This is a genomic window from Methanococcoides sp. AM1, from assembly GCF_900774055.1.
Lineage (GTDB): Archaea > Halobacteriota > Methanosarcinia > Methanosarcinales > Methanosarcinaceae > Methanococcoides.
In genome coordinates this window covers 346029-403699 of the sequence record NZ_CAAGSW010000002.1, presented here as the reverse complement: position 1 = coordinate 403699, position 57671 = coordinate 346029, and the positions used below count along the sequence as shown (strand labels likewise).

Below are 57671 nucleotides of genomic sequence, written 5' to 3'. Positions count from 1 at the left end.
TAAACCATTGGGTGCAGTGGGACTTGCAGATATTATAAGAAAGGAATCTAAAGAGGCTATTGAGAAACTCAGGTCTATGGACATTAAGTGCATGATGCTCACAGGTGACAATCGCTTCGTTGCTCAATGGGTGGCTGAAGAAATCGGACTTGATGATTACTTCGCTGAAGTTTTACCTCATGAAAAATCCCAGACCATAAAAGAAATTCAGAAAAAATATACTGTAGCCATGGTTGGAGATGGGGTAAACGATGCTCCAGCTCTTGTTCAGGCAGATGTAGGCATTGCTATAGGAGCTGGAACAGATGTGGCTATTGAAAGTGCAGACATAATTCTTGTAAAAAGCGATCCCAGGGATGCAATTGACATAATTCTTCTTTCAAAGAAAACTTACTCGAAGATGTTTCAGAATATTCTCTGGGCGACGGGTTATAATGCCTTTGCAATTCCTTTGGCAGCTGGAGTCTTAATTAGCTATGGAATCTTGTTGAGTCCTGCAGCTGGAGCGGTTCTTATGAGTCTTAGCACAGTCATAGTATCCATAAATGCAAAGTCGCTGAAGATGGGGTAAAATAAAATTCAATGTAAGGGGGGAGATTCTATAAAGGAGATGAAACTTAATTTTCTTATTGAAGCTTTGATGTTCTTGGTTCTCATGGCATTAGTTGGAATCGGGCTTTCTTTACTACTTGAAATGCATTTATTTGGGGATATCCATCTCTATTTGGGTTTGCTATTACTTGGTTTAATTTTAGTTCACGTGTATCTTCATTGGAATTTAGTCATGAAAATGTATCAAAAAATTATAACTAATCCAAGAGATCGGAAAATTATTGGTGTTATCTATATACTCGCTTGCTTAGCATTGCTGATTGTAGTTATAGTTCATCATATTCTTTATCCCAATTGAAGTTTAATGATATTATGTTAACTTTGCTTTCTGACCTCATATTCCAAGGATACGAGAGCAGATCGAATAATACGAGTGGCAAAATACAAGTGGTGGGTTAAATGAAACTTAAAGGACACAATAGATTATTATCAGTAATTATAATCTCATTCACGATTGTCATTATTCTTTCTATAGCAGTAACAGCGCAAACCTATGTCATAGGTGACCAAAAAACGGCGGTGGTAATGCCTGTCGAAGGAGCTACATATATTGGAGCTGATGAATGCAAAGTCTGCCATCAGGATATATATGGAGAATGGGAAACGTCAGGTCATAAATATAAGCTCATGACTCCAGATGAAGCTCTTGAAATTAGACCTGATCTGCCAATGCCAGAGGGTTATACTAAAAATGATGTTCTTTATGTAATCGGAGGATGGGGTTGGAAAGCCAGGTACATGAACAACCAGGGATTCATCATAACAAAAACTGGAGATGATCTAGAGATCAACGGTTCGAATCAATATAACATTGAAACCGATGAATGGGTGGATTATCATGCAGGTGAGCTACTTGAATACGACTGTCAGAAATGCCATACCACTGGAGTATCTTATGATGAGAAAATGGAAGACCTCCTTGGAATAAATGGTTCATGGGAGTTCAGGGGAATCCAATGTGAAGCGTGTCATGGGGCAGGCAGCGAACATGTGGCAGAGAAAGGGATTAGGGGTGTTTCAATCATTGTGAATGAAAGTGCTTCATTCTGTGGTCAATGTCACAGGCGTGGAGCTGAAGATGACAAAATTCCTGCAAGCGGAACATTTGTTCGACACCACGAGCAATACCAGGAACTATTAGCATCGGGAAATATGTCTACTCTAAGTTGCGTCGTGTGTCATAATCCACACAACCCCGTTCATGAAGGTGCTACTAACGAGATAGAAGAATTTGGGATAATTACACATTGTGAGGATTGTCATATAGAAGCTGCGGAAATATATGAAAATTCGGTGATGGGAGTCGTAGGGGCGGAATGTGTTGACTGCCACATGCCAAAGAATGTCAAATCTGCAGTTAACACCTCTCCCTATGTGGCAGATGTAAGTTCGCACATATTCAGAATCAATACCAGCGTGGATGCTGAATTCATTTATATTGACCAAGAAGATGGTAATGAATATGCAAATCCATACATTACATTGGAGTATGCCTGCTTGTCCTGCCATGAAGACGAAGATATATCATGGGCTGCTCAAACAACACCATTTGTAATAAATCACAATGTGGAACATGAGGATATACAGATTCCAACAACTCCAGAAGAAACTCCTGGATTCGGAGTGATCACTGCAGTTGCAGTGCTGATAATTGGATGTATGTTTAGAAGAATTTGAAGAGATAAAAAACGTCTTATATGAATTTTGGAGAGGGAATGCCTGCTAGAATGTTCCGAAGCCCCTTAAGCCATTGCCTCTGAAGAATTGACTTTGCAAAAAAATGAAAAGGAATGCGGAGGGATCCAGGACTTATGTTATTGTGACTTTTCCACAGTTACCCAGAAAACACTTCCCTGCCCTGCAGGATTATTTTCGATGGCGACAGTCCCTCCATGCAGATCAATAATTCTTTTAACGATTGCAAGCCCGAGCCCTGTTCCTTTAACACCGCTCTTGTTTACACGCTTGAACCGCTCGAATAACTTTGGTTTATCCTCATCTGCGATACCTTCTCCAAAGTCTGTCACTGTTACTTTCCAGTAATTTCCTGCATCGAGTACATCTACAATGATCTTACTCTCTGAAGGGCTGTACTTAATGGCATTGGATAGTAAATTCGCAAATACTTCCTCTATCATTGGATTTGCATTTGCATTATATTCTTTGGCTGCAAACTCAAGAACCATCTGTTTCTCTTCAAGTTGCGGTTCGAAGTTTTCCACGACTTCTTTAATAATATCTCCGATATCCATCTTTTCAAATTCAAGTTCTTCAAGACTTTCCAACTTTGAAAATTTAGATGCAGATTCAATCATATCGATTAATTTTTCGTTATTGCGCCTAATCGTCTGGATAATCTGAATTTTATTCTCCTCTTCTTCCATATCTACTAGAACATCAGTATAACCTCTAACAATATTTGCAGGATTGAGCAAGTCGTGACGCATGATGTCTGTGAAGAGATCCTTCATATCAGTAAGTGAGATTAGTTCCTCGTTTGCTTTTGATAGTTCTTCAGTGCGCTCTTGAACTGCAATAGTCAAGATTGCCTGACGATTAATACCCATATACGTTAACATAGTTAGCAGCAATACAATAATCAAACCTGCACCCTTGAATACAAGAATTTTATCTTGAATAGCAGTGTGGCCTGCTGTAGGAATTATCCCCAATTCCCAGTAACTATCAGGCAATTCAATACGTTGTATGACAGGATTGTTCTCATAGACTTGTTCCCCTCCATAGAATACATTATTCGCATCATCCCTTATTGCAATATTAGGATGGCCTGGCAGAACAAGCCCAGCTTCTTCAAAAATAAATGGCATATCTACAGCCATGGTTGCCAGTCCCCAGAAGGTATCATTTACATAGATAGAGTTTATTGCCACCATGCCTAGAACATCGGGTTGCAACTCATATGGGCCACTTAAAGTAACTTGACGAGTTTGCATTGCACGCTGTACGTCAATACTCAAGTCAGAACCATCTTCATTAATGAGGTCATGTCCAAGTACATATTCATTTCCAGCAAGAGGATAGACATAACTCTGAACTCCAGCTGGAGCTACTGAAAAATAAAGAATTCCTTCAGTACTAGAATAAAGTCCACCTGTAAAATCATCGAAATTATCATCTAGAGCTTCCTCTGATGGATCAAAGTGAACGAATGTAACTAACCCTTCAAGTATGGCAAATCTATGAGTAAGGCCAGCTGACAATGCATTTCCATGTAATGTTAGGTCGATTGCCTCCTGAGTTCTTTGATCAGTAAGCAATTGCTCTTCATACCAAAGTCCAGCCTGCCACCACACGAGAAGTAGTAGTAACAGAACTACCAGTGCACCGAGTAATGCACTTCGACGCGGACTTGTGACTCTGTTTTCTGGAATTGTAATGAGATTAGATAAAAGCTTCATAGCTTGATGCCCCTAACCTTATTCAGCTCATTAAGAAGTTCAATTTACATTTATTGTGAGAGCAAACCTTTCCCACAAACAGTTTACTCATTAGTTGTAAATTTAGAGGGAATCCGAATTTACAACTACAATATAACATCCAGACCGAATGGCTGCTGCTATAATTATATTATAGATTTCATGTTTTATACTTTTGTTGCATTTGCAACAGGTGCTATAGCCTGTAAACGGAAGTATAGTTGAACAACTTGGTGACGATCAGTTAAAACAGACCACATCAGAACGTGTGGATGTTATACATACAGGCGTGGACTGGGCCGTCAGGAAAAACAATTGAAATTATAATATGGAATATTTACACGATATCATTTATATCTTGGAAGTTCTGCTGTACCTATCGTTACTTTTTTGGGCTACAAATTAAGACTTGATTACTATGTCTCTCATTTTGACCTAGGCAAAACCACAGAATCGAAATATTACAATAATCAGGGTTCCTTTTTAGTTTTCAATGTTAACGCCGTTAACAAATTAAAATATTAAAAAGTCGATTTTATCAAAAAGGTGTCTGGCCGGTTTGCCTAGGGGCCAATTTTTAGACAGTTAAATCTAGAAACACCAGCCTACTAAAATAAAATACAATTCGCATTATAAAATAAAATTGATTCGAATCACGCGGACCGGTGCGAACCAACTGCATAACTATACCGGGACGAATTTAATATTAAAAACATGATGGTGTGGCAGTACATACCCTAAAATATACCGGGATATACCGATACAAATTCGAATATAATTCGAACCGAATTAAGCAGCTCACATTGTAAATGATTCGACTTGACTTTAAGGATGAAATCGCAGTGGACTGGCATTGTGCATCAAAAAATAATCCGAATTGAATCGAATCGAAAATAGAAATTACTGTGAAGCTTCTGTGTTTTCACGGCCAGTATCAGGTAAGTAGACGACTACACCACCTGTCTGTTCAACGCTTCCGGAATGCTCGACTTTCTGCTTCTTCAGCCCTTGGATATCTGCAATGAATTTCAGGTAGTCGAGATGGGTGGATTTATCCTGCTCAATCTTTGACTGCTTTAGATCAAGGCCTTTGTAGCACTCCCTCAGCAGGTCAGCCTTATGTACTATTCAGTTTTGAGGACACCACAAATCACATCATAGTGTAACTATCAGTTGTCCTTCCCTACAGTATTCCAGAAGCATTTCTGCTATCTCATGCGACTCGATGAGTTCAATACCAGGGATAAGCTCTTCCCCTTTCATTCCTATAATTGATGCTCCAAGTTTGCAGCACTTGAATTGTACGCCCAGCTCCATGCATTTTTTTATCTTTTCATCGTATGCAGGAGACCCGCATTTATTAGCTTTCCCAAGGAGGACACCCATCGGACCGAATATGATAACTATCACATCAAGACCCTTGTTGCAATAGTAATTCGCAAAACGAAGGGTTTCCATGGGGCTGGTACTTTCGTAGACCATGTTCTTGAGAAGTAGTAATACTTTTGTAACTTCTGTCATATGTATTCCGTGCCCGTGTACTTCAGCAATCATGTTTGTAGTGAATATTAGTTAAGCGTATTCATTGACGATGGCATTTTGCCATAGTGTTGCTTTTCGTATAAGGTCTTGAGAACATATCCTCAACTCATTCGATCTTATCCCTCCCATTATCTGGTAAATAGACCATATATTTCCCACTAGCCAGGACCTCTTCAGGAATTCCTTCCTCCGGATCAAAGATGTAAACTCCCGGGGACTCTGTTTCAGTCTTCTTCTCTTCAAGCTTCTTGAGCCTATTCTCAATTGTTTGTGTTGGCATTCTTGCTCTCCTCCAGTGCTGCCAGCCGGCTTTCGATATCTTCGAGTTGGTCATCCTTCAGTATCGAGTTGTGAGCCTGTATCGCGGTCACAAGAACCCTGAGATACTTCAGTTTGGTACTGTCACCTTCACGTTCCCTGAATCTCTGGACTTTGACACGGTCGTAGATATCCTGGATCATCTCGGACGAAAGGGATAACAGATCATCACGGTTTATTTTTTTTAGACAATCGGGGTCAGTGGTAGTTTCTTTTGTCAATTTAGGCCTCCTGTGTTGGTGTTTTTTGTATGGTGATGGCGGTTATCTGTCGGGTAGACACCCCCTTTGTGGTCTCCACAAGGACCACCTACCAGATTCTGAATCATAAGCGATAGTTTGACCTCTACCAAGCCGTTCATGAAAAGCGGCTTGTGGAACTTGAAAACGAGACATTACTGAATACCTCCACTGAATCCAGCAAGTGCAAGTTCTTCCACTCGCTGACCCACAATCGAACCTTTGAACATCGCATACTTGTTACAGAAATTTAATACAAACTCGTTGATGTCAGGGACATGCATCGTTTCGTAGGTTTGTTTTACTTCAGAAATTATGAGATTGTCAAGGATAGCATTTGGTGAAATCTCACCCGAAGTTACACTAGTTACGCTCGTTACACTATCTTTACTTTGTTTCTCCCTAGGGGAAATAGAAGTAGAAGTACCGTAATTAGTGTAACTAAGTGTAACTTCTTCGTCATCGTCCGCTTCTCGAATATCCAATCCTTTTATAATTCTCCATGTTTTCCTGTCCGCCGAAGGATCTTTCTTATACTTTGCCTGTTGCTCTTTACTAAACGAAGTACTGCTAGTCTCGTATCCTAACTCATGAACGATCTTGGTGAAATCTCTCTTCGAAAGTTCTCTGAATCCGCCCCTCTCTCTGAATTCTTCATAGCGGTCGAACAGATACCATGTAGGCATTGACGCCCCCTCGTCCTTTACACAATTCTCATCAATGAACGCATTTACAGGATTAGACTTCCTCTCATAGAGCGCAGCTCGTTCCTCAATCGTACCTTCAGCAGTGAAGGACCCGCTCTCAAGGAGATCATTCAGTATGCGGATACATTTCCTGCAAAGATTTTCATACTCTTCCTCCGGGATGTCATCAATAACATCCTTCCCTTCCGGAAAACTGTTATTGAACTCTACAATCAGCCACCTTCTGTAGAATCCTCTAGTACGGTCCGTAGTCGCTGGCAGTGCATTCGTGGCTATGATGATCTTTGCAGTATTCACAAAATCGAATGAGTCCTTGCCCTTGAACTCGCAGCTGATGATATCCCCACCACTCAATTGCTTGAGCATGTTCGTTCTGGAGAGGGTATTGAAGTTGGTCTCCCCAACGAATGCTGCTTTCTTCTTGAACAGCTTCGAGGTCTCGAACTGTGATTTTGATAGCCTGTCCAGATCAGTAGACGTGTAGTTGTCTGCACCAATGAATCGCCTGATCAATTCCATGAGTTGACCCTTTCCATTGCCTCCAGGACCAATCAACGTGAAGATCCTGTGAATGGGATAGTGATCATACATGCAGTATGCACAGATCTCGTACAACAGCTGCTTTCGTTCAGGACCTACCCAGTTTTCAAATAGTTGATCTATTGTCGGAGTATCTTCAGATGTACCATATCGGTGTGGAATCCTTGCAGCAAAGAAGTAATCGGGTGTAGCCTGGAACCTCTCGTCAGAATCAATGTCAACTACACAGTTGTCAAACTGGATCCATGTTCGCGGAGTCTGTTGCACTCTTCGCATTCGGCCAGTGATCCTGATGGACTCCATGATCTCAGCTTTCGTGCGAGATCTGTAGATGGAATCCATGCCCATGCCTTGCATGATCTGACACAGTATCTCAGTCTCATCGATTCGCTCGTATCGCTCACCATCGTGATTCCACATCCAGTAGTTCTTCGACACATCGTAGTAGATCGGAACCTCTTCCTGGAGGGCTTGAGCAATCTGCATGGAGTTGTTTACAGCTCCGGATATTGCCTGCCCGATCTTTTTCTTGAGCGGTTCTCGGCCAACGTTAAATTCCGTAGTTTCGAGTACTCTGTTGTAGACGTCCGGAGGAAGCTTCCATCCACCGATGACATCTTTCTGATGACAGAGCGTGTTGTCTACAGCATAGTAGACCATGGCCTTTGTTGGCATGGGGTCACTATCAGGAATGAAGCCGTGATCCTTGGCATATCTCCAGAGCTTGTAGATCACTTCACCATCATCAAAATTGACTGCTGATACGCCACTGCCATTGTGACCATATCCAGCAGTACTACATGTTGAGACACCCGCCAGGACCGCAAGGGTTGTGAGCGCAGTATGACTTACATTGTGCCTCCAGCAGTGCAGCATTCCATTGCTCACAGATGTGTCCTTGTAGGTCTTTGACCCGTGGAACAGCGAAGGGAATCGATTTGTAGGGTGTTCAGACTTCCCCGTCACCTCTGAGATCGTGAGATCCCACAAGGCAGATTTGTTCTTATGGTCTGTTACTTTCGGAGTACTACGCTTATCCTTCCTCTGGTGAGCTGCAGTGTCTGAAGCTCGCTTGTTCTCCAGGCATGTTCGGTAGGCCTCTGGAATCTCATCATAGGTGAGTGAACTGACACTGTGTTCCACCATGATGGAGTAGTATCCAGCATTCTCGCGATCACACTCAGGAATGCGTTCCACTTCCTCCGGAGCACACGGTACGTATGATCCAGGAGCAACAACATACTGCCAGTTAGACCGGACTTCTCCAGCGTCCTCAGTAGCGATGTTCTGCTTGGCAGAATTATCAAAAATGGATTTAGCTATAGAATCTTCTGTGAAATAGAAGCCATGCCGTCCAATCCTCTTCCTGGACTGGTTGATCAGCGTGGGCTTGATTTCTCCCACCTGGCTGATATCATCAACATCGATGATCACAAGTTGGTCTTTGTCAGTCCCTGCAATACCTATGTTGAAGCCTTTCTCCATCAGTTTGTAGGCTTCTTCGTAGGTCTTACGGTTCTTCTTCCATGACTTGTTCTTCAGTGGATCCTTCCCGTTGCGTTCCAGAGGAAAATAGAACGGTTCGTAATCAGGATGGTCCTTAGTAAGGAGATAGTGAAATCTCTTGAATTCAGAAGGATGCGTGTTTACCTCCACACTGAACCTCCCTATTGTTTACCTTGTTTATATTGAATCATTGGTGTTATCAAAAAATAGGCATTCAGACACTCGCACAATCTCAGCCATTCTCATTGATCATCCTCCATGATCTCACTGGCCACATCCACCAGCATCTTGAGTGTTGGATTAGTTTTCTCAATGATCTGATAGAGCTCAGGATCATCATGGGCAGATGCAAACTCTTGAACAAGTGGGTGTTGTTGAAGAACCTCAGTATCGGTCATTGTTCTCGCCTCCGAACGGTTGCTAAAAAGTGGACTAATGCAGTATTCACAAGATCATCCATGTCATAGAACTGGCCACCATCAACCCCCATCTTTGCATTTTTGTAGGTGTAGTTCTGCAAGATCACTGTCACGGGAGTGGTACCCAAGGGATGCTTAACAACGGCTGGCATTTCCGTGTCCATATAGCCTCTGACAGCATCACCGTCAATCACATCAGAGTTCATGCGTTCACCTTTACAGCACATGAAACTCGATGAATGAGGCCAGGACAAGATCCAGGAAAGATGCCAAAGCGATCCTTCAGTAGCACTTCAAGATCCTCATAGCTGGCAATTTTAACACCAGCCAGAACACGCTTGATATCATTCACAAGCTCATCTTCAATCACGAAATCATCAACCTGGTAGCTGAGGATGTCCGTGATGTTGTCACCGTCCATTACTATCTGCATCTTGACATCAGCATATACAGGCAGATCATCACAGGTGGTTACAGGGATGTACATCAGGCCACCCCTGCGGCTGTCAGTTGTTCGGCTGGCACTTCTACTAATTCTGGCTTTCTGCAATGTGTGCAGATCGTTTCTCTTGTCTCTGCGTCTACTGAAGGGAAGTAGACGAACTTTCCACAATTCATACAAATCCATCTTTGTTTGCTCATTTCTGTTTCCTCCATAGGGCAGATCCCGGAGGAACGAACATTTATAAGGCCAGAAACCGTAGATATGATTGCGAGTCATTACTGTGGGTTTCTGGGGTTCGCCCTGGGGATCCCTTTAATGTATCATCTTATTCTTTGTTTTCAGTCTCCCTGATAGGGGTGATTATAATCTGTTCGTTGTTGCAGTCTACGTCTACTGTATCGCCTTTTTCCAGGTTGAATTTGTCCCGGAGAAACGCAGGTATAGAGATTAGAAGACGGCCTTCATTACTGGAGTATATTTTTCTCACAGTCATTGGGTATGCTCCGTATAGCTATTGTATAATCATTGTCATACCACGTATTTATATCTTTTGTTTATACATATGTTATACACGAAGAGATATGACTACAAAACAGACGGGATTCAGATTGACCAAAAATGCACTTGAAAACATCGAGTTCATGGTCGAGAAAGGGTTTGCAAGAACCGCAACAGAGGCAGTTATTCGAGCACTAGAGTACTTTGCAGATCAGCACAAGCCCACAGTTGATGAAGAAACAGCCCGTCAAGCAGTCGTTGCATATCTTCAAACCGAAGAAGGCCGCTCGTTAATCAAATCAATCTGTGAAGCTGAACCCGAAGGCGAGTTCAAGAAAATATCATCCAAAGAAATTATTTTAGAATAACCATTGCAGCGTGGGGGCGCGGAAATGTATGTAAAAACAAAATGCTCAAAATGTGGTCAGACCGACTATCAAAATATCCGATTGCATGTAACTGAAGATCTATACAGAAAAGGATCCACTTACGAGTACGTACATACATTGGATGAAGTGACCATCACTGAGACAATATCTGAGGAGCAGTTGGCCAGGGATATCCTCCTGGAACTAGAAGGGTATGTCTACAATGGCATGACCACCGATGAATTCTGCAAACTTCTGAAGAAGTATTTCGGGGTCGCATCAAAGTACTGCTGCGATTTAATACAGAGAATGAAAATAGATCTTGACATGTATTGCCCGGACAGACAACATTTGTACTTCGTGGAAAAAAGAACAGCATAACTACGAAATGAATCACTTTGTTCATCTAACAAAGATCCCATCGTAGTAGAGGAGATCATCAATTAAATTTTTGTAAAATTTAATAGTATGAATAACTTTACTGCATATCGAACATTGGAAAGAAACCGGGACAAGCGAACAAAAAATAAAACAAACCGTGTTAAAAAGAGGTAGTTTTCTATGCCAGGCATAACGTGGAAAGAGGGAGGAGAAGAATGGCAACGTCATATTGTTGTTCTTTTGAAACGCAAACATGGTTATGATTTCGCTGAAATTCCAGATTCGGATGGGGGAGATTACGGCTTAGAGGGCTTCACATACAGTGGATATGCATACCAATGTTATGCAGTGGAAGAGCCTGTGGAGCACGATGTTCGGTATAGACGACAAAGAGATAAAATAACTAGAGATATTACTAAATTTATTAATAACTCGGATGGATTATTAAAACTTTTAGGAACAACAAAAATATCCCACTGGCTTTTTGTTGTACCATATTGGAATACTAAAAAACTACAGGACCATGCTGAGAAAAAAGCCCAAGAAGTTCGAGAACTAAATTTACCTTACGTTGCTGAAAATTTTCACATTAACATTATAGATCGGGATTATTTTGCAGTAGAACTTGCACAACTGCATGACAGTGGATTAACAAAAGAAAGAGTAGATCCGGACGATTTGCCTGCAGACGCATGCTCCATTTTTGCAGATGGGAATAATGAGATGATTGCAAACTTAGAAAGAAAAATAAATTTATTGGCCCCTCGGAATTTTAGTCATGAGAAAAAAGAAAAGCTAAAGATGGATTTCATAAATCATTACATAAGTGGACAAAATGTGCTAGATAATCTAAAATCTAAATATCCCGATTTACATGTAAAGGCACTGAAAACAAAAGAAGATAGAGAGCGTTTCCTTTCAGTAGAGACGTCTATTTCAAGCAGTACCCCAGCAGAGATATTTAATGATACTATGAGACAATATACTGACGAGTTAACTAACGAACTCAAAGGATTAAGGCCTCAAACGGTCAATATTTTAGCTTATGAAGCAATCTCTTATTGGCTATTGCGTTGTCCACTTGATTTCTCTGATTATGAGGATTATATATGAGAGAAGCCGACATCCCACAAATAAACATCCCCTTCAGCTTTACTCGACGGCCCAGACCAATTCCACCCGATCTTCGACCAGATTGGAGAGTTACTGTTTTGGTGTTAATTCTTGATTATAGCAGAGGCAAAAAAGCAAGTCTAAAAAAAGTAAATGTAATAAATTGGGCTATTAGATCACCCGAAAACCGTGAAATCTTACATGGATATTTTATTGAAAAAAAACCACTGCATGACATTGTTATCCGAATTGAGCCCGGAATAAGCAGGGCCATCGATTTTGCGAAAGGACATGGGCTGGTGGTGATGGAATATGGGAACTCTACTGGGATAAGGTTAACTCCTAAAGGGAAACAATTTGCAAATAAGATAGAAACCCTTCATGACTGTTTTACAACAGAAAAGGACTTTTTAAGAAGCATAAAACCATACATAAATGAAAAAGATGTCAATGTTTTACTCAACGGAGGAATCTGATAATGTCCCTGCACCTTAGGCAACTTTCACTCGATATAAGAACAAATCGAGGTTTATATGGAGTAAATATCCCATTTGAGGATGGGCTCGTGATATTAAGGGCAGATAATACTTCCGGGAAATCAACATGTGTTCAATCGATAATGTATGCCCTTGGGCTAGAAAGAATGCTCACCTCAAAAAATATAGTCCCTTTACCACCTGTTATGACTTCGCGCTTAGTAGACGATGGTGAAGAAATTAACGTGCTCGAATCAGATGTGTTTTTAGAAATCAGCAATGGAAATGGTGATGTAATCACTATTAAGAGAGCTGTCAAGACTGAGCATGATACCCGTTTAATCTCTGTGTTTTATGGACCTGCATTATCAAATAAAAAAGGTGACTACGAAAAACACGATTTTTATGTAAGGGATCCAGGAGCTGCAAAGAATGAAATGGGTTTTCATAGATATCTTGAATCGTTTTTAGGATGGGATCTTCCAACGGTAAGAACATATGATGGAAAAGAAGTTCAACTCTATATAGAGTGCATTTTCCCCTTATTGATTGTTGAACAGAAGGTGGGTTGGAGCGGCATACAATCAAACATGCCTACTTACAAGATCAAAGAAGTTGGTAAACGATCCATTGAATATCTTGCAAAATTGGATGCATATAATGTATCTATCAAAAAGCAAGAATTGGTCGAAGAAAAGAAAATTTTAAAAAACGAATGGGACTCACAAATTTCAGTATGTAATAATTTATTGCTTCCGATAAATGGAACAATACAATCCTTACCAAGTTCCCCCGTATCATCGTGGCCTCCGAAGATAGTGCCATATATTGGAGTTTATCAGGATGAAAAGCAACTTCCGATAAGGAGGGCAATCAAAGAAGATAAAGTTCTTTTATCTCATTTGAAATCTGAAGAAACACCAACTGTTCGACAAGCTGAACCTCTTTTAGTAAAGGAACTGGAAGACACACGGAATTTATTAGAAGAAAAAGAAGTAGTATTGAGATCTATTTTTGAGGAAGTTAATCTCGAAAAGAATCAACATCAGGAAGTTGAAATTCGGTTGAGTGCACTGAAAGAAGACCTGCGTCGAAACAATGACATCAAAAAGATAAGAAAATATGGTTCAGATGAAAATTTAGTTACTACACATGAAACTTGTCCGGTATGTCACCAAAAAACTCCTGACTACTTGATTGCAGATGAGTCATTTGATGAACCAATGTCAGTCGATGAGAACATTAAATTCATCAAGAGCCAAATTGAAATATTTTCAAAAATGAAAGAAAGTAATTATGAAGTAATTAAAGTAAAGAATAATCAGTTATTTTCCATAAGAAACGAAGTTAATGATATACGTGCACACATACGCGCACTGAAACAGACCCTAACTTCGAGTGAAGACACGCCTTCAATATCAACACTGCGAAAAATGGTTTTGTTAGAAGAAAAAATAGATCTTCAGATGAGAATTTTGGAAGAGTTCGAATTCAATTTAAGTAAATTCGAAGATCTTGCATTTATATGGAATTCGTTGTTAGAAAGGGAAAAACATCTTCCAGATGGTACCTTGTCAAACTCTGATCGCAAAAAATTAAAGTTATTGGAGAAGTCATTCAATCATCAACTCGATGCATATGGTTTTAGCAGTTTCAGTAAAAGTATAGAAATATCCCATGACACATATAAACCCACATTAGAAGCCTTTGATTTAAAGGTTGATGTGTCTGCGAGTGACTTCATTAGAATAATCTGGGCATATTTGAGCGGATTACTTGAAGTGTCACGTGATTTTGCAACAAACCATCCGGGTCTGCTAATTTTCGATGAACCACGTCAACAAGATGCATCTCAAATAAGTTATAATAACTTACTCAGGCGCTCATCAAAAGCAAAAGAATATAATCAACAGATTATCTTTGCAACTAGTGAGGAAAGGGAGAAACTGGAAGCAGCACTGGAAGGCTATGATTATCAATATCACGATTTCGAAGGAAAGATAATTAAAAAGCTCAACTAATGCAAGGGGCTAATGTGTACATCAAAACAACTGTCCTGATAGCTTCTTATTTTATGAGTACTTGAACAAAGCATATACTAAAGTGTATATTCCCTGATAGGCCAAGCACCATTATGCATCGAATGTAAGCATTTACACCATGGAGTCCTGGGCTGGAAATGTGATGCATATCCGGAAGGGATTCATGATGATATAATCTAGGGAGATGTAGATCATCACAAGCCGTACAAGGGTGACCACGGGATTCGGTTTGAACCTATCAGCCAGAAAGGCTAAAAATCATCTCAGATGCTTCAAATCGTGCAAGACATACAAACATAAGGCTGATGTGTAAAAATTGTCTTGAGCGCGTTCTGTGGCACTCTGGAAGTCGGTGACCAGGTTACTCTCGATTCCGTGGAATACGGTGTCGTCCAGAAGATCTACACGGCTAATATGATTGAGAAGTATACTGATGAATCAAGATCCACGTACTTAATTACACGTAGATAAAATGGTATATATGAAAAAGAGCGCATATCATAATGATGTTATGCACAAAGTCTGATTACGGAGTAATCTGCACAAACAAATGTTCTGATTTCCCTACCTGTGAAGCTCGAAGATTGCCTTTTCTGATCCACGTGACCAATGTCTGCTGCAGCATTGGAGATCAGGGTATGGAAGTCAGTGAACTCTACCCGGAAGCATGTGTGAACGGGGTGGTACAAATTGACTGCTGATCTCGTACAGTGCAGCTGCAGTAATCCCGACTGCAACAATATCGTGGAAATGCCTCCGGAGCAGAAGAAGAAGTTATTTGTTGACTATTTCAAGAGATATGGGATTATCATGCTCCCTTATTGTTGCAAGGAATGCCAGGAGAAGCATCAGGCAATGCTTGCCGAGAAGCCTGGCGTGACACCTACGAAATATAAGTGTCATGGGGGCGGGCTGAAACTCTGAATTGTCCCAATCCAGCATCTAATGTTGTCGATTCTTGCTTCACACCCCCCCAACGGAAAGGGGCCCACAAGTTCACCCCCACCATTTTCAATATAGTGCCATGTCAAGCAATCCCATTTTTGAGAACGGTGTTGGTATGTAGCGCTCTTCTAATTCTTTTTTAATGGTTTCCGACTTAGCAATGTTTTCAAAATAACCAATGTGTTTATTTACGAAACAATTGGCTGCTTTCCTGAACTCAACACATAATTGATCATCCATGTAACCTAGTTTTAGATTATTTCTAACAATCGTATCTAGGATAGGATTTTCTTGTGGATTATAGAAATGCAACAACTTTGTTCCGAAGCTCCATGGACTCGGTTTTATTTCATTGCCTTTGTAATTGCGCCGATCGCTTTCTTCAAAGGCCATCAATACTTTTTCATAGTCATCGAAATTGTCAACTTGTTGCACCAGATCCTTAATGTTTTTCACGCCTTTTGAAGATAACCTGGTCCTGTAAATCTCATTCACAAAGTCTACAAAATTGTTTTTCCTAATGAATGACTTAAAATCGTCAGTAGTGAATTTGTTGTCAGGAAGATCCTTGTAACTAATTTCAGTACTTCACTAATATTCATTCCCTCATATAATATTTCCACATTCACCTAAAACACTTAACAGTTAACCTAACTTTCAACTTTCTTCTCACCCATTCCACAATTAAATGAACAAACATATCAAACCTAAACATATCAGATTCAATCGTCTTTGGTCCTCTTTTCACTTTCATGAAATGCATTCTCTGTATTGACACCCATGCATTTTTGAAAAGAAACGATATCAACGCATAAAAATATCGTAACATAGGGTCTTTAGAACACGTTTTAGGTTTTACCACATTTCGCATCCTATAAGACGATTCAATAGCAAACCTTTTCCTGTAAGTGTCACTGACTTTTCTTGGATCCCAATTAATCCCATAAACAACAAATCCAAGGTTCTCACACCCATTCTTTCCTCGCTTCCCTTTTCTGTATTTGACATCAATAGCAATGTCAAGCTCCACTTTTCCTTTTGTGCTATTCATCGTATATGTGTCATAACGCTTTTTTGTTCCATCAAGAATATTTTTCAACCTTTTTCCCATTTTAACAACAGGAACAATATGTGCAACCTCATTTTCCTGTAAAAAAGAAAAAACCTCTCTTGAATAGAATTCTCTGTCCAAACAAAGAACATTGATCTTGAGTTTAATCTGTTTTATCTGGTCTATGAAATATTTGAGATAATCTGTCTTGGAGTTTCCTTTTTTCACAGGAAGCACAGAAATTGTAACCCTTTCATCTTTGTCAATAATGCAAAGTGATATGTAAGAATAGAATGAGTTCGTTGATTTTTTGGCTTGACCTCTAATCACATATCGATTATTGCTATCATCTATGCCTCCATAGTATGGATCATTCGTATAATCAATAGCAAAGTCATGCTTTTTCTTTTGTTTGAGAGTTTTAAGTGATGATTGTAAGAGTATTTTTGTATTGTGTTCAATGAGTTGATCCAACTCGATTTTTTGTAAATGGTATCTCATTGATGTTTCACAAGGAATCTTATGATACTGTTTATGAATTGAATGAATTGAACGATTCCATGTTGCCATGCCAAGAATACTGGCAAATAGATCTTTGCAATTGAGAGAACCATTGATTGGAATATGGATATTGTCGAGAAGAGGCTGTAAAACAGTTTTGATGCAGTGAGTTGGAGTTAGTTCTAGTCGAGGTAACATGGAAGGGATTTTTTAACCGTATATAAATGTGCCGTTTGATGTTGATTTATGGGGTTAAGCAAAAATTAGAGAACTACTGAATTTGATTGTATAGCGATTGATAAACCAGAATGAAATAGTTATCCTGTACGTTCCTCAGTACAGCACTCTCAAATGCATTCTCATTCGGCAGCCGTTCCTCAATTCTCGAATAGATCTCTTCATGGTTCAATATCCCACATCCCGTATAATTGCACAAAGATAGTCTTTGAATTATTTTAACTTTCCTTTTTACCATCGACGTGATGGCCTACTGCATGTCAGCCTTTCGGTCTGCTCTTCATGGGCTGAGACTCACCCCAGATGCTTCAAATCGTGCAAGACACCCATCAACGGCTGGTGTGTAAAAATGTTCTGAGGACGTTCTGTGTCAATCCTCAGCCTATAAAATAAAACAATCAACAATGGGGGAGTAAATTATTCTTTAACATTGTTAGGTTCACTTATGCGGATGCCATTTTCGTCAATTGCGATAAATTTGCATCCACAGTTGGGGCATGTAATGCCGAGGGGTTCAATGCCTTTTGTATATATTTCTAAAATCTCGCCTTCAGTGAACTCTGGAAATGGTTTTCCACATTCAGGGCAACCAATTTCAAATCCTTCTTTTAGGATTTCACATAGGACACAGGGACCTCCACCTCCGGAACCACTTTCTACCCCTTCCCATCCTCCATCATCTGTTTGATCAAAGGTGACACTGCCTCCACTGGGGTGGCCATGTCTGCACAATTCCTCTACTTCAATTGTGCGGGTCAGCCCTGTTTCTTCATCACCATATGTATATTCATCTCCATGTGGAACCCTTCCTGTAGCTCTTATCTCATCGTAGAGCTCATCTATTGAGTTGTAATAATTCTTTTTCAGAGAGAGATCATCAACCCATAACCCAGGAATGTTCTTCGAGATGGAGGCATTTTTTATCCTTGGCTGGGAGTTTTCCTTACTAATGCAGCATTTTTTGTATTTCTTGCCGCTACCACATGGACATGGATCATTTCTTCCAGTTTTCATAACATCACCGTAGATTCCTATGGTAATTATCTGATATATAAAAGTAAAGAAATCTTAGAAAAATCTATAGAAAATAAGAAAATCGAGAAAGTGGAAAGTGTTTAATCCTACATTCAAAAATAGTTAGAGGACGAGCAGCCGATCAAGCCACCCGTAACCCTTTCCACGAAGCATAACTTCCAGAACATACACATTATCATCTTCAACTTCATAGATAGCTCGGTATTCGCCTATACGCAAGCGATATAGGTCCTTCCTACCCTTTGTACCTTTCAACTTCTTGACATCACCATCAACAGGCAAATTGCCAAGGACTTTCAACCCGTCAACGATCCTTTCTTTTGTTCCAGGATCGAGTGCGTTCAGAAACTTTACCACATCTGCATGTATGTTCACATTACATTTCACTTTGAATCACGTCTCAAACTTTATCAAGTGAGACAAACTGATCTTTTTCTTCCAAGCGTCTGTACATCCTATCCATAAACTCTTCTTTATCGATTGAATCCATCATGTGTGTAAGAATATCGCTATAGGTCTCCCCTTTCTGACCATAGCCTTTCAGCCTGTCCCGAATTGTCTTTGTTGTGGGGATAGTAGTTGCCTCTGTAGTCATTTTTGTCAACTCCTTGTGTTTTGTTCCTATGTTGTTTTATCCTTTGTTGTTTTATCTTTTGTTTTCTGGTCTTATATTTATGACTAGAAGCTAATCTAATATAAGGAATTAATAGTATTTATAATTAATTAATTGTATCTTATAACAACTTATAAGATCACATAGTCAAGCGTAAGCTAAACATATGTCGCTAAAAATTCAGAAGTCAGCCCAGATCTCCCAAAGACCAAGCTGATTAACTAGGTCAGAGATATTTCAGGAAAGATGCTTTATCAAATCCCTTCCACGATCACTCTTCAACACCAACTGAAGCAGTTCAGGAATCTTCTCCTCGTATGCCTGGATCTTGTCAAGCGATTCACGGTCCAAGACAAGTGAACACTGGCTGCAGAACTTGTCTGAAGGTCTCAGAACATTGTTACAGCGTGGACAGGCCTTGAGTGTCACATGTCTCTTATCGTCACTCTTGAGCCCATATTTCTCAAAAATCCTTTCGTTGATCTCATTGTCTGTGAAGTTCGCGTAGATCTTAAACATCTGTGTGGATCCACGAGACCAGCCAGCCCTATGCTTGATCTCCTGTTCGTTAAGGCCGTCAAGGATCCAGTTGGTGATAGCAAGATGTCTGAAGGTATGGGGATTTACTCGCTTCTTGAGACCAGCCCGTTCTCCTATCTTTGCAATCGTGCTCCTTACACTCTTATAGCTCAATGGTTCCATGTTCTGGTTGAGGGTAACCCATAGAGGAGCGTCCGGATCTTCCCTAAGAGGATGTACAGACAGCCACTGATTGAGATATCCTGTTGACCAGGTCAGTGGGATCCCCTTGGCTGCAGTTGTCTTCTTGCTCAGTGATGTCTGTGAGATGTACAGAATGGCTCCATACTGATTGAATTCAGCGTGTTTGATACGGCAAGATGCCAGAGCCCCCACACGCATGCCTGAGTCAGCCAGAACAGCAATTAAGGCCTTGTCACGTGGATGTTTGCATGCTCCCATGAGTTGGTCAAACTCTTCCTGGGTAAGCAGATCAGATGGCTGAACAGGGGTATCTATCGTCTTGAGTTTGATGTTTTGCACCCATTTTGGGGCCTCGCCATCACAGGACCAGCCAAAGAACTTCTTAACTAGCTTCTTGTAATTCCTCAGGCTGCTCTGTGACATCCCGCGCTCGTCCTCAAGGTACAACAACAGCCTGTGGAAGATGGCCTGATCCACTTGGTCAATCGTCCCTGTGAAGCCTATATCCTGGAGCCGTTGAGCCATCCTGGTACCGTAGTTAGCATACCAGATCACTGTGTTCTTTGCCAGGCCTTCCAACCTACAGGCAGTCACAAAGTTCTCAAGTATATCCTTGTTACCCTGGCTGATGTCTGCGCTCCGGAGCCTCTCCATTGCACGAATCAAACCACTGTGGGTACTATGAACATCATCTACGTCGCGAGTCATCACATTATAAATTGGTGCTTAGGTCTATATACTTTTGGACTATAGACCCGACCGGTCCACCAATATTGATTTCTTTTACTTTGATTCATTTATATCAACATATATCTTGAGACCACGAACATGAGATCAGGCTTTCTGCCTGCGATTCAGGGAATACATCTGTACCTTCTTCATCTTTGCAAGATTTACTGCACGATCCATTTCCTTCTTCTCAAGACGCCTTGCCTCGATGTAGCCATTGTCGATAGCTTCACAGAGTATCTCCTATCCTATAGATGAGCGTGCCAGGACAGTGCTCCAGCCCTGCGGTGTTCCCACGCCTCCGAAGGATATATCGGAGTTCTCAGCAGCCATATCGGTACAGAACTTGCAGGAGGTAGACCTGTACTGGTCAAGTTCTGAGAGATCATAGCTCTTTATACCATCAGCCATGCCAAATTCGAAGACACCCTTACGGATCTTCATTGAATCAATATCATTAAGGTCCATTCCATGTGTTTCTACAAATTCTTTGATACCTTCGTGCTCGAAGCTGTCCATGCAAAAAAGACCGAACTTCAGGACCTTTGCCCTCAGGAAGAGATGAAGAAAGCCGTGGGGGCTTGTCTGCATCTTGTGGACAGCATCGATATTACAACTCGGTCCGACAAATGCAATGCTCCTCATACCCTGCTTGATAGCACTCATCAGAGGCTCCATGGTCATGCTGTGGGAATAGATACTCCCGGCAGACTCAAAGAGTTCATCCGCAGTAGTTGCAATAAAAGGCTCAGCTTTCCAGGGATCATCGTCCGACCTCCTTGTGACTATGGCACAATCCAGCAGGCCTTCCTCAAGCCCGTATGCAAGAAGGGAGGTGACAACACCACCATCCTGGCCCTTAAACCCGGAAATTGAAGATCTGGCAGCATATCCGAACCTGAGTTTTCCCACAAGATCCTCTTCCCTTGTAACTGTTCTCGGGCACTGGTTATAGCAGACACCGCAGGCAGTACATTTGTCGATCAGTTTAGGCTGCTTACCCACAAATGCTATAGACTCACAGGAAGAGACACAGGCACCGCACAAAGTGCAGATCCCAAGATTTATGATCTCTTTTTTCAGCTTACCAAAAGAGATCCTTTCGCGCTCACCAATATTGCGCTTCAAGCGTATTACACTCTTTTCCAGTTGATCGAACTTATTCTTGCATTCCGCAGAACAAAAGTAGTACTTCTTCCCGCCATAATTCGTAACATAATTACTGTTCTCAGTTACATGAGCTTTACAAATTGGATCCGTTATCATTTTGATCAACACCAGAAGATCAGGTAAAGGTGTAGTAAAAACTCATTCGTAATAAAACAAACTTTAATTATTTTTAATTGTAATTGTTTAACGTGATGATATACCCGATGATAATCCAGGAATAACAGAAACAATAAAAAAAGTAATAAAAAAGAAATTACAGCATTTTCCCGGTATTCCGGAAGGTAATGCTGTCAACCTTGGTCTTCCTGATCACTTCTTTCTCATGAAACCAAAGTAGATCATTCCCACAGATGCCAGGACTAATAATGCCCCCATTACATCAGAGCCTGAGAAGGACGATGAAGCTGACTCTTTCGGAGTATTTTCACGAGTCATTTCATAACCTTCAACGTAGTTGTCTGGTGTGCTTTGCTGTGAAGCATCTGTTGGCTGATCGGTAGCAGTTCCATAACCCGTAGCATCATTGCTTGTGCTTGTGCTATTGACTATGTTTGCAGAAGGTGTGTCCGAACTGCTCCTACTGGGGCCACTGGTTTCAGGATAACGATGTGTGGCTTCCTGCATCAGCTTATTGTACTCATCGATGGTTGCCTGGTCGACAACGCCGGGTACTGACATTATGCCCTGCACGTACTCATCAAGCAGAGCATTTCCACAGGTGTGATGGCAGCATGTAACACCATCGTTGACCACGGATTCAACGTATTCCTTCACAAGGTTCTGGAGAACCTCGTCAGATGCATCCCAGTAATCCTTGCGTGCGGTTTCGATCATCCGTGCAGTTATGGACTGATATTGATATGGATTTTCGGTTTTGAGGAACTCATCCAGACCAAGATCGTACTTATCCATAACATAGATGTCGTATATCGCCTTCCAGTCAGAATCCGTGATCAGGTCTGGCATCATGGCATCCCAGCCCCACATGTTATCGGTGAATTTCATCATCTCCCTTGCACCCGCGTACTCGCCTCCCATCATACCTTCGATCCACGCCGGATTCAGGTATCTTGAACGCATCTCCTTCCTTAAGTGTTCCTGAAGTGTGATGATTTCAAGATTGTCTGGATTTTCAAAGTTTGCAATATACATCTCGGGATTCTCACCTGTCAATGATCTTACCGCAAGCCCAAGTCCTCCGAGGTACTGGAAGAAATCATCATTGTCGATGACTCCAATGAGGTTTGTCGAGTCACTGTGTATGGCTGCATCCACATCCATCAGGTTCAACCTGAACACATCCTCGTAGCTCTCGCCCCACATGTCTGCGCCATAGATGTTGGACATACGTGACAGGTAAAGGTCGGCAAGTTCGGACTCATTATCCCAGGTGTCACTTGCGGATGTGGCTTCCGGCAGACCTGTACCGTAAGCACCCGGCGCCTCGGTGAATATCCTGCATTGGGATAGATCATGTGCCGTGGTGTTGTTGTATCCGGCGGCTATGAGTGCATCCTCCATCTTCAGGGAATTCCATCTGACATAGTTTGTCGCATTGGTTTCATTGCGATCTGCAACCTCCCGGATTGCCTCATCCATCTTTTCAAGCTGGAATGGGTATGTGTCACGATAGAGTCCGGAAGGTGTGATAACCACATCGATCCTTGGATGAGTCATGTTCTCCTGGTCGATTATAGTAAAATATGAGAACCTGCCGCCAGTATCTCTGTGTATATCGACTCCAAGAAGGGCATATATCTGGGCTTCCATGAGTCCTTTGTGGCGCATTGTCTCAGTCGCCCAAAGGACATAGCACACCTTGTTTGGATAGGTACCGTTGTGTGTTGCCTTGTACTGTTCCAGCATCTGTTCCGCAAGAATGGCTCCCATCGTCTCGGTCTCTGCATCAGGGATCAATCTCTGGTCGAAACTGTAGAAATTCCTGCCTGTTGGCAAAGCCTCGGGATTTCGTATTGGATCGTTTCCAGGCCCGGGCTCGATGTACTCCGCATTGAGTGCACGCAGCGTCTGATCGATCTCACGCGTGGTCTGGTTCAAGAGGCCGGAGTAATTCAGTGCCATGTTTAGATCAGCAGTGATATTCGCATCCGTAAGACTAAGGATCTCGATCTGGGCAGTTGAAACATTGGTACCATTGAGCAACGTCGCATTCAAAAGCTCGGTTGCATAGACACTGGCGTTATCTTCCCAATCCTCCTCATCTCCCGTATCCTTCGGGATCACGTTGTAGATATGATCGATGAAATCGCTACGAAGCATCGATTTGACCATGCAGACCAATTTTGAATCCTGAGGGGGAACTCCGAATGTATGGAGACCAAGAGGCATGAGCGTATCCTGTAGTTCATGCAGATAGTTGTGGACAGTGCTTCCAATGAAAGTTCCAAAATCATCCTCAGTCATTGCCCTGAGTTCATCAGGAGTTACGCCAAGATCGTTCTCCATCGTGAGGCTTTCGTAAAGTTCGATGGTACTGTTGCGATAAAGCTGCATCATTTCGGTATTGTTGGCATCCCTGGCATCTTCATAATTATGCATCTTATCATGCATCATAGCCAGCTCAGCATAGATACCTGCTTGCACTATCGGCGGTGTCAGGTGGTCTATGATCACAGCATTGCCCCTGCGCTTTGCCTGTGTACCCTCACCCACATTGTCCATCAGGTATGGGTATATCACAGGAGTGTCAGCCACCATAATAGCCGGATAGTCATATCTCCAAAGTCCGACCTCTTTCCCGGGCAACCATTCCTGTGTGCTATGCGTACCGAAGTGGATCAGTGCATCGGCATCATAAATGTTGTTGATCCAGAAGTATGTGGCTAAATACTGATGTGTAGGTGGTATTGACTCGTTGTGATATATGAGTGATTCATCGGATAGTCCGGCTCTGGTCGGTTGGGGTATGAAATTGACATTTCCAAACTGTACCTTTGGTATCACAAAATTTCCTTCATACACCATGATGTCACCGGGTGCCGGACCCCATGTAGCCTCAACTTCAGCACGCACGGATTCTGGCAAGGTATTGTAACAGGAAAGATACTCGTCCACTGATACAAGGGTGACATTACCGGAGTTCACAACCTTCTCCAGTTCACCGGGTGCCCATGAACCAACGTTCCTGCTCTCAATGAAAAGGTCGATGAATTCGCTTCCATTTGGAATACTACCATTTCCGATATCATAGCCCTCTGCCTGCATCTGTTCAAGCATCAATGTGAAACTTGACCCGATATCAAGGTAACTGGCACCGATATTATTCTTACCGCCTTCGTGGTTGTAGTAGATGATACTGACCTTCTTGTCGGCATTATTGGTATTTCCAAGTTCTGCCCATCCGATTGCACGGTCACATAGCCATTCAACCTGTGACATGATCGGCTTGTAATACTCATATTTATCAGAGCCCTCACCCACAGTGACCAGACCAGCTATCCATATATAATCGATACATCCGTCGATTTCAGGCTGCGCTACTTGGGAAGCTATGGAAATTAGATCCAAACCTTGCACGCTGGCATTGTACTCATCGGGTGTTTTGGAACCATCTAATGCTCCCTTGAGTACAGGAACGTTGTAACTCTTGAGATATTCCACACCCGCTTCATGATCATCATAATTGAGATAGAAACCCTTCAGGGAAATGATGGAGTCCACGAGCACTTCACCATCTTTGATGAAATAATCCACATCACCAGTACATACCTCCTTGGTAGTATAGATGACATTGCACCCTTTGGACTCAAGGTAGCTGATTACAGCATCATCTGTGACTGTAAATTTAGGATCCCCCACAATAGAATAAGTGATGATGCCAATAGTGGGTGCGGACTCATTATACCCATTATCCGCATACCACTCGAGATATTCGGTGCTGTCCCCAAATATCCTCGGGAAGGCATCAGGGTGGTAGATACCTTGTAGGGGGATTGACGAAGAAACGGCAGGGGAATACTCGATATATGCATTCCCAAGGGTTGAACCGATACAGCGTATCCAGTTCTCCATGTTCGTGTATCCACTAATATTATGATACTCTACCATTGCACTGTGTGGTGGAATTGTCATGTTGATGTTACCGACACCGTACATATCGGTCGTGGCAATTAACCCGATCTGTGTGCCATTAGCCTTGGCCACAAGAAGTGCGTCCTTGAACTCCGGAAACTCCTCACCACCAATCATACCCAATATGATAACATCCTGATCTAAAACATCGGTAAGATTTGCAGCAGCTTCTGCTCCATCCATCACGGTGACATTGAATCTATCAGTGATTACGCTTCTCTCGCCTAAAACATTGAGAAGATAATGGTTGTCGGTGCCATAATTCATAATGTAAGTTATATTGATCTTTGGGCGCAGCAATTCAGGTTCCGGAATCTCCTCTCCTTCCCATAAACCGGAGAAATTCTGCCCCATGAATTTGAGCATGCTCCCCATGTTTGCATCGCCACCCTGCACCCAGTATCTCTCGATATCGGTGTATTCGGTTGTGTACAGGTCAACGTTTGGCAGGGTGATGTTGGAGGAGAGATTATAGCCTATGACCATTGCACCGCCTGTTTTGGCAGACTTTATGCTCGATGTCCAATTATTTACCACGGACTCATCCTGTGACTCGATGAAGATCATTCCATAATTAGAGAAATCGAATTCTTCTGGTACAGGATTGTCCTTTGTGAAAATAGTAATGTTCAATTGAGATGAGATGTTGGTATCCAATGAAGCATTAGTTAGAGAAAGCTCGTTAAAGTCTGTACCAAGTACAAATACGAATTCACTGAAGTTTACTTCATTGCCCATGATAGCCATTCTTGAAAGCGTTGGGCACTCTGTTGCAAGGTAGACAAGAAGGTTTTCAGCATTCTCAAGACCTTCTCCGGAAGTGTCCATGTTGGTATAATAGTTCGCAACAGGATCATTTGTACTGCCATCGGAATTATAATCGAAGTAGGCAGGAGGTGTATAGCCCATAGGTTCTATGCTGTAAAGGGCAGTACCCTTATCGTGTGCTGCCTGCAAACTCTCATTTACCGTTGAATTTTCAAAAACGATACCATAGAGACCCTGACAGAGAATAACATCCTGAGTTTCAAGGAAACCACTCTCAGCAGCAGCAACCATATCAGCACTTAGACCTGAATCTGAGAAATCAATGAAAGTATACTCAATAAGATCACTGTAATCATTTGTCTGACTTGCCATATCTAAAGCTTCGTTCGGACCATAGGAGATGTAAGTGATCTTTGACTTTAGTGTCAGATAAGTAAGAAGGTTTTCAGCATTCTCAAGACCTTCTCCGGAAGTGTCCATGTTGGTATAATAGTTCGCAACAGGATCATTTGTACTGCCATCGGAATTATAATCGAAGTAAGCAGGAGGTGTATAGCCCATAGGTTCTATGCTGTAAAGGGCAGTACCCTTATCGTGTGCTGCCTGCAAACTCTCATTTACCGTTGAATTTTCAAAAACGATACCATAGAGACCCTGACAGAGAATAACATCCTGAGTTTCAAGGAAACCACTCTCAGCAGCAGCAACCATATCAGCACTTAGACCTGAATCTGAGAAATCAATGAAAGTATACTCAATAAGATCACTGTAATCATTTGTCTGACTTGCCATATCTAAAGCTTCGTTCGGACCATAGGAGATGTAAGTGATCTTAGTAACCTGTTCTTCTGCCGATACCACTGGCGAAATCGCCAGTAAAATCAAAACACTTAAAAGCAATAACTGATGTCTTATATTTCGCATATTATCCACCCGATAATGTGTAAGACATCCCGGCACTTTGCTTGGCGGCTGTTCCGGGATGTCTCAAACTTTCATTATCCACACATTTTCATTCTAGTTTCCTATTGGTTATTTCCACACACTCTTGAAAGGATCAGGTTTCCGTCTCATTCCCCGAATCAGGAACGTAGATCACACGACCATCAGCCAGCTGGTAAGCCGTACCCAGTGCTTCACCGGTACCACCACCGATCTGTTCGGTCATGTTCAGCACTTCTATGTCCTGCCCTTCCTTGACTATGATCTTCATATCATCCTGACCAGGATTCTTTACGATGGTGATATCTTCAGTAGGGCTGAGCAGTTCAGGTAACTGGTAAGACATCACAAGAGCGATCAATAAAGCTACTGAGAACACCATGGCAACATCGAAGAGATTCGCCACTCCGGTAAGAGGGTTCTGGTCTTCTTCTTCATAGAGGATGCCTGGCCGATGATACCGTTTCCTCCTCATTGTCCGGTCTCCAAAGAATCAACAAGATAATCGATATCTGCCATATCCTGCCAGTACCACCTCTTCCTGATCAACGTCAGCACGTAACCCACGATACCTGCAAAAAGACCAAGCACGGTTGTGGCAAAGGCGATCATCAGGTTGTTGGCAAGCTGGAGAATGTCACCCTGTGCAAGACCGATGAGCGCGGGACCTAATGGAATTAAAGTGCCCATCAATCCGAGCATAGGAGCTACCGTAGACAGTATCTTTGTTTGCTCCAGGCGTTTTGTCATTCGAACTTCATATTCTTCGGACAACCATTCTATAGAAGAAAGAGTGTTCTTTTTCAGATGATCTGCTGCATCGTTTGCAAAAGATGTAACAAGCTGGTTCTGGTCAAGTTTAAGAAGATGTGATGCGGCTTCATCATAGGAGGATTTGTTAACATGCTCCTTGACATTTCTGCCTATCTGCTCAAGTTGCTTGACATTTCGATGACGTTTTGCATATTCTGAGATGAACTCACCGATCAGACCAAGCGATACCGTAACTGCCAGGATCAAAAGTATTACCACCGGATACAGCATGGCAGCTGACGCAGTGTACATGATCTGGAACAAAGAAGAATCAATAGCCATATTTAGTTACTCCTAATTTTATCAAGAACAAAACCCCCGGCAATAATTACTGCAAAGGCCACAAATGGAAGGATCTCCACAGGCGGTGAGGAATACGGAGGAATGTTCATCTGTTTTGTTTTAATGTAAGTAGGTACAATGATGGCGCCCATGAGATAGTAGATACCAAGGATCATCATGACGTTACCAAGGGTTTCCGGGGTCTTGTTCAACTTCTTGCAAAGAAGAGAAGATGCGACCACGGAGACGAAGAAAACAACACCTACAAGCAATCCGATCCAAAGCCCACCCATCTCAAGAGATGTTGCCAGAAGCATACAGGAGATGAAGAGTGCTGTCAGGCAGACAGGGCATGGCAGGGAGATCACAAGGAATGTGCGATGGGAAACATCACAACCACAGTTCCACTGTTTCTGGGTATAGATGCCTGCCCCGATCAGGAGCAATGCAACCAGAACGTGAAGAGACATCCCCATGCTCGCGATCAAGTCAAGATTTGACTGATCTATGTAGCCAATGAGGCTGCCGATAATTATTGATAAAATAAAATAGCTGCCTGCAATAGCAAGGATCTCTTTCGTGCTGCGATTCGAAAAACCACAACCGATCCCGGTCTTTACACCAAATAGAAGAATGGCCAACAGTATCCCCACAACGGTGAGAAGTACCATGTTCATTCACAAGCACCTCTTGTATAATTTAAACTTTTGTTTAGAATGTATGTTATTAACAACATTTCTACCACCCAAATTGGTAAGTTATACATCATATTAAATCAAATATGATTTTTTACTGAATTATACAAGTATAATTGAGTGCCACAGATAATACTATTATAATATATAAAACTGAGTTTTTGAATTATATATGTATTGCAAATCGATACTAATGCATGGTTTAAAATAAATATATATAATCTTTTTTGGAGACACAATAGAAGATTACATCTCGAAAACATGATAACGAAAAAAAACCAGCAAATAAAGTTGTAGAGACCTATAAAAAAGCTAAATTATATACAATTACTATTTAAGTGAACCCTGAAATAACATACTTGAAAAATCAATGTGATAGAATTTGCTGTATATACAAAAAAATGACAAAGTATTACAAAATTAAATTTTTTTATTACAAATTGATTGCTTATTCTAAGTAATTTCATAGAAAATAAGAGCAAAACATATAAAAACTCAAATATAGAATATCAAAATGCTTATCACATATTATATGTTTAGAAATATTGATTCCAATGAAAAAAGCAATATTACTTGTTATACTTGCAGGCATGGTCCTCATTAGCGGTTGTGCAAGCAATTCCGGGGATCAGGAAGATATTATGGTAAACGAAGGAGATTATATCACTGTCAATTACATTGGCCAGCTTGAAGATGGAACAATTTTTGACACATCACTGGAAGAGGTCGCAAAGGAAGCCGGACAATACAACCCTGCAAGGGAGTATAACCCGCTTGGATTCACTGTGGGTGCAGGCCAGATGATCAAAGGCTTTGACAACGGCGTGATCGGAATGGAGATCGGAGAGGAACGTACAGTCACGATGCCGGCAGCAGAAGCATATGGAGAGTACGACGAGGAACTTGTCCAGCCAGTAGAGATAAATCATCTCAAAGAGATGGGGATCGAGCCTGAGGTAGGAATGCCACTTTACACCCAGCACGGACAGGTAACTGTAGCTAAAATGAACGACACTCATGCTTTCATCGACTACAACCACCACCTTGCAGGAAAGACACTTGTCTTTAAGATAACACTGGTCTCCATAGGACAGGAATAAAACAAACAACATCTGATCAAGGATGGAAAAAGAAGAAAAGATCGTAGTAGTCCTGCTGGTGATGGCCATCCTGTCACTGGCAGTAGCTTATTTTACCTACCTCCCCGGCGAGCTTACGGGAGATATCCGGCCACTGGCAGATTCATCCGGACTTGGAGAAAAGGTCTTTGTGGAAGGAACCGTCCTCAGCAAGCGCATCACATACACCGGAGACCACCTTATACTGGAAGTCGATTACAGCCCACAACCCATAAAGGTCTTTATACCAAACAACCGTGGAGCTGAAGAGATCAATGAAAAGATCTCTGCCAATGAACAGGTGCATGTTACCGGCATACTGGATGAATATGAAGGGGAACTTGAGATCATCGTCCAGAAAGCAAAAGATGTGAGAACCCCCTGAAAGTGATTACAAAAAAATTCACAACGGTAACAATATAAGTGAAAAGGTCGTTTTCTGATGTATGAAAGCGTGTATCATGTGTGGAGGGGAAGGCACACGACTTCGCCCTTTAACTTTTGAAAGACCAAAGCCAAGCATACCTATTTTGAACAAGCCTTCGGTTGTGCATCTGATAGAACACCTTGCAAAAGAGGGGTTTACTGAGATTGTCATTACGATCGGATATATGGCAGAAAAGATCGAAGAGAGCCTTGGGGACGGACGTATGTATGGAGTACATATCGACTACGTCTATGAAGAAGAGAAACTCGGAACTGCTGGCGGTGTGAAGAACGCAGAAGAATATCTTAAGGACGAGCCATTCATTATTGTAGGTGGCGACCATGTCATGGACCTTAATCTTCGCAATATGTATCGATTCCATGAGATCAACGATTCCATAGTTACCATCGGACTGATGTCCATTGATGATCCAAGGGAATTCGGTATCGCTGACATGGATGTCAACAACAGGATACACCGCTTTTTTGAAAAGCCAGGTCCCGGAGAAATTTTCAGCAATCTCGCCAGCACAGGCATATATATGTGCAGTCCGGAGATATTCGACTGGATACCTGAAGGAAAGCAATATGATTTTGCAAAGGATCTTTTCCCGGCATTGATGGAAAAGGACAAGCCGATCAATGGCATGCTTGTACGCGGCCACTGGACGGATGTGGGTAGTGCGAACGCATACAGACAGGCACAGAGATGGATGCTCGACTCCCTCCCTGGAACCTCCATTGAAGGTAACTTCAAAACCAAGAATTCACGTATCGTAGGACCTCTCAAGATCGGAAATAACGTAGCAGTGGGTTCAAACTCCGCGCTTGTGGGACCAATTGTGATCGGAGAGAACACAGTTATTGGAGACAACGTCCTGATCGGGCCATATACAGCCATTGGCTGCAATTGCGTTATCAAGGACAACTGCAGGATATTATCATCATATATATTCAATGAAGTTACCATCGGGAACAACTCCAATGCATCCGGTTCGATCATCGACAACAATACTGTGATAGGAGAGAACTGTAGCATGGAGAACGGAACGGTGATCGGGCCCCGTGTAATCATCAATGATGATTCCACCATCCACTCCGATGTAAAGATATGGCCGGAGATCAATATCAAACCGGGCTCAAGGATAAAGGAGACCATAATCAACCCTGACCTGGACTAAAAAATAGAACACCTGAAAGCATGAATCGATTCTTTAAGTGGCTCGTAATCTCATTGCTGTTAAGCTTCACATCAATTGTAATTCTACTGTTCTTCACAGTGGACACGACCACCATCGATTCGATCCTCAACATTAAAAAAGAAGCGATCATCGCTGCCATCGCACTTCAGGTGTTTTCATATATTATCTGGGGATTGCGCACGAAGTTCATGTGCCAATCCATGGGCCATGACATCAGCTCATTTAAAACCACTGAAATAGCCATATCCAGCCTCCTCGTAGCTGCGGTCACGCCATCTTCTGCCGGAGGAGAGGCCCTGAGAGTCCATCTTCTTTCAAAGAACGAAATACCTATCGGACAGGCAACGGCAGTGGTAATTGGTGAGCGGCTCACTGATGCCTTTTTGATACTCCTGACAGCACCTGTTGCACTCTACATCTTCAGAGGCGTTATCCCCGGAGAAAATTTTGACATCCTATTTATTACAGGAGAAGCAGTACTGCTCTCAGCCCTTGGAATACTGATATATGGTATATGGAAACCTGATCGGACAAAGAGCACCATTCATTTTCTGGTGAACAGAACTACCCGTTTTCATGGAAAAAAAACCGATGAAGCGATCACAACCCTGTTGAAGAAAGTAGATCGTGAACTGGATGATTTCCACTATGGTCTTCGATACCTTCTGAAAAAAGGAAGAAGAGGATTATTGTATGGAACAGTATGCACCATCATATATCGCTGTGCCCTATATTCCATCCTGCCGATCATACTTGTAGGACTGAACCAGCCCCCAAACATAGTTCTTGCATTCACAGCACAGATCCTATTGACAATAATAATGATCATACCTGCAACCCCCGGTGCAAGCGGAGTGGCAGAGTTAGGTGCAAGTTCGCTATTCTCAGTACTTCTTGCCTCCCCTGCCTTAATAGGTATAACCGTGCTGACCTGGAGAGCACTCACATATTATACTAACATAGTCGCAGGAAGCTTTGTTAGCCTGAAAGTCCTGAAAGATGCGGATTTCCTGAATAATTCAATCCAGAAGTAAGAAAAAGGAAGGGAGGAAAAATAGCAGGATCAAACTGTTATATAACTCAGCAATTCCCCCACGTCCTGCACCCTCTCCAGGATCTCATTCTCATTTGCATAAGGCACACCACTGAAGATATTAGAAGCTTCAAGATCACTTACACCAGGTATTTCCCTGATAACCGACAAGGGCACAGAATTAATTTCAAGCGGGTAAGGAATAGCCTTTACAGAACGCTGCCCATGATCTACGATGAGCACGTCAGTGAACTTGCCCAGAGGGAGGGTCAGCGGTATCCCCACAAGTAAAGGATAGGATCCGAACTGCCTTCCAAATGTCAGATTGTTCTTTGAACTCTCATCGTGTACTTCGCACATCACATCCCGAAGTACGGTCCCTTTAGGAACGACCTTGCGAAGCATTGGCAGGTCTATTTCTTTTCGTATCTTTTCCTTGTATTTCAGGAACAGTTTCTTGTGTTTTCCCACAAGCTCATCGTTGCCATAGACCCGGGTATCCGGAAATGCCATGACCTGACGGATATTGATCCTTCTGACAAGAAGACCTGAATCCAGCACATTCCTGAGGAAATCATAGTTCATCTCAAATGTCTTCTTTGTCTCACCGGGCAGTCCATGAACAAAGTTCAGCCCCGGCAAAAGTTCCGGAAGGCCGCTACTGCCCCTTACAGCACCAACTTCATTGATCATTTTGATGACATCCATCACATCTTCAGGCATTGCCTTCAGGTCATTGGCACGCACCACAGCAGGATCAGCACTTTCCATTCCAAGAGCAGCAATGTCGCCGGATGTGTGATGGCGTATAATGGTCTTCATGATCTCACGGCTCTGCTCAGGGTATGCAGCGATAGTAGCCGGATTTGCGTTGTCCATATGAAGGACCTTAAGTTCAGGTGCAACTTTGCGTATACCGCTATAGAGCGATTCCAGTACTGAGGGATCCGGTTGCAGGATGTCCGCACCTATATCCTTTGCATGAAAACTGAACAGGTCCGGTTGCCTGCCTATACGGAAATGTCTGGCACCGACACCATAGAGGGAAGAGACCTCATCGATCACATCGGATACAGGACGATAATCCGAAGGACCATAGAACCTTTCAGTGCAGAAGGAGCAGTGAACCTTGCGACCACAGCCACGGTAGGTCTCAAGCTCGCACATGACATAAGGATAATCCGGATGTCTTTCGATGATAAAAGCACCAAGGCGAGACCATTTGCCGATCTCATCTACTGTCCTCAGCCTGTGACCGACATCTTCCGGATCGAGCAGGGAGCCTTCCCCGAAGATATCATAAACAAAAGCTTCAATGTCCTTCTTTGCGATCACAACATCTTCTGCTTCGATACCCAGTTCTTTGGCACCTGTACCACCCTCTTTGCTGAAACCGAGACGTATGGGACCACCGATGACTTTCAACCCTGATGAAAGACCGCAGATATTCTCGATCTCACCGGGAGTAATAGGAGATGAACGAAGGTATTTTCCCGGTACCGTAATTCCTGACAATATGACCACAAGATCAGCATTTTTAAGAGCAAGGACATCCTCCGGAGTTGCTGTTCTAAGACCATCGATGGTTAAATAATGGATATCATCCTCTGCTATGCCCCTTTCACGCAGGGCACCGGCTATGTAACGTATGTACGGGGAGATGTATGGCGGAACCCCGAAGCACGCAGGCTCATCCACATAACCGTCTATGATCACTGTTCTCATGAGGATTAGAATGGGAGGATTCCTTATAAATGAACCTTTTGAAGAGGATTTGTCATAGTATACTTATACTTTAATCGTGTAGGATAGTACGTCATGGAGTTTTACTGAGGTTATCATATGAGAAGTGACAATACAAAGAAAGGAGATGCACGTGCGCCAAACCGTTCGCTTTTGAAAGCGATAGGAGTGACCGATTCTGAAATGAAGAAGCCGTTCATAGCTGTTGTGAATTCATGGACAGAGTTCATTCCGGGACACATCCACCTTGATAAGGTTGCAGAAGCGGTAAAGGCCGGTATTCGCAATGCAGGCGGTGTTCCTTTCGAATTCCATACCATAGGCATCTGTGATGGTATCGCGATGGGACACGAAGGAATGAAATATTCCCTCCCAAGCAGGGAAGCCATCGAAGACACCATTGAGATCATGATACAGGGCCAGCAGATGGATGGTATGGTCATGGTAACATCATGTGACAAGATCACACCAGGTCACCTCATGGCTGCAGGAAGGGTCGACATTCCGACAATGGTCGTTACAGGCGGTCCGATGCTGCCAGGATATGTTGATGACAAATACACTGACCTCGTTTCTGTCTTTGAAGGTGTTGGATCATGCCAGAGCGGTAAGGTCTCATCTGAAAAACTGAAACAGCTTGAAGATCTCTGTTGTTGTGGCGCAGGTTCATGTGCCGGAATGTTCACAGCTAATACCATGGCATGCATGACAGAAGCACTGGGACTCAGTCTTCCCGGTTGTGCAACTGCTCATGCGGTCGATGCAAAGAAGATGCGTATTGCAAAAGATTCCGGTGAAAGGATCGTAGAGCTTGTAAAAGAAGGAATTTCTGCACGCCAGATAGTCACTGAGAAATCCTTTGAGAATGCTATCATGGTAGACCTTGCAGTCGGAGGAAGTACGAACACTACCCTTCACCTGCCTGCCATCGCCCATGAATTCGGACTTGAACTTCCACTTGAGAAGTTCGATGAGCTTAGCAAGACAACCCCTCACCTGATCGGACTCAGACCAGGCGGAGAGAATTTCATGCTCGATTTTGAGAGAGCCGGCGGAGTTCATGCGATCATGAAGAGGCTGAAAACAAAGCTCAACCTTGATGAGAAGACCATCACTGGAAAGACCGTTGGTGAAAATGTCGAAGAATTCGTCATTGTCAATCCGAAGCTGAACGCCCGTATCCTGACAACACTCGATAATCCACTGCACGAAGAAGGCGGAATTGCAGTCCTTAAAGGAAACCTGGCACCTGATGGAGCAGTTGTAAAGCAGGCAGCTGTCGATGAGAAAATGCTCAGGCACACAGGTCCTGCAAGAGTATTCGATAGTGAAGAAGATGCAATGGCAATCATCATGAAAGGCGGAATAAAGTCAGGAGATGTTGTTGTCATCAGGTACGAAGGACCAAAAGGAGGTCCTGGCATGCGTGAGATGCTCTCACCAACATCAGCTATTGCAGGAATGGGACTGATCGATTCAGTAGCACTTATCACAGACGGAAGGTTCTCAGGCGGTACAAGAGGACCATGCATAGGTCACATCTCACCGGAAGCCTATGAAGGCGGACCTATCGGCCTGATACAGGAAGGCGACATCATTGAGATCGACATGCCTGCAAGGAAGCTTGAGCTCAATGTCCCGGACGAAGAACTGGAAAAGAGAAGGGCAGATTTCAAACCGGTCGAAAAGGAAGTCACAGGCTACCTTTCAAGATATCGAAAAACAGTTAGCTCCGCGAACAGGGGAGCGATCAGGGATTAAAGCTGCTGTTTAAGCAGCTCATTCCTTTTTTTATATTCTTATTTTTTGATCCCAGATGACAAGCTCATGATCCGACCATAAGTTATGATCATTGGACTCTAAACTGATGCAACTTGCAAGATAAGATCATGCAGATTTCTTTTCAGGAAGCCTCATAAGGTAGACACTGTCATCCTTTACAATATTGGAGATCTTCCCTGCTGAAAGAAGCTGATCGATCTTAGACTCCACTTCGTCATCCAGATATCTCTTGGAAAGAAGGCTTTTGATCACATCTTTCTTTACATCTGACCCAGAGGGAAGATAAGCAAATATACAACTTTCAAGCTTGTTCGCAACCGGAAAATTTACATCCGGGACAGGTGCATCCGGCTTAGCAATCTGGGAAGAATTTTCCCCACCATCCTCATCCTCTATATTATCAGTAGCAACTTCACCATCAGTTAATGATGAGACCTCTTGACCCGGACTTACCATTGGATTCCCTGAAGAAGTTAGCGGGGAGGTATCAACATCGAATAGCACAGGTTTGAATGATTCCGAAAAAGGAGCTTTTCCAACGGCATCTTCCGGAACATCCGGAGAACGAGTATCAATTGGAATTGAAGTATCAATTACATCATCGTGCTGAATTTCTGCTACCGGTACTTCAACATCAGATAGCAATTCCGGAGGGATCTTCAACTCCGGGAAGGAAAGAGTAGCATATGGAACTGCTTCTTCCTGGCATTCTGCCACAATGCTAGCGGATCTTGCAGGAAAGACCGGATCAGACTCTGCTTTATTATCCCCGGTATCGGATAAGATGGATCTTTCTTTAAGCAACTGAACACTGGCATTCATATCAATGACCTGCATCTCAAGCTCACAGATACGATCTGTAAGATCAACGATGATGCTCTCAAAACATGCCATATTTTCAATAGAAGAATTGTTTTCCTATTCAGGAGAAGGATTTAACTCCGAAACTGACTCTGAGCTCTCCCCGGCAGGATGTTCAAAGTCGACATCGAGAACAGGTTCTTTGCAATCTTCAAGATCATCCGGCCCTACAAGACTGCAATTGCAACATAAAGTCAGATAATTTCCCTCATCATCAGCAATTATGTCTTCCTCTTCAAAGACATCTTCAAGTTCAAGGTATGCTTCATCTGGATTTTCTTCACCGGCGTCCCCAGCATTCATAACTTCTGTAACCTGGTCGTCAGTATCATTGCCACCATCAGGAACATCACCTGTTGTTCCAGCAATATCCTGTGGTTCTTCAAAACAAGGTTCATCAGCATCTTTCACCGAGCCGGCATTATCCTCAGCAGATATATTCAGCTTGTTCTCAAGAAGTTCTATCAAAAAGGAATCCTTATCAGGAACATTAGATAGTTCCTCATACAACTCATCAGATATACTGATCTTAAGTTCTTTCATGCTGCATCAACCCTGGAAAGCTAAAAAGAATATGCGCGCAGGGGATACATAAGCATTTCCAAAAAAAAGAGAGGATTCACACCAGCAGGTTAAGCGGGTGTGAGGATGATGGTTCTATATCAAGATCGGAAGATGCCTCCGCGACCATAATATCACCCATGGCGGCCAGTGGGAAGGTGTAGCGTGCATTCTCGATAGGACCATAGAGAACAAAATCGCCACCTGCAAGCTGCTGCATGGAAACCGTACCTATATCGCACATCTGATAGACCAGTGGATCTTCCTTCTTTTTAGCCTTAAGCCAGCTCCAGGAAGAAGGAGCATTGTGGATACCGGACCCTACAGGGTATCCCCATTTCGCCTTTGCTGTCATTGTCATACGAAGAGCAATACCTGCACCATCACCCATGGGAGTAATGCTTGGATCGATAAGGATGTTCTTTATACCACATTCTCCGGCAACCTCCAGCAGCCCCCTGTCCATCAATTTACCCCCGTTCTCCAGCAATGCCATCCTCCCATCAAGGGATGAGTCCATTGCATTGAAACCGAGAATTATAGAACTATCGATGTCAGAATTTGCAAGAGAAGCACATTCATCGTCACTTATGCTCATGTTAATGGAATTGTAGATCGTCTTATCGGCAAGTCCTATGTCGGTCACGTATTCTGCAGAAGCCATCCTCACAGCAGGCTGCGGGGAATCGATGATAAAAGGAGAATCGCTTACTGATGTTACAAAATCGATGTACTTCTGCATACTCTCAAAGGTGTTGGCGAAGATATGGACGATCGCGGGATTCCCGGTCTCATCGGACATGGAATCCTGCAGGTTCACAAGGACTTCTGCCTCTGCCCTGTCGAATATGCCAGCATCCGCATCTTCCACGATGCTGTGACCTTCATAGAATATGGTACCTGCAAGTACTGTTGGCAGCTCACCCGGCTGACCTCCGATCTTCACACCTGCGATATTGACGATCTCCTGCTCTTTCTGGAACCTGAACATGAACATAACCTCTACGAAATATAACAATGATAAAGATAATACTAAATCGATACTTAATTAGATCCTACTTAATCGGACTCTACTTCACAAACAATTCCGGAAGCCGAATCAAGCATTACATTGCCTGATACCATGATATCCCCGGAAGTGACATCCATAACCGGCCTGCTTTTCTTTTTTGCGCTCTCTACAACGAAAGCTGCTTCACAGTACGGACCTTCTTTTTCTTTATACTCATCAACGATCCGGCGGATCTCATCAATGTCGATCAGGCCGATGCGTTCGATGAGACTTACCTGCTTCTGGAAACGTTCAATTACATCCCTTCCGACGTTCTCGATAAAGGGTATCGCTCCATCCGAACCAATGATCCGACCATCCTCATCGATGCCGTTCTTGTGAAGTGCAATAAGTGTCTTTCCTGCAAGATGACCCCTGGATTCATTACCGCATATCAGGAGATACCTGATATTCGAATTTGAAACCGTGTTTATAATGATCTTCTCTGCACCAAGGTTCTCGGTCTTGCAGCTACCCCACATGGCAGCTTCATCATAAGGTTCAAGTGAGCTTGCAAGAGTTATAACTGCAATACAGGAATCATTCATTCCGGCAATGCAATCTCCTTTCACAACAGGCCAGCCACATGCAACAGTTTCTATGTCAACACCTCATAAATCACATATAATCAAGATCTGTTTCTCTCGTTTTTCATATCCACAAGGGCACTTGCAAGCATAATAGCTTTTGTGTAGTGACCACCCACGCGTGATGTGTCCACGAAGACATGGTCATCCATTAATACAGGCGCACCGATACCGTCCCCTCCTCCAAGGAACACAAGTGTCCTGAATATCAGGTTACCAGTTATCCCGTCAGGAGCAAAGATGAAGTTCGCTTCCTTTATGGCGTCCTCAATGAGTATTGTATAATGCTTTGCACATATACCATTTTCCCGAAGCCGGCTTGCGAGGAAGTCAGCGTCTGCAAGTGTGCGATCGATCGTCTCATGCCTTCCAAGATCGTCCATCCTGCCACCCGAAAGCACTCCTACCACCGGTTCAACTCCGAACCTGCGCATGTGTTCCACACCAAGCTTAACAAGTGTGATCTTGTCCGAGAGGTCATTGCCCTCATCGATGCCCACAGGTGCAAGGAAGAATGGAACACCTTCAGAGGTAAGGAGAAAAGCCATACGATGAAGCCGCTCTATTTTCAGGACCTGCTTTAGATGGGACAGCGCACCTGATGCTTTTGCAGTTCCCCTGACAGCTGCATCAACTGAACCCGATGCCAACAGGTCGCCCAGAACGTACTCCGGCTCATGGGTGTTAATGATCTCAAGAGAAGTGCCAATAGCATCGATCTCCTGCTTATCCCCTACAAGGATAACATGTGCATATCCCTCATTGTGTGCATTCTCTATACTGGATAGCATCTTAGGAGTTGGATCACGAACACCAATAGCCACTTTTGCAGTGTTTGAAAGAGCCCTTTTCCGAACAACATCCATAAGACTTGTCGTGCTATTGTTCTACATGCCAGGTCACCTGCCAGAAATGATATTAATCAGAATCAACAAAGAGATGCAAACATTAATTAATTTTCCCTTTTATTGAAGGTATGATCACAGATGGAAGAATCTATCGAATGGGTTGAAAAATACAGGCCCAAATCCCTATCAGATCTTGTGGGGAATAAGAAGTCAATCATTGATATGCGCGAGTGGGCAGAGTCATGGCTCTCCGGAGTGCCGGAGAAGCGTGCGGTCATACTTCACGGACCTGCAGGAGTTGGAAAAACATCCGCAGCACACGCACTTGCAAAGGACTTCGACTGGGAGACCATCGAGCTGAATGCAAGTGACCAGAGAACGGCAGGTGCTATTGAAAGGGTCGCAGGTTCTGCATCAAAGATGAGCTCACTTACGGGCACTTCCACAAAGAGACTGATCATTCTGGACGAAGCCGACAACATGCACGGAAATGCCGATAGGGGCGGAGCCCGTGCTGTGGGCAGCATTATCAAAACAACTGACCAGCCCATCGTGCTAATTGCCAACGACCTCTACGGACTTACACCTTCGATACGCTCCAGTTGCATTGAGCTCAAGTTCAATTCCGTCCAGGGCAGGTCAATGATACCGGCGCTCAAGAAGATATGCGTCGAAGAGAAGATCATGTGCGGTGTTGGCGTCCTTGAGAAATTGGCAGACAATGCTGGCGGAGACATGAGAAGTGCTGTCAAGGACCTTCAGGCTGTGGCATTGGGAAGGGATGAGATATACATTGAAGATATCGCCACATCCGAGAGGGATACGAAAGAATCGATCTTCAAGGCACTCGGGAAGATCTTCAAGAGCACTGACCCGAAAAGTGCATTGCAGGCCACATACGGACTGGACGAGACCCCTGAGAACCTCATCCACTGGATCGATGAGAACCTGCCATTACAATATGGCACCGAGGAAGGAACCGAAGAGGACCTGATAACCGGATACAGGCATCTTTCAAAGGCGGACAGGTATCTTGGACGTGTGAGAAAACGACAGAGCTATCGCCTCTGGAGATATGCAGGCGTCCTCATGACCTGTGGGACTGTTGTATCTAAATCCCATGTCAGTCGCGGATTCACAAAATACCAGCCACCCTCGTTCTGGCGTAAAATGGGTCAGTTAAGGGCAAAACGTGACATGAGGGACAATATTGCTTCCAGAATCGGCTACCATTGCAACGAATCCATGCGTTATTCCCGCACAGACCTGGCACATCTTTACGGCAGGATGTTGAAGGATGATTCCTACGCAGTAGATGTCGCTGTTGACCTTGAACTGAGCGTCGATGAGATCGTTTATCTTACCGGTGGCAAAAAGGTCACAAAAGGAATACAGAAGATCTATGATCTTGCACAGGCACAACGCAGCGCCTATGGCAATGATGACGCTCCGGTCTTTTTTGAGAAAAAGGCGGTGAAAAAGGTACAGGATAAAAAGCAGATGGACCTGAACCAGATAATGGAAAGTGCTGCTTCCAACGGAAATCCAAAAGCTGAAGAAACTTCAAAACCAGTGAGCTCAGCTCCAAAGGACAATCCAAAACCAGACCCGAAACCGGCTGCAAAAGCAAAGCCTCAGAAAACCTTATTCGACTTCTGAGAAAACTTCTGGCGGATAATGATCAAAGGGACAATGGAACTGCCCATGTCCCATAATTTATTTTTTTGCAGGCATACCAAAATGAAGTATCTACTTTTCAGTAATGAAGACCCCATCATTTAGATGCTGAACTTCCCAGACCCGTTATCTTTGGCCTTTATGCCTTCGATCTCAAGAAGTTCCACCATTACATCAAGCCCGCCTGCATAACCTGCCAGTTTCCCGTTAGAGCTTACAACACGGTGGCATGGGATGATGATCTGGATCGGATTCAAAGAGTTTGCAAGCCCAACTGCCCTTGCAGCTTTTGGCTTGCCGATCATTTCAGCCACATAACCATAGGATACGGTCTTGCCATAAGGGATCTTTGTTAAAGCATTCCAAACCTTCTTCTGGAAATCAGAACCATCCGGAGAGAGCACTACATCAAATTCCTTTAACTCACCTGCAAGATACTTGTGTAACTGTTCTTCGACCACCTTAAAGAAAGTGCTGTTCTGCTTCCAATCAGAAGGGATGGAATATTTCCTTTTACCATCCTGGATGTTCAGCACCTTCAGCCCTTCAGAATTGCCAGCCACCAGTACAGTTCCAAGTTTCGTCCTTATGAGAGCATAATACATTCAATATAACATCAATTTTGAATTAGATATTACTTTCCACAACAAACTTTTTCCTGAATGCCAGGGTCACGACTGCCACCATTATTCCAAAGACACCTGAAAGCAGGAACACTACCTGCAGATCGAAGTAAAGCAATATGAAACCCAGTACCACGGGTGAAGCACTCTGGCCAACATATTTCATGGTATTGTGAATGGAAAGGACACCGCCACGGGACTTTGGTGGTGATATCTGGATGATCTGGGAGTCTATGGCCGTCTGGCAAAGCCCGAAACCACCGCCAAAGACCAGCAATAACAGGAAAAGTACAGGAAGAGAAACCGTCCATGAGATAAGGAAAATAGATATTCCTACAAGTGAAAAACCCAAACCTATGAGGACTATCAATGGAAGTTTTTCTGCAAGCTTCTTTATGTTAGATGCCACCATGATGATGGCAATTCCCTGAATAGAAAGCACCATTCCTGCCTCTTTTGCACCAAACCCGAAAACATCCTTGAGCATGAATGGCAGAAAGACAACGATCGAGAACAACAGGAAGAAGATAGCAAAGCTCAGGAACACGGTGTAAAATATCCTGAAGTCCCGAAGTTCACGAACTGCATTTCCCAGTCCGCTACCATGAGATCCCACAGATTCTTTTGTTTCAGGAAGCAACAGGAAAACCAGCAGGGCAAATGGCAGTGACAGGACATAGAAGAGGAAAGGATAATTCCAGCCGATGGTGGCCAATCCACCACCAATAAGGGGTGCAGTAACTGAACCAATGGCTATTGCCATACTAACCCTGCCCATTGAATGAACCCGGTCAAGCCCCTTATAGACATCCCCGATCACCAGCATCACCAGTGACATCATCCCGGCGATCCCTATACCCTGAACAAATCTCAGTATAAGCAGAGTATGCAGATCGGTTGCAAAGAAACTGAAAAGTCCCATCAATCCATTGATGATGAGACAGGGCACAAGCACAGCCTTCCTGTTCACGCGGTCAACAAAGTGCCCGATGACAAGAGAGAAGATCGCTGTTGATATGGTGTAGACCGCCATGAGCTGGGCTACTTCATTGGGTGTGCTGCTTAATGGCTCCACCATCTGTGGCAGTACCGGGGCAAGTATGGCACCCCCTGCCATTGCAAAGAAAACAGTTGTTGCAAGGAACAGGAGGTGATAGGATTTGAATTCCATTAATTCAACAATAACACCAAACAACGTCAAAAACGTTATGCAGAATTCATATAGCATAAAGCTGAACAAATTTCTAGTCCTTGCTGAATAAATTGACATATATTGTTCGAGATAACCCAGGAATCTGGAAGTATTTTCAACTGCCTAAACCCCTGAAACTCTGATTCGACAAGAGACCAAATCGAAGATCTATTCGACCATTGCAAATCACAATCCGTATATAGCAGTTCAGCGTAGCAAGCCCCATCCAACTCAAGTTGATTGGATTAACATCATCAAACTGAGATGAAATCAATGCAAAATAAGATTAGCAAAGAACAATTAAAGAAAGATGGATATCTCCCCCAGAGACAGAATAACTTGTGTTCCATGCGAGTTGGCATCACTGGCGGCTATGTTGAAGCCGACCAGTTAAGAGCCATTGCAGACGCTGCTGAGAAGTATGGACAGGGACATATACACATTACCTCAAGGCAGGGGATCGAAGTACCTTTTGTTAATTTTGAGAACGTGGAAGCTGCGAAGGAAGATATGAAAAATGCAGCCGTTCGCCCGGGTGTTGCCGGAAGAAGAGTGCGTGCTGTCGTTGCATGCCAGGGCAACCGGGTCTGCAATCATGGGCTGATAGATTGTCAGGGCCTTGCTGAAAAGATAGACAGGGCACATTTCGGAGCAGATGTTCCATACAAGTTCAAGATAGCTATCACAGGATGTCCTGCAGCATGCCTGAAACCCCAGGAGAATGATCTTGGGATCATGGGCACAGTGCATCCTGAATGGATAAAGGACACATGCACAGAATGTGGCGTGTGCGTAAAACGCTGCAAAGCCAATGCCATAACAATGGAAGGTGGTAATCTGCATATCGACATGGACAAATGCATACTTTGCGGAGAATGTATCCTCGCCTGCCCAAAGGATGCCATCGTTGCTTCAAAAACGGGATATATGATATTCTGTGGTGGCAAGGTGGGCAGATTCCCACATGAGGGCACAAGGCTTGCGGAAGTCCATAGCGAAAAAGAGGTATATGACATCGTCAACAGGACCATCGAATACTACCGCGAAAATGGCGGGAAAGATGAGAGGCTTGGTGATGTGATGGACAGGGAAGGAATCGAAAGTTTCAAGGATGCTGTTTTGAAGTGACTTACTTACTTTATTAGATCGAAAGCAGAAGGTAGTATGAGTATTATATAAGTGAAGTATATGTGCTGCAAGTAAACCATATGTACTAAGCTTCCAACGCCGGAGATCTGTATTTCTTTATTAAGACCGACCCTTCACTACGCATCGAAAAACCTAAAGAAAATAAGAATGGAGCCTCGAGCGTGATTTGAACACGCGACCTAGTGATTACAAATCACTCGCTCTGCCGGGCTGAGCCATCGAGGCGCTATTGAAACGTACCCTTAGAATGCATAATAACAAATAAATGTTATGGTTGATTTTAACATAGTAGAAACATCATGTGGCAGGAAATAGCAAAATATGGGAAAAAGCTGGTCGACCACGGGTTGGTCGAATCCAATTTTGGAAACATCAGCGTGCGTATAGGGAGCAGAATGATGATAACACGAAGTGGTGCAGCACTTGACGAGATCACTGATAACAGTGTGGTGGAAGTTCCCATCGAGAGAACATCGGAACTCGACCGGATCGCATCCACAGAGACCATCGTGCACCGTGCCATTTACAGGAACACGCCTGCGCTTGCGATCCTGCATGCACACTGCCCATATTCGGTGGCCCAGACGCTTATAGCAGATTCAGACAATATTATCCCTTTTGACAGCGAAGGCATCCACTTCCTTCACGAGATACCCATCTTCAAGGGAATGATGGGAACAGCCGAACTGGCAGAAGAAGCAGCAAAAGCATTATCCAACCACAGGGGAGCGATCGCATACAGCCATGGCACCTTCGCATTGGGTAAGACGCTTGCTGATGCTTACATAGTCACAACACAGATAGAGCATTCCTGCAGGATCAAATACCTGGTCGATCTTGCAAAGAAGTAAAGATCAGGGAAAAGCATAACAACTAATAAGAAAGAGCAAAATAAAGGATAATCCATGACCATTGATGCACTAAGACCGGCCGCTACAAGGATATTGAACCCTGTAGCCATAGCTCTCGCAAACAGGAGGATATCCCCAAACTCCCTTTCGATAGCTTCCTTTGGATTTGCAGTACTGGCAGGTATCTGTTTCTACTTCTCGGTCGAAAGGCCATTCTTTGCACTTGCAGCCATCCTTTTTGTCGGGCTCAATTCTTCCTTTGATGCCCTTGACGGCGCAGTTGCAAGGTATCTTCGCACAGATAGCAAGAAAGGCGACTTCCTTGACCATGTCATCGACCGTTATTCCGATGTTTTCATCATCTGTGGAATGTTCTTCGGCGGGCATGTGCAGTGGCAGATCGGCACCATAACCATAATCCTGGTACTGTTGGTAAGCTATCTCGGAACACAGGCACAGGCACTGGGAATCGGAAGATTTTACGGTGGCATCATGGGCAGAGCTGACAGATTGGCCCTGATACTGATAGCCTCGATAGCCTATTACATCTATAGCGAACCAGTTCTGGGTTATACCATGATAGGCTGGAGTATTATTGTCATTGGACTTGGAAGCCATATAACAACAATACAGAGAATGGGCAGTATATGGAAGCGCCTCTAATCGGTTTGGCCTTCCGATCCCGATTATTTTTGGAATAGTTTAAAGTAGAGCAAAGACCATCTAAAAAACATGCAGTTCCCTGACCTGAAATACGAATATCTTGAACACACGGCGGATGCAAAGTTCAAGGCCTACGGGAAAACAATGGAAGAGGCCTTTGAGAACGCAGCTGTCGCCATGTTCAATGTGATGATCAATACATCAAAGGTTGACTGCAAACACACAGAGAGCATCAAACTTACAGCGCCTGATATCGACGATCTTCTGGTGGACTGGCTCTCAGAACTTCTGTTCCTCTTCGAAGTGGATTTCATAGCCTTTGGGGAGTTCAAAGTGGAGAGCATCACACAGGTTGATGGCGAATACACAATATCAGCACACGCAAGCGGTGAAGAGATAGACCTTGGGAAACATGAGATCGACACCGAAGTCAAAGCTGTGACCTACAATGACCTGAAGGCAGAGGAAGTTCCGGAAGGTTTTATGGTACAGGTAACAGTTGATACATGATCACATCAGTAACAATAATAGTTCAAAATCACAGTGGGAGGGACACGCATGGAAAATGCAAGCAGCATAAAGGAATCACTCAAGAGGATAGACGATAATATATGGGAGATCCCGGTCGGATCGAAACCTGGAATGAACGTCCCGGGAAGGATATACCTCTCAGATAAGCTTATCCACAACCTTGAACCGGAAGCACTCGACCAGGTCGCAAACGTTGCAATGCTTCCCGGAATACAGAAATATTCCATGGCGATGCCGGATGCACACCTTGGATACGGATTCCCTATCGGAGGCGTTGCCGCCTTTGACGAAGAGGAAGGAGTCATCAGCCCGGGAGGAGTGGGTTTTGATATCAACTGCGGAGTACGCCTTGTTCGATCGAACCTCACCGTTGAAGAGGTTCGTCCGGTCATGAAAGAACTTACTGAGAAACTATTCCAGTCCGTACCTGCAGGAGTCGGTTCCAAGAGCCGCCTGAGGGCATCCGATAGCGAGCTTGATGATATATTCCTGCATGGTTCCCGCTGGGCAGTTGAGAACGGTTACGGCGAGAAAGCAGATCTTGAACACTGCGAAGGTGGCGGATGCATAGAAGGCGGAGATGTAAGCCACATCAGCACCAAGGCACGCAAGAGAGGACGTCCACAGGCAGGAACATTAGGCAGCGGCAATCACTTCCTTGAGGTACAGTATATCGATAAGATATACGACCAGGAAGTTGCTGATAAATTTGGCCTGGAAGAAGGACAGGTATCCTTCATGATCCACTGCGGTTCACGAGGCACCGGACACCAGATATGCACAGATCACCTGCGTACGATCTCACAGGCTTCAAAGAAGTATAAGATCGCACTTCCTGACAAACAGCTTGCATGTGCTCCGGCACAGTCCGATGAAGCACAGAACTACTTCCGATCCATGATATGTGCTGCAAACTATGCATGGAACAACAGGCAGATCATTACCCACTGGACCAGGGAGATCATTTCAGAGGTGTTCAGGTCCGACATTGATGAGCTTGGACTTGATCTGGTCTATGATGTTGCACACAATGTGGCAAAACTGGAAGAACATACCGTAGATGGTAAGAAAAAGAACGTCTACGTACACAGGAAAGGAGCTACAAGAGCATTCCCCCCAGGACACAAGGATGTACCACAGGCATACCGCGATGTCGGCCAACCGGTCCTGATACCTGGAAGCATGGGAACAGCTTCGTTCGTACTTCACGGAGCAGAAGCTTCAATGGATATCTCTTTCGGAAGCGCATGTCATGGAGCAGGCAGAGTCATGAGCCGTGCACATGCGAAGAAGGAATTCCACGGGGAAGATATCAAGAGCCAACTTGAGAAAAGCGGAATAATGGTCAGAGCTGCCCATCCATCCGTGATCGCAGAGGAAGCACCTGGCGTTTACAAGTCCAGCAGTGATGTCGTCAATGTTGTACACGATCTTGGAATCGCAAGAAAGGTCGCAAGAATGATGCCACTGGGCGTTGTTAAAGGCTGATCCGACAGAATATTCCTTAAGAACTGATCGGGTAAGATATTAGAACAGCATAGCTTTGCTTAGAGTTGTCTAAATATTAAGAGAAGTTAAAACATCAAAGAAATATCACTAGAAACAAAAGAAGAACAACAGAAAGACATTAAGAAATATTTATAAGAAAAAACTACAAGAGAGTGAGGAAACGGCTTTGTTTGAGGGGATGAATGGTTTGCTTGATTACAGTCATTTACAACACAAAAGTTTGCAAGCAATCTGTCCGCTTCCTCAAATAATAAATAGAGATAATGATATTTAAAGATGTTCGATATCATTTAAATATAAAAGAAGTTAGTAGAATTTTATTGCAACTCCTTTTTTCAATATCCGACCGTCAACCATTTTAAGCTCTATCCTTAATCTTGCGCCCATGGATAAAAAGACGAAGATGATCAAAAAGGTTCGTATTATGGCTGACTACCAGTTCGGCAAAGGATGCGGAGAGATTCTTTTTTCTGATGACGTGACATTCCAACTCTCAAGGACAAAACGTATCAGGCAGATCATGATCGATGGCAAGCGTATTGCAACAGCAAGAGCAAGGGATGGAATGTTCACACTTAGCATGGAAGCGGCTACAGCGATCCACTCACACGTTCCTGCACCAGCCTTAAGGGTAACAGTATGCGATGATGCAGTACCATTTGTTTCAAAGGGAAAGACCACATTCGCAAAACATGTGACATCCATAGACCCCGGTCTTCGAAGCGGTGATGAGGTCATCATTGTAGATGAGAACGATAAGGCCATTGCTACAGGACAGCTCATGCTTTCACCCGATGAGGTTGAAGCACTTGATACAGGCGCTGCAGTGGACGTACGTTGTGGATGTGAACAGTAACCCTGCAGGCATCCGGAAGGTCCCGTCAGATGGGGCTAACGTCAAAATATACATATAGCAACAGGTTAAATAAGCTGTGAACTTATATATCGCCTCAAATTCATCTCGTTGGAGGGTGAAATCATCGCAGAAGAGGAACTCTTTAAAACGTTTGTCATTCCGGACAATACAAAAATGGAAGAGCACAATATTGTGCTGGATGGAGACATCATAGTAGGTAACCATTCAGATGTACGATATGGCCTGATAGCTGATTCTGCGATCCTCGGAGAAAGGGTTGAGGTTTCCGGCGATATCAATGCCAGATCTGATATCAGGATCGATATCTGGTCCCACATTGGCGGAACTGTCAAGACAAAAGAGAACGCCTACATCGGAGAGTTCGTCTCCATTGACGGGAAGCTTGTGGTCAAAGGTGACCTTGATATCGGCAACAATGTAAAGATCAGTGACGGATTCGAGGCAAAGGGATGGATCGTTGTAAGGAATCCGGTTCCTGTAATCGCATATCTATTCCTGTACCTGACCGAACTTTTGCGCATGGGCAAGGACGAAGAGGTCGAAAAGGCATTAAGCGAGATGTTTGATGAAGAAGTTGAGACCATCGGCACTGCTGCCATGATCATACCAAACGGCTCCAAGATATCCATCGATTCAATAAGGGTCCCTTCAAATGCTGTTATCGGAAGTGATTGCCGCCTTGTGGGGAACATACGCGCTACGTCGCTTGATCTGGCAAATGGCACTACGCTCTACGGAAGCATACGTACCATGGACGCCGTGAACCTTGGTGAGAACAATACCATACACGGAAACATAGTTTCACGTGGAAATGTACATATCCATAAAGGTACACACGTTCTTGGAGAGATAAATGCCAGTTCCATAAGGATACATGAAAGCGCACGTGTGGACGGTGTCATGAGAGCATCAGGCGGGATAGTCTTCGAGCGTGAAGAAGAGGATGTCCTCAACGAAAAAGAACTGATGACACTCGATATTTGACGAACATAACTAATTTTGAGGGATTCTATGACCAAAGAGACTACCCTATCAAAGGATTACAAATCAATTGTAGAAAAGGACGGAAAGTACGTAATGCAGACATACACACGCCAACCCATCGCTCTTGAGAGTGGGAAAGGTTCAGTTGTCCGCGATATCAACGGTAATGAGTTCATTGATTGTGTGGCAGGAATTGCCGTAAACAATGTGGGACACTGCCACCCTCGCGTCGTAGAGGCGATCAGCAAACAGGCAGAGAAGCTCATACACGTTTCAAACATATACTATACCGATGTGCAGGCACAACTTGCCGAGGAACTTATCAATATTACCAGCATGGGCCGTGCATTCTTCTGTAACTCCGGTACCGAAGCCGTTGAGGCCGCAATGAAACTGGCAAGGGTCACAACAGGAAAGACCGAGTTCATCGCAGCGGAACACTCATTCCATGGCCGTACAATGGGTTCTCTTACAGTAACACACAAATCCATTTACAGGACACCGTTTGAACCTCTTATACAGGGGGAAAAGTTTGTTGCCTACAACGATGCACAGGCGATCAGGGATGAAATAACAAAAGATACTGCAGCAGTTATCGTAGAACCCATACAGGGAGAAGGCGGTATCAATGTCCCATCAGACGAGTATCTCAAAGAGGTACGTGAGATCTGTGATGAGAACGACATGCTCCTGATATTCGATGAGGTCCAGACCGGTTTTGGAAGGACAGGAAAATGGTTCTGTAAAGACCATTCAAAGGTAGTTCCGGACATCATGACCATGGCAAAAGCAATCGGCGGAGGATTCCCAATGGGTGCTATTGTGGCACGTGATGGCATATCCTTTGGAAAGAGCCAGCATGCTGCAACCTTCGGAGGCGGGCCACTGGCATGTGCAGCATCCCTTGCATCCATTAATGTGATCAGGGACGAAGGTCTTGTGGAGCACTCAGCACAGAAGGGAGAGTATTTCATGGACAAGCTCAGGTTACTTGAGCTTGACAACATTGTGGAAGTTCGTGGACGCGGACTCATGATAGGCGTGGAGATCAACAAACCCTGTGCAGACATTGTGGACCTTGCAAGAGAAAATGGTGTGCTCCTTAACTGCACATCCGAGAAAGTTATCCGTATCGCACCTCCTCTGGTTATCACCAAAGAACAGATCGACACGGTGGTGGATGTACTTGCCCAGATATGAACTGATAAAAGAAGAAGTTGCATCCATTGCAAAGTATGTTCCGGGCAAATCAATTGATGATATTGTAAGAGTCTATGGACTGGACCCTGCATCGGTCATCAAACTCGGTTCGAACGAGAACCCACTGGGACCTTCACCAAAAGCAGTGGAAGCACTAATAAAAGATGCACAGGGGATCAGTATTTACCCTTCAGCAGATGCACGTGAGCTTGTAGAAGCGATATCCAAATACACGGGGATAACTGCTGATCACATCGTAGCTTCAGGTCCCGGCATGGACGGACTTCTGGACGGCCTCACAAGACTTGTCATCAGCCGCGGTGATGAGGTCATCCTTACAACACCGACATTCTCCTACTACGAGATCTCTGCACGTGCAAACGGTGCAATTCCTATTTACGTCCAGCGTGAAGAAGACTTCTCAGTGGACGTTGAAAAAGTACTTGATGCCATCACACCACTCACAAAGATCATCTTCCTGTGCTCACCAAACAACCCTTCAGGTAATGTTGTACCGGAAGAGGACATACTCCGGATCGCAGAAGCCACTAAAGCCCTTGTATTCGTTGATGAAGCATACGTGGAATTTTCTGACAAGAATATCGCACACCTTGTTCCGGAATATGACAACATCATTGTCGGAAGGACATTCTCAAAAGCATTCGGTCTTGCCGGAATGAGGATCGGATACGGAATGCTTCCAATATGGCTCAGGGAAGAATACATGAAGATAGCAACTCCATTCAATGTCAGCACCGCAGCAGTCTCTGCAGGTGTTGCTGCACTTTCAGATACCGAACACCTGAACAGGAGCATTGAACTGGCTCGTGCGGGTAAGAAATATCTTCAGGATAACATCCCGTTCAAGGTCTATGACACCCAGGCAAACTTTGTCCTTGTTGACGTAGCCCCACACAAAGCACGTGATATTACCACAGAATTACTTAAAAAAGGGATCATTGTGCGTGACTGCACTTCCTTTGCCAATGCGGGAGATTCACTCATACGAATTACCATTGGCACAGAAGAACAGAACAAAAAGGTTGTGGAAGGTTTCACTTCCATTTAACCCATTAACATCTTAAGGTCTTCCATCTGATTGCCTGATAAAGGCAGTCAGTAGACCTTATCTATTTTCATTAACGGATAATCCAGCTCTTTATTGAACTCCATTGAGACATGGGCTCTTACGGAGCCGTATTTTGCATCGATCTGGACATTGAGCATGCGACCTTCCAGCTCACAGTAACCAAATTCATCATTAAGCTTTGAACGTACCATATCCCTGTCGATAGAAACGGTTATCTTTTCAACACAGGGCTGCACAGAGATGCTCTGCGCAATAGCAGTCTCAAGACTTTCCACCGTCCTCAGGCTCACAGGAGAACCGGTGAACTGATGATACAAAGCTCCAAGTTTAATTCCAGCTTCAAAAAAAACGTTATCCCTGTCGGTTATTGTGTTTTCGGCCATATGTTACCTACCATGATCATTGCTGCAACGGAATTGACCTAAAAATATAAAGCCAATACGGTCCCTTAAAATTAGTACGATCAGGAAAAAAGATCAGGCCTTCTTCACTGTTACCCAGAAAACACTTCCTTTTCCTTCAGAATTGTCCTCCACACCCACTTCGCCACCATGCAGGTCAATTATCCTTTTGACAATAGCAAGACCCAAACCTGTTCCTTTCACTGCAACCTTGTTAACACGCTTGAATCTTTCGAAAACGTATGGTTTGTCCTCATCAGCAACCCCTTCACCGAAATCGGTTACTGTTACCTTCCACCTATCACCGTTGTCAAGAATACCAACGATCACCTTGCTGTTCTCAGGACTATATTTTACTGCATTTGAAAGCAAATTCACAAAGACCTCTTCTATAATCGGACTTATTTTTGCTTTATGTGCACCAGTTATATTGTTTTCAAGAACTATATGTTTACTTTCGAACTGACCATGGAGAGCCTCTACTGCCATCCTCATAAATCCACCAACATCAAACTCCCTGAATTCCAGTTCACTAATGGATTCCAGCCTTGAAAGCTTAGAAGCTGATTCGATCATTTCAATAAGCTTTCGGTTACTTCTTTTAATAGCACAGAGCTTTTCAGTAGTGTCCGGATCGAACTCCCTCTTAAGCAATATTTCCACAAACCCCTTTACAAGGCCTGCAGGATTAAGCAGATCATGCCGTATAATATCAGTGAACAGGTCTTTGATCTCATTTGATCGTTCCAGTTCCCGGGCGTATTCCTGAAAATCGGACTCTGCCTTTTTCCTCCTGGTGATATCACGATAACTACAAACATGCCCCTTGATGACCCCCTCCGTAACAACAGGGAAAAGATGGTACTCAAATATTCGACCGTCCTTGAAATAAAGGACATCGGAACTATTTTCAGCTGATCGTGGAAATCTCCTGATCTTTGAAAGGATGTGATCCGGATTTTTCAGTTGAGCTAAACCATATTTGACAAATGCATCAATGTAGTTCTTCTCAGTGTCGGCATCATCAGGAATATTCCAGATCTCCCTGAACTTATTGTTCACCAGCCGGATAGTCCCGTTGTTATCAAAAAAAGAAATTCCATCATCCGTAGATTCCAGAACGTTCCTTAGAAGGAAATAATTATTATTTGACAGATTCTCCGCTATATGATGTTCGGATATTTCTTCGTTGCACCTATCTTTAAAAGATGAAATCAACGAATCCACGCTAAGCTCATCATCTACCTCGGATTCACCATTTGCAATGATAACAATCCCTCCCGTTCACCCAATATGAACAATTGTCCCCACAATCATTCAATTCATATTATATAAACAAGCAATATATAAGGATGGCGAACTATAGGCCAGTCTTTTGAAAATCAAGATGAGTAAGCTCACCTACTCATCAAACCGACCTCATCGTCTATCTCTTCTGCAATTTGTTCCAGCTCATCGAATATCCTTTCAGAATCTTTTCTCATCTCGCAGACCGCGGCTTTAAGGCTTCCACCACGAAGATATAGCATTTTTTTTCTTCGGTAGACAAGACCCGACCCTATAAGGTTGCGAAGATGATGATTTAGACGAGGTAAGTTGATATCCAGAGAACGCGCAAGCATTTCAGAGGTAACTCCTTCATCACGGGACAGATTTGAAAGCAGGCCCATGACTATCTTTTTGGAGATGTCTTCGACATCCCTTCCTGAGGAAAGACCAAAACTATCGCAAACCCAATGGATATCTTTCTCAAGGTCCTTTTCCACGGGTTTTTCAATATTGATAAGGATGATTTGACGAGCCATCAAAGATACATTGATTTTACAACATATATACCTTTTCATTTTTGTACAAATCATATCGATAAAATTAATATGAAAACTATAAAATCGAGTTTAATTTGCAATATATACAAAACACTTAAATACTAAGACAGATAATTTGAAGTGTAAATCATGCAATTCACAAATATGACCGGTTGTGACCTGAAAATATAATTATGCCATCAAATGAGCAAGGGGAGTATGCTTTAATGATGCAATCGGGTCATCGCTGAGTACGCGCATGTAATCCATATAGTGATCACATGACGTAGAAGAAACCATTACATAACCAATAACATAAGGAGGTTCAAATGGATCTAAACCGTTTTACACAGAAAGCACAGGAAGCTGTCCAGAAGTCATTCACCATTTCTGCAAGGTATTACAACCAGCAGACAGATTGTGAACATCTGTTCCTTGCATTAATGGAACAGGACAGTGGTCTTGTCCCTACACTTCTTAATAACATGGGCTCTGACACACAGGCAATTGTCCGAAAACTGGAGGAGCATTTGTCCGGACTGCCGCAGGTTTCAGGTCCGGGAAACGAGCAGGCATACGTGAGCCAGTCATATAACAGGGTACTCGATACTGCTGACAAGGAAGCTCGCACCATGAACGATGAGTATGTCAGTGTAGAGCACCTACTCATAGCATTATTAAAAGAAAAAGGAAGCCCTGGCTATCGCATACTTGAAGAAGCGGGGATCACACTTGAAGCTGCTTTACAGGCTATAAAAGAACTAAGGGGGAACCGACGCATTACAAGTGAGAATCCCGAAGATACTATGGAACCGCTCAAGAAATACGGCATTGACTTTACCGAACTTGCTGCACAGGGAAAACTAGACCCTGTTATCGGAAGGGACCAGGAGATAAGACACACCATCGAGATCCTTTCCCGACGCAGGAAAAACAACCCGGTCCTCATCGGAGAAGCCGGTGTCGGAAAGACAGCAATTGTAGAGGGCCTTGCATTGCGTATTGCAAAGAGGGATGTTCCAGATGCCATGAAAGATAAGAAGATCATCGCACTTGACATGGGTTCACTTATCGCAGGAGCAAAGTTCAGAGGAGAGTTCGAGGAACGTCTCAAAGCGGTACTGAAGGAAGTTGCAGACTCCGAAGGACAGATCATTCTCTTTATCGATGAATTGCACACAATTGTAGGTGCAGGTGCCACTGAAGGCGCCATGGATGCAGGCAACCTGCTAAAACCGATGCTTGCGAGAGGAGAACTGCACTGTATCGGTGCTACGACCCTTGATGAGTATCGCAAATATATCGAAAAAGATGCAGCTCTTGAGAGAAGATTCCTCCCGGTACTGGTGGACCAGCCGGATGTTGAGAATACCATCTCTATCCTGAGAGGATTAAAAGAAAGATATGAGGTCCACCACGGAGTGAGGCTTAAGGATACTGCACTTGTGGCAGCAGCGGTTCTCAGCGACCGTTACATCTCAGACAGGTTCCTGCCTGACAAAGCCATCGATCTTGTGGATGAGGCCGCTGCAAAGGTCAGGACATCCATAGACAGCAAACCATCTGAACTGGACGAAGCTGACAGGAAGATCCTGCAGCTGGAGATGGAACGCGAAGCACTCAAGAAAGAAAAAGATGCGGTTTCAAAGGAGAGACTTGCAGATCTTGAAAAGGAGCTTGCGGACATTCGTGCTGAATCCGATGCCATGCGTGCAAAATGGCAGGGAGAGAAGGATATCATCGCAAACCTGAGTTCCTTAAAACAGCAGATCGAAGAGATCAAGATCCAGCTTGAACTGGCTGAGAACAGCGGTGACTTCGAACAGGCCTCAAAGCTGAAATACGGCACACTGACCCCTCTTGAACATCAGTATAATGAAGAAGAGGCAAAGCTTCAGGAACAGCAGGAAGAGATGCTCCTCAAAGAAGAGGTTGGTGAAGAGGATATAGCACAGGTGGTCAGCCAGTGGACGAACATCCCGATCACGAAGCTCATGGAAGGAGAACGTGAGAAGCTCACCCATCTGGAAGACAAGCTCCATGAGAGATTGATCGGACAGGATGAAACAGTAAAAGCTGTCTCTGACGCGGTCATCCGTGCCTATGCAGGCATCAAGGACCCGAAGAGGCCTATAGGAAGTTTCATTTTCCTCGGACCGACCGGTGTGGGTAAGACAGAGCTTGCCAAAGCACTGGCAACTGAGCTCTTCGATGATGAGAACAACATGATCCGAATCGACATGTCCGAGTACATGGAAAAACACACCGTTTCAAGGCTGATCGGTGCACCACCAGGATACATCGGTCATGAGGAAGGCGGACAGCTTACCGAAGCAGTGCGCAGGAGACCTTATTCGGTCGTCCTGTTCGACGAGATCGAAAAGGCTCATCATGACGTGTTCAATGTCATGCTCCAGATACTTGATGACGGGCGCCTGACAGATTCACACGGAAGGACTGTGAACTTCAAGAACACGTTGATCATCATGACATCGAACATCTGTGTGGACTACGCCATCTCAAAACTCGAGAAGGGTGAAGACTACGCTAGCATGCAGGAGATGGCACAGAACGAGCTGACCAAACATTTCAGACCGGAATTCATCAACCGTATCGATGAGCTGGCGATCTTCAGACCGCTGACAAAGGGCCAGCTTGTACAGATAGT

The 57671-nt window shown here is 43.7% G+C and carries 58 protein-coding genes and 1 tRNA gene (2 of these 59 cut by a window edge); 26 read left to right on the top strand and 33 right to left on the bottom strand.

The window, feature by feature from the left end; translation table 11 throughout:
• Both E7X57_RS04660 and E7X57_RS04655 read left to right on the top strand, forming a co-directional pair.
• On the top strand, window positions 1-571 hold the end of the coding sequence (locus tag E7X57_RS04660; protein WP_135611021.1) for a heavy metal translocating P-type ATPase. The gene continues 1463 nt to the left of window position 1, outside the view; the window shows 571 of its 2034 coding nt (coding positions 1464-2034); its start codon lies beyond the left edge, outside the window; its stop codon occupies window positions 569-571.
• A gap of 440 nt (window positions 572-1011) precedes the next feature.
• Complete coding sequence (locus E7X57_RS04655; RefSeq protein ID WP_135611019.1) at window positions 1012-2289, top strand: multiheme c-type cytochrome; 1278 nt, start codon at window positions 1012-1014, stop codon at window positions 2287-2289.
• A gap of 137 nt (window positions 2290-2426) precedes the next feature.
• Here E7X57_RS04655 and E7X57_RS12715 read toward each other — a convergent pair whose 3' ends face one another.
• From E7X57_RS12715 to E7X57_RS04620, 10 genes are all read right to left on the bottom strand, one after another.
• Complete coding sequence (locus E7X57_RS12715) at window positions 2427-4031, bottom strand: ATP-binding protein (protein ID WP_135611017.1); 1605 nt, start codon at window positions 4029-4031, stop codon at window positions 2427-2429.
• A gap of 1173 nt (window positions 4032-5204) precedes the next feature.
• Window positions 5205-5570, bottom strand: a complete 366-nt coding sequence (locus E7X57_RS04645) for a DsrE family protein (RefSeq protein WP_135611015.1) — start codon at window positions 5568-5570, stop codon at window positions 5205-5207.
• Between the two features lie 127 nt (window positions 5571-5697).
• Window positions 5698-5871, bottom strand: coding sequence for a hypothetical protein (locus E7X57_RS12400; RefSeq protein WP_167880889.1), 174 nt, complete (start codon window positions 5869-5871; stop codon window positions 5698-5700).
• On the bottom strand, window positions 5852-6130 hold the full coding sequence (locus E7X57_RS04640; protein ID WP_135611013.1) for a hypothetical protein: 279 nt from the start codon (window positions 6128-6130) through the stop codon (window positions 5852-5854). The genes E7X57_RS12400 and E7X57_RS04640 overlap by 20 nt, the downstream gene beginning before the upstream one ends.
• Window positions 6131-6303: 173 nt before the next feature.
• A complete protein-coding gene (locus E7X57_RS04635) occupies window positions 6304-9051 on the bottom strand; it encodes a phage/plasmid primase, P4 family (RefSeq protein WP_135611011.1) in 2748 nt (915 codons plus the stop codon).
• 92 nt (window positions 9052-9143) lie between these two features.
• Entirely contained in the window at window positions 9144-9299 is a 156-nt protein-coding gene (locus tag E7X57_RS12395) for a hypothetical protein (protein WP_167880888.1), read from the bottom strand.
• On the bottom strand, window positions 9296-9526 hold the full coding sequence (locus tag E7X57_RS04630) for a hypothetical protein (protein ID WP_135611009.1): 231 nt from the start codon (window positions 9524-9526) through the stop codon (window positions 9296-9298). The genes E7X57_RS12395 and E7X57_RS04630 overlap by 4 nt, the downstream gene beginning before the upstream one ends.
• The gene (locus tag E7X57_RS04625; RefSeq protein WP_135611007.1) at window positions 9523-9807 is read right to left on the bottom strand and encodes a hypothetical protein; all 285 of its coding nucleotides are present in this window, start codon (window positions 9805-9807) and stop codon (window positions 9523-9525) included. Before E7X57_RS04625 ends, E7X57_RS04630 begins: the two co-directional genes overlap by 4 nt.
• Window positions 9807-9962: a hypothetical protein gene (locus tag E7X57_RS12390; RefSeq protein ID WP_167880887.1), complete on the bottom strand. Its 156-nt coding sequence runs from the start codon at window positions 9960-9962 to the stop codon at window positions 9807-9809. Before E7X57_RS12390 ends, E7X57_RS04625 begins: the two co-directional genes overlap by 1 nt.
• 128 nt (window positions 9963-10090) lie before the next feature.
• Window positions 10091-10258 carry an AbrB/MazE/SpoVT family DNA-binding domain-containing protein gene (locus E7X57_RS04620; protein WP_135611005.1) on the bottom strand — a complete coding sequence of 56 codons (168 nt, stop codon included), beginning with the start codon at window positions 10256-10258 and terminating at the stop codon, window positions 10091-10093.
• An 88-nt stretch (window positions 10259-10346) separates the two neighbouring features.
• Between E7X57_RS04620 and E7X57_RS04615 the strand changes: the two genes are divergently transcribed.
• From E7X57_RS04615 to E7X57_RS04585, 8 genes are all read left to right on the top strand, one after another.
• The gene (locus tag E7X57_RS04615; protein ID WP_135611003.1) at window positions 10347-10631 is read left to right on the top strand and encodes a hypothetical protein; all 285 of its coding nucleotides are present in this window, start codon (window positions 10347-10349) and stop codon (window positions 10629-10631) included.
• A 24-nt stretch (window positions 10632-10655) separates the two neighbouring features.
• Window positions 10656-11012: a hypothetical protein gene (locus tag E7X57_RS04610; RefSeq protein ID WP_135611001.1), complete on the top strand. Its 357-nt coding sequence runs from the start codon at window positions 10656-10658 to the stop codon at window positions 11010-11012.
• 180 nt (window positions 11013-11192) lie between these two features.
• Window positions 11193-12125 (top strand): hypothetical protein, encoded by a 933-nt coding sequence (locus E7X57_RS04605; protein ID WP_135610999.1) that lies wholly within the window; start codon window positions 11193-11195, stop codon window positions 12123-12125.
• The gene (locus E7X57_RS04600; protein ID WP_135610997.1) at window positions 12122-12601 is read left to right on the top strand and encodes a hypothetical protein; all 480 of its coding nucleotides are present in this window, start codon (window positions 12122-12124) and stop codon (window positions 12599-12601) included. The genes E7X57_RS04605 and E7X57_RS04600 overlap by 4 nt, the downstream gene beginning before the upstream one ends.
• Window positions 12602-12603: 2 nt before the next feature.
• Entirely contained in the window at window positions 12604-14622 is a 2019-nt protein-coding gene (locus E7X57_RS04595) for an AAA family ATPase (RefSeq protein WP_135610995.1), read from the top strand.
• A gap of 342 nt (window positions 14623-14964) precedes the next feature.
• A complete protein-coding gene (locus tag E7X57_RS12385; protein ID WP_167880886.1) occupies window positions 14965-15114 on the top strand; it encodes a hypothetical protein in 150 nt (49 codons plus the stop codon).
• A 35-nt stretch (window positions 15115-15149) separates the two neighbouring features.
• Window positions 15150-15344, top strand: a complete 195-nt coding sequence (locus E7X57_RS04590) for a hypothetical protein (protein ID WP_135610993.1) — start codon at window positions 15150-15152, stop codon at window positions 15342-15344.
• Window positions 15334-15567, top strand: coding sequence for a hypothetical protein (locus tag E7X57_RS04585; protein ID WP_135610991.1), 234 nt, complete (start codon window positions 15334-15336; stop codon window positions 15565-15567). Before E7X57_RS04590 ends, E7X57_RS04585 begins: the two co-directional genes overlap by 11 nt.
• Before the next feature lie 87 nt (window positions 15568-15654).
• Here E7X57_RS04585 and E7X57_RS04580 read toward each other — a convergent pair whose 3' ends face one another.
• From E7X57_RS04580 to E7X57_RS04530, 11 genes are all read right to left on the bottom strand, one after another.
• The gene (locus E7X57_RS04580) at window positions 15655-16083 is read right to left on the bottom strand and encodes a hypothetical protein (protein ID WP_135610989.1); all 429 of its coding nucleotides are present in this window, start codon (window positions 16081-16083) and stop codon (window positions 15655-15657) included.
• Window positions 16084-16213: 130 nt separating this feature from the next.
• Window positions 16214-17338: an ISH3 family transposase gene (locus tag E7X57_RS04575; RefSeq protein WP_135610987.1), complete on the bottom strand. Its 1125-nt coding sequence runs from the start codon at window positions 17336-17338 to the stop codon at window positions 16214-16216.
• A 456-nt stretch (window positions 17339-17794) separates the two neighbouring features.
• Window positions 17795-18391, bottom strand: a complete 597-nt coding sequence (locus E7X57_RS12655; protein ID WP_210409025.1) for an SEC-C metal-binding domain-containing protein — start codon at window positions 18389-18391, stop codon at window positions 17795-17797.
• 123 nt (window positions 18392-18514) lie between these two features.
• Window positions 18515-18787, bottom strand: coding sequence for a type II toxin-antitoxin system RelE/ParE family toxin (locus tag E7X57_RS04565; protein WP_244603593.1), 273 nt, complete (start codon window positions 18785-18787; stop codon window positions 18515-18517).
• A gap of 25 nt (window positions 18788-18812) precedes the next feature.
• A complete protein-coding gene (locus E7X57_RS04560; RefSeq protein WP_135610983.1) occupies window positions 18813-19007 on the bottom strand; it encodes a hypothetical protein in 195 nt (64 codons plus the stop codon).
• Between the two features lie 255 nt (window positions 19008-19262).
• Complete coding sequence (locus E7X57_RS04555) at window positions 19263-20456, bottom strand: site-specific integrase (RefSeq protein WP_135610981.1); 1194 nt, start codon at window positions 20454-20456, stop codon at window positions 19263-19265.
• Between the two features lie 264 nt (window positions 20457-20720).
• The gene (locus E7X57_RS04550) at window positions 20721-21743 is read right to left on the bottom strand and encodes a Coenzyme F420 hydrogenase/dehydrogenase, beta subunit C-terminal domain (protein ID WP_371413159.1); all 1023 of its coding nucleotides are present in this window, start codon (window positions 21741-21743) and stop codon (window positions 20721-20723) included.
• Between the two features lie 213 nt (window positions 21744-21956).
• Window positions 21957-27431, bottom strand: coding sequence for a cobaltochelatase subunit CobN (locus E7X57_RS04545; RefSeq protein ID WP_135610979.1), 5475 nt, complete (start codon window positions 27429-27431; stop codon window positions 21957-21959).
• Between the two features lie 133 nt (window positions 27432-27564).
• A complete protein-coding gene (locus E7X57_RS04540; RefSeq protein ID WP_135610978.1) occupies window positions 27565-27924 on the bottom strand; it encodes a DUF2149 domain-containing protein in 360 nt (119 codons plus the stop codon).
• Window positions 27921-28544: a MotA/TolQ/ExbB proton channel family protein gene (locus E7X57_RS04535; RefSeq protein WP_135610976.1), complete on the bottom strand. Its 624-nt coding sequence runs from the start codon at window positions 28542-28544 to the stop codon at window positions 27921-27923. The genes E7X57_RS04540 and E7X57_RS04535 overlap by 4 nt, the downstream gene beginning before the upstream one ends.
• Window positions 28545-28546: 2 nt before the next feature.
• Window positions 28547-29221, bottom strand: coding sequence for a DUF2162 domain-containing protein (locus E7X57_RS04530; RefSeq protein WP_135610973.1), 675 nt, complete (start codon window positions 29219-29221; stop codon window positions 28547-28549).
• A 572-nt stretch (window positions 29222-29793) separates the two neighbouring features.
• On the opposite strand from E7X57_RS04530, the gene E7X57_RS04525 reads away from it, so the two are divergent.
• From E7X57_RS04525 to E7X57_RS04510, 4 genes are all read left to right on the top strand, one after another.
• The gene (locus E7X57_RS04525) at window positions 29794-30339 is read left to right on the top strand and encodes a peptidylprolyl isomerase (protein WP_244603592.1); all 546 of its coding nucleotides are present in this window, start codon (window positions 29794-29796) and stop codon (window positions 30337-30339) included.
• A 22-nt stretch (window positions 30340-30361) separates the two neighbouring features.
• The gene (locus E7X57_RS04520) at window positions 30362-30742 is read left to right on the top strand and encodes a nucleotide-binding protein (RefSeq protein ID WP_135610971.1); all 381 of its coding nucleotides are present in this window, start codon (window positions 30362-30364) and stop codon (window positions 30740-30742) included.
• Window positions 30743-30803: 61 nt separating this feature from the next.
• Complete coding sequence (locus E7X57_RS04515; protein WP_135610969.1) at window positions 30804-31964, top strand: NDP-sugar synthase; 1161 nt, start codon at window positions 30804-30806, stop codon at window positions 31962-31964.
• A 20-nt stretch (window positions 31965-31984) separates the two neighbouring features.
• Window positions 31985-33019 (top strand): flippase-like domain-containing protein, encoded by a 1035-nt coding sequence (locus E7X57_RS04510; RefSeq protein ID WP_135610967.1) that lies wholly within the window; start codon window positions 31985-31987, stop codon window positions 33017-33019.
• A gap of 29 nt (window positions 33020-33048) precedes the next feature.
• On the opposite strand, the gene E7X57_RS04505 is transcribed toward E7X57_RS04510, so the two are convergent.
• Window positions 33049-34743, bottom strand: coding sequence for a radical SAM protein (locus E7X57_RS04505; protein ID WP_135610965.1), 1695 nt, complete (start codon window positions 34741-34743; stop codon window positions 33049-33051).
• A gap of 117 nt (window positions 34744-34860) precedes the next feature.
• On the opposite strand from E7X57_RS04505, the gene ilvD reads away from it, so the two are divergent.
• Window positions 34861-36522 carry a dihydroxy-acid dehydratase gene (gene ilvD, locus E7X57_RS04500; protein ID WP_135610963.1) on the top strand — a complete coding sequence of 554 codons (1662 nt, stop codon included), beginning with the start codon at window positions 34861-34863 and terminating at the stop codon, window positions 36520-36522.
• Between the two features lie 126 nt (window positions 36523-36648).
• Here the strand turns inward: ilvD and E7X57_RS04495 are convergent, their stop codons facing one another.
• From E7X57_RS04495 to mtxX, 5 genes are all read right to left on the bottom strand, one after another.
• Window positions 36649-37437, bottom strand: coding sequence for a hypothetical protein (locus E7X57_RS04495; protein WP_135610961.1), 789 nt, complete (start codon window positions 37435-37437; stop codon window positions 36649-36651).
• Window positions 37438-37461: 24 nt separating this feature from the next.
• A complete protein-coding gene (locus E7X57_RS04490; protein WP_135610959.1) occupies window positions 37462-37947 on the bottom strand; it encodes a hypothetical protein in 486 nt (161 codons plus the stop codon).
• Window positions 37948-38023: 76 nt separating this feature from the next.
• On the bottom strand, window positions 38024-38956 hold the full coding sequence (gene mtrH / locus E7X57_RS04485) for a tetrahydromethanopterin S-methyltransferase subunit H (protein WP_135611257.1): 933 nt from the start codon (window positions 38954-38956) through the stop codon (window positions 38024-38026).
• Between the two features lie 68 nt (window positions 38957-39024).
• The gene (locus E7X57_RS04480; protein WP_135610957.1) at window positions 39025-39618 is read right to left on the bottom strand and encodes a tetrahydromethanopterin S-methyltransferase subunit A; all 594 of its coding nucleotides are present in this window, start codon (window positions 39616-39618) and stop codon (window positions 39025-39027) included.
• A gap of 26 nt (window positions 39619-39644) precedes the next feature.
• Complete coding sequence (gene mtxX / locus E7X57_RS04475) at window positions 39645-40469, bottom strand: methanogenesis marker protein Mmp4/MtxX (RefSeq protein WP_135610955.1); 825 nt, start codon at window positions 40467-40469, stop codon at window positions 39645-39647.
• Between the two features lie 120 nt (window positions 40470-40589).
• Here mtxX and E7X57_RS04470 point away from each other — a divergent pair, with 120 nt between their 5' ends.
• Window positions 40590-42110 (top strand): replication factor C large subunit, encoded by a 1521-nt coding sequence (locus tag E7X57_RS04470; protein ID WP_135610953.1) that lies wholly within the window; start codon window positions 40590-40592, stop codon window positions 42108-42110.
• A 119-nt stretch (window positions 42111-42229) separates the two neighbouring features.
• Here E7X57_RS04470 and E7X57_RS04465 read toward each other — a convergent pair whose 3' ends face one another.
• Both E7X57_RS04465 and E7X57_RS04460 read right to left on the bottom strand, forming a co-directional pair.
• Window positions 42230-42733: a methylated-DNA--[protein]-cysteine S-methyltransferase gene (locus E7X57_RS04465; RefSeq protein ID WP_135610951.1), complete on the bottom strand. Its 504-nt coding sequence runs from the start codon at window positions 42731-42733 to the stop codon at window positions 42230-42232.
• A gap of 22 nt (window positions 42734-42755) precedes the next feature.
• Window positions 42756-43922, bottom strand: coding sequence for an MFS transporter (locus E7X57_RS04460; protein ID WP_135610949.1), 1167 nt, complete (start codon window positions 43920-43922; stop codon window positions 42756-42758).
• A 294-nt stretch (window positions 43923-44216) separates the two neighbouring features.
• On the opposite strand from E7X57_RS04460, the gene E7X57_RS04455 reads away from it, so the two are divergent.
• A complete protein-coding gene (locus E7X57_RS04455) occupies window positions 44217-45071 on the top strand; it encodes a 4Fe-4S binding protein (RefSeq protein ID WP_135610947.1) in 855 nt (284 codons plus the stop codon).
• Window positions 45072-45240: 169 nt separating this feature from the next.
• Here E7X57_RS04455 and E7X57_RS04450 read toward each other — a convergent pair.
• Window positions 45241-45317 (bottom strand) — tRNA-Thr (locus E7X57_RS04450).
• Between the two features lie 74 nt (window positions 45318-45391).
• Between E7X57_RS04450 and E7X57_RS04445 the strand changes: the two genes are divergently transcribed.
• The 8 genes from E7X57_RS04445 to hisC all read left to right on the top strand — a co-directional run bounded on the left by E7X57_RS04445 (window position 45392) and on the right by hisC (window position 52776).
• Complete coding sequence (locus E7X57_RS04445; protein WP_135610946.1) at window positions 45392-45943, top strand: aldolase; 552 nt, start codon at window positions 45392-45394, stop codon at window positions 45941-45943.
• Between the two features lie 54 nt (window positions 45944-45997).
• Window positions 45998-46606 (top strand): CDP-alcohol phosphatidyltransferase family protein, encoded by a 609-nt coding sequence (locus E7X57_RS04440; RefSeq protein WP_135610944.1) that lies wholly within the window; start codon window positions 45998-46000, stop codon window positions 46604-46606.
• A 69-nt stretch (window positions 46607-46675) separates the two neighbouring features.
• Entirely contained in the window at window positions 46676-47116 is a 441-nt protein-coding gene (locus E7X57_RS04435) for an archease (protein WP_135610942.1), read from the top strand.
• 48 nt (window positions 47117-47164) lie between these two features.
• Entirely contained in the window at window positions 47165-48625 is a 1461-nt protein-coding gene (locus tag E7X57_RS04430) for an RtcB family protein (protein ID WP_135610941.1), read from the top strand.
• A 406-nt stretch (window positions 48626-49031) separates the two neighbouring features.
• The gene (locus E7X57_RS04425) at window positions 49032-49502 is read left to right on the top strand and encodes a PUA domain-containing protein (RefSeq protein WP_135610939.1); all 471 of its coding nucleotides are present in this window, start codon (window positions 49032-49034) and stop codon (window positions 49500-49502) included.
• A gap of 108 nt (window positions 49503-49610) precedes the next feature.
• On the top strand, window positions 49611-50507 hold the full coding sequence (locus tag E7X57_RS04420) for a polymer-forming cytoskeletal protein (RefSeq protein WP_244603590.1): 897 nt from the start codon (window positions 49611-49613) through the stop codon (window positions 50505-50507).
• Window positions 50508-50534: 27 nt separating this feature from the next.
• A complete protein-coding gene (locus E7X57_RS04415) occupies window positions 50535-51707 on the top strand; it encodes an acetylornithine transaminase (protein WP_135610937.1) in 1173 nt (390 codons plus the stop codon).
• A complete protein-coding gene (hisC, locus tag E7X57_RS04410; RefSeq protein ID WP_135610935.1) occupies window positions 51694-52776 on the top strand; it encodes a histidinol-phosphate transaminase in 1083 nt (360 codons plus the stop codon). Before E7X57_RS04415 ends, hisC begins: the two co-directional genes overlap by 14 nt.
• 47 nt (window positions 52777-52823) lie before the next feature.
• Here the strand turns inward: hisC and E7X57_RS04405 are convergent, their stop codons facing one another.
• The 3 genes from E7X57_RS04405 to E7X57_RS04395 all read right to left on the bottom strand — a co-directional run bounded on the left by E7X57_RS04405 (window position 52824) and on the right by E7X57_RS04395 (window position 55003).
• A complete protein-coding gene (locus tag E7X57_RS04405; RefSeq protein WP_135610933.1) occupies window positions 52824-53180 on the bottom strand; it encodes a dihydroneopterin aldolase family protein in 357 nt (118 codons plus the stop codon).
• A gap of 93 nt (window positions 53181-53273) precedes the next feature.
• Complete coding sequence (locus E7X57_RS04400; protein WP_135610931.1) at window positions 53274-54425, bottom strand: PAS domain-containing sensor histidine kinase; 1152 nt, start codon at window positions 54423-54425, stop codon at window positions 53274-53276.
• A 170-nt stretch (window positions 54426-54595) separates the two neighbouring features.
• The gene (locus E7X57_RS04395; protein WP_135610930.1) at window positions 54596-55003 is read right to left on the bottom strand and encodes a helix-turn-helix transcriptional regulator; all 408 of its coding nucleotides are present in this window, start codon (window positions 55001-55003) and stop codon (window positions 54596-54598) included.
• Window positions 55004-55332: 329 nt separating this feature from the next.
• Here E7X57_RS04395 and clpB point away from each other — a divergent pair, with 329 nt between their 5' ends.
• Window positions 55333-57671: the 5' portion of an ATP-dependent chaperone ClpB gene (gene clpB, locus E7X57_RS04390; protein WP_135610929.1), read on the top strand. The gene runs 268 nt beyond the window's last position; only the first 2339 of its 2607 coding nucleotides appear in the window; the start codon lies at window positions 55333-55335; its stop codon lies beyond the right edge, outside the window.

What these genes read in the sequence shown, in the direction of transcription:
- E7X57_RS04655 (WP_135611019.1), top strand. Translation starts at nt 1,012, where the DNA reads ATGAAACTTAAAGGACACAATAGATTATTATCAGTAATTATAATCTCA.
- E7X57_RS12715 (WP_135611017.1), bottom strand. Translation starts at nt 4,031, where the DNA reads ATGAAGCTTTTATCTAATCTCATTACAATTCCAGAAAACAGAGTCACA.
- E7X57_RS04645 (WP_135611015.1), bottom strand. Translation starts at nt 5,570, where the DNA reads ATGACAGAAGTTACAAAAGTATTACTACTTCTCAAGAACATGGTCTAC.
- E7X57_RS12400 (WP_167880889.1), bottom strand. Translation starts at nt 5,871, where the DNA reads ATGCCAACACAAACAATTGAGAATAGGCTCAAGAAGCTTGAAGAGAAG.
- E7X57_RS12395 (WP_167880888.1), bottom strand. Translation starts at nt 9,299, where the DNA reads ATGACCGATACTGAGGTTCTTCAACAACACCCACTTGTTCAAGAGTTT.
- E7X57_RS04630 (WP_135611009.1), bottom strand. Translation starts at nt 9,526, where the DNA reads ATGAACTCTGATGTGATTGACGGTGATGCTGTCAGAGGCTATATGGAC.
- E7X57_RS04625 (WP_135611007.1), bottom strand. Translation starts at nt 9,807, where the DNA reads ATGTACATCCCTGTAACCACCTGTGATGATCTGCCTGTATATGCTGAT.
- E7X57_RS12390 (WP_167880887.1), bottom strand. Translation starts at nt 9,962, where the DNA reads ATGAGCAAACAAAGATGGATTTGTATGAATTGTGGAAAGTTCGTCTAC.
- E7X57_RS04620 (WP_135611005.1), bottom strand. Translation starts at nt 10,258, where the DNA reads ATGACTGTGAGAAAAATATACTCCAGTAATGAAGGCCGTCTTCTAATC.
- E7X57_RS04615 (WP_135611003.1), top strand. Translation starts at nt 10,347, where the DNA reads ATGACTACAAAACAGACGGGATTCAGATTGACCAAAAATGCACTTGAA.
- E7X57_RS04610 (WP_135611001.1), top strand. Translation starts at nt 10,656, where the DNA reads ATGTATGTAAAAACAAAATGCTCAAAATGTGGTCAGACCGACTATCAA.
- E7X57_RS04605 (WP_135610999.1), top strand. Translation starts at nt 11,193, where the DNA reads ATGCCAGGCATAACGTGGAAAGAGGGAGGAGAAGAATGGCAACGTCAT.
- E7X57_RS04600 (WP_135610997.1), top strand. Translation starts at nt 12,122, where the DNA reads ATGAGAGAAGCCGACATCCCACAAATAAACATCCCCTTCAGCTTTACT.
- E7X57_RS04595 (WP_135610995.1), top strand. Translation starts at nt 12,604, where the DNA reads ATGTCCCTGCACCTTAGGCAACTTTCACTCGATATAAGAACAAATCGA.
- E7X57_RS04590 (WP_135610993.1), top strand. Translation starts at nt 15,150, where the DNA reads ATGTTATGCACAAAGTCTGATTACGGAGTAATCTGCACAAACAAATGT.
- E7X57_RS04575 (WP_135610987.1), bottom strand. Translation starts at nt 17,338, where the DNA reads ATGTTACCTCGACTAGAACTAACTCCAACTCACTGCATCAAAACTGTT.
- E7X57_RS12655 (WP_210409025.1), bottom strand. Translation starts at nt 18,391, where the DNA reads ATGAAAACTGGAAGAAATGATCCATGTCCATGTGGTAGCGGCAAGAAA.
- E7X57_RS04560 (WP_135610983.1), bottom strand. Translation starts at nt 19,007, where the DNA reads ATGACTACAGAGGCAACTACTATCCCCACAACAAAGACAATTCGGGAC.
- E7X57_RS04555 (WP_135610981.1), bottom strand. Translation starts at nt 20,456, where the DNA reads ATGACTCGCGACGTAGATGATGTTCATAGTACCCACAGTGGTTTGATT.
- E7X57_RS04550 (WP_371413159.1), bottom strand. Translation starts at nt 21,743, where the DNA reads ATGATAACGGATCCAATTTGTAAAGCTCATGTAACTGAGAACAGTAAT.
- E7X57_RS04545 (WP_135610979.1), bottom strand. Translation starts at nt 27,431, where the DNA reads ATGCGAAATATAAGACATCAGTTATTGCTTTTAAGTGTTTTGATTTTA.
- E7X57_RS04540 (WP_135610978.1), bottom strand. Translation starts at nt 27,924, where the DNA reads ATGAGGAGGAAACGGTATCATCGGCCAGGCATCCTCTATGAAGAAGAA.
- E7X57_RS04535 (WP_135610976.1), bottom strand. Translation starts at nt 28,544, where the DNA reads ATGGCTATTGATTCTTCTTTGTTCCAGATCATGTACACTGCGTCAGCT.
- E7X57_RS04530 (WP_135610973.1), bottom strand. Translation starts at nt 29,221, where the DNA reads ATGAACATGGTACTTCTCACCGTTGTGGGGATACTGTTGGCCATTCTT.
- E7X57_RS04525 (WP_244603592.1), top strand. Translation starts at nt 29,794, where the DNA reads ATGAAAAAAGCAATATTACTTGTTATACTTGCAGGCATGGTCCTCATT.
- E7X57_RS04520 (WP_135610971.1), top strand. Translation starts at nt 30,362, where the DNA reads ATGGAAAAAGAAGAAAAGATCGTAGTAGTCCTGCTGGTGATGGCCATC.
- E7X57_RS04515 (WP_135610969.1), top strand. Translation starts at nt 30,804, where the DNA reads ATGAAAGCGTGTATCATGTGTGGAGGGGAAGGCACACGACTTCGCCCT.
- E7X57_RS04510 (WP_135610967.1), top strand. Translation starts at nt 31,985, where the DNA reads ATGAATCGATTCTTTAAGTGGCTCGTAATCTCATTGCTGTTAAGCTTC.
- E7X57_RS04505 (WP_135610965.1), bottom strand. Translation starts at nt 34,743, where the DNA reads ATGAGAACAGTGATCATAGACGGTTATGTGGATGAGCCTGCGTGCTTC.
- ilvD (WP_135610963.1), top strand. Translation starts at nt 34,861, where the DNA reads ATGAGAAGTGACAATACAAAGAAAGGAGATGCACGTGCGCCAAACCGT.
- E7X57_RS04495 (WP_135610961.1), bottom strand. Translation starts at nt 37,437, where the DNA reads ATGGCATGTTTTGAGAGCATCATCGTTGATCTTACAGATCGTATCTGT.
- E7X57_RS04490 (WP_135610959.1), bottom strand. Translation starts at nt 37,947, where the DNA reads ATGAAAGAACTTAAGATCAGTATATCTGATGAGTTGTATGAGGAACTA.
- mtrH (WP_135611257.1), bottom strand. Translation starts at nt 38,956, where the DNA reads ATGTTCAGGTTCCAGAAAGAGCAGGAGATCGTCAATATCGCAGGTGTG.
- mtxX (WP_135610955.1), bottom strand. Translation starts at nt 40,469, where the DNA reads ATGGATGTTGTTCGGAAAAGGGCTCTTTCAAACACTGCAAAAGTGGCT.
- E7X57_RS04470 (WP_135610953.1), top strand. Translation starts at nt 40,590, where the DNA reads ATGGAAGAATCTATCGAATGGGTTGAAAAATACAGGCCCAAATCCCTA.
- E7X57_RS04465 (WP_135610951.1), bottom strand. Translation starts at nt 42,733, where the DNA reads ATGTATTATGCTCTCATAAGGACGAAACTTGGAACTGTACTGGTGGCT.
- E7X57_RS04460 (WP_135610949.1), bottom strand. Translation starts at nt 43,922, where the DNA reads ATGGAATTCAAATCCTATCACCTCCTGTTCCTTGCAACAACTGTTTTC.
- E7X57_RS04455 (WP_135610947.1), top strand. Translation starts at nt 44,217, where the DNA reads ATGCAAAATAAGATTAGCAAAGAACAATTAAAGAAAGATGGATATCTC.
- E7X57_RS04445 (WP_135610946.1), top strand. Translation starts at nt 45,392, where the DNA reads ATGTGGCAGGAAATAGCAAAATATGGGAAAAAGCTGGTCGACCACGGG.
- E7X57_RS04440 (WP_135610944.1), top strand. Translation starts at nt 45,998, where the DNA reads ATGACCATTGATGCACTAAGACCGGCCGCTACAAGGATATTGAACCCT.
- E7X57_RS04435 (WP_135610942.1), top strand. Translation starts at nt 46,676, where the DNA reads ATGCAGTTCCCTGACCTGAAATACGAATATCTTGAACACACGGCGGAT.
- E7X57_RS04430 (WP_135610941.1), top strand. Translation starts at nt 47,165, where the DNA reads ATGGAAAATGCAAGCAGCATAAAGGAATCACTCAAGAGGATAGACGAT.
- E7X57_RS04425 (WP_135610939.1), top strand. Translation starts at nt 49,032, where the DNA reads ATGGATAAAAAGACGAAGATGATCAAAAAGGTTCGTATTATGGCTGAC.
- E7X57_RS04415 (WP_135610937.1), top strand. Translation starts at nt 50,535, where the DNA reads ATGACCAAAGAGACTACCCTATCAAAGGATTACAAATCAATTGTAGAA.
- E7X57_RS04405 (WP_135610933.1), bottom strand. Translation starts at nt 53,180, where the DNA reads ATGGCCGAAAACACAATAACCGACAGGGATAACGTTTTTTTTGAAGCT.
- E7X57_RS04395 (WP_135610930.1), bottom strand. Translation starts at nt 55,003, where the DNA reads ATGGCTCGTCAAATCATCCTTATCAATATTGAAAAACCCGTGGAAAAG.